Below are 57,671 nucleotides of genomic sequence, written 5' to 3' on the forward strand. Positions count from 1 at the left end.
AAGAAAGAATATATTGCCCCTCCCCTTTAAGGGGTAATGGTAGCACTATTGTGCGGTTGTTAGTTTTCACATGCCCCTTGAGGGGCATGTGAAGTAATAGACCCTTATAGGGTAACCTAAAAACCGCATGTTTTACGTGCGGATTGTTATTTAAATGATATTTCTCAGTTATTTTATTTTGGCATTAAGATAATTTCTTTCAATAAATGATCTTATTTCAGCAACAAAGGTTTTTACTTTTTGTTGTTGTTCTTCTAAATCGTCAGGTGAAAGATTTTTTTCCATATTATCTAATAGAATATTAATAATTTCTTCATCCGTTCTTGTTCCATCTAATAATTGGAAAACCTGCCCCTCTAAATTACTTAACTCCATAATATAGCCTTGAAAATTAGCTAATTTAATAATTGGATGCTGTGTAGTAATAAGATAATTAATTATTTTTCGGTAAGGTTCATATACATTTAGTTTATCTTCTTGTACTATAGCTCTAAATTGAGTTGTGGCATAGATATTATCTTCATAAATAATATTAGAGACAATTTTTGTATAGATTGCCTTAGTGTCTGTATCTACAGAATAATATTTTTTAATAAAGTCTTCCACTTTAATCATATTTGGAAATTCTTTTCTTAAATTATTTAAAATATTATTTGTAACTTCGTCATTACTTTTAACTTCATTATTTTTGAGGAAAATATAAAGCTCATTTATATTACTGATAGATAGGTCCTTAGATACCTTAATGTTATCTTTATTACGCTTATGTGTAATAATACTGCGTCTAAACTGAGTATTTTTCATAAAATCGTAATATTGTTCTTTTTGGATGGTATTATTCAGACATTCTTTATTTAAGATATTTTCAATTTCATCATTACTAAAACTAGGGAAGGTAGTATTAAGTGAGGAGTCTGCAATATGAACAAGATCAAATTCATTTAATTTTTGATTAAATTCATATAAATACATTGGATTATTATTTTCTTCATAATACTCATGATAGATATAATAACTATCTTTTCCTCTAATTGTTTTTGCATAACTTTTTAAATCTTCAGGTAGGAATGAATGCTCCTCTAAGAATTCTAATGCTCCTTTGCCATAGCTGACCTTATCTTTTGTTTCTATTTCTAAGCCATGTTCTTTAAGCATCTTTATGCGGAGTAACATAATATCTTTTAAAACTTCAATTTTTTTCCAACCTGGATAAGTGTTGTAAGAAATAATGGCAGATCCATTATCAGAAAGATGCTTTTGGATAATTTCTAAAATTTTATTTTGTACGGGTTCTGGTACCCAGCTAAATACGCCATGACAAATAATATAGTCAAATTGACCAAAACTTTTGTCGAAATCCATAATATTCTTATGATAGAGTTGAATATTTTTTAATCCTATATGCTCAATCAACGTTTGTCCTGCTTTGATTTGTTGCTCAGAAAGATCAATGCCAATAAATTCGGCTTGAGGATTAGCAAGTGCAAGAGATAGAATATTCCCGCCATAGGAACAACCAATCTCTAAAACTCGAGCAGTGTTGAGATCTGGGGTTTCAAAACCAAAGAGTTTTAAGATCGTTTTTTGTTTATCTGGAAAGGTTAGAGCGAAGGGCTTTGATTGGTAAGGAAGTTCGTCATAACTTTGTTTTGTTCTTTGAATGTTAGTTTCAGTATTCATAAAAAGTCCTTGTAATGATGATATTTATGCATTTTGCACTTATTTAAATAAAATGATTATAAATATATATTCTTTTTAAAGAAATGAAATTGATTTATCACAAGGATTGAAAAAGAATGTAAGTTGATTAATGATATTTAAGTTTTATTACTGACGATCATCAACGCCAATTAGTAAATAACGACCATTAATATCGCTTAAACTACGAAAGCCAATGTTAAAAATCTGATACGGACGAACACGACCTTTTACTTGTGTGTAATCGAAGTTGTCATGATGGTGGCCATGAAAGATCTTTTTTACCCCCATGCTTTCCGCTAATCGATTAATTACAGCGAAGCCAGAAGGATGAGGTTTAGGAGCTTCATGACAAATCAGAATATCCGCTTGTTGGTTTGCTAGAGTATCTACATCCGAAGGGAAAATAGATGTACGGTGACGTAATGGTAACCCGCCATTCCAAATTTTATCTTGTGTACAATATTGGCAATAATGAATTGGATCAAGAAATAACGGTTTGTTTGGCGGCATCCAGATTTGTCCTCGGAATACACCGCCTAGACCAGCAATTTTGACTCCTTCAATCTCAACAACTTTACCGTGAAGATTACGTTGTTTCCATTGACTGCCCCAAATTGCCTCGAAAGCTGCAACAGTTTTACTGTCATGATTACCATGGATAAACCAAAGATCGCAGTGTTGTGCAAGTCTATCAAGCTCTGAACAGTCTGTAAGCTGTAAATCACCTAGGATAATCAACGAGATCGGTTGATTATCCTGAATAAATGGATAGAGATGTTCGAAATATCCGTGAGGATCGCCGGCAAAAAGAAGCATGGATTACTTATTTCTCCTTATCATCAACTGCTTCATGGACAGATTCATCATTAAGCACACGTTCGACAATTTTTTTCACTTGAGCATAACGTTCTAGATAGCTAGGAGATTCAATCTCAATATAAGGAATATTATATTTTTCGAGTAATTTTTTCAGTAATTGTTGAAAACGTTGTCGTTGTTGCTGAGAACCTAAACTACGTAAACCATCATCTACCCAAGCTGTATTATTTTTTAGCAGAATTGTGACATCAAAAGGGTATTCTTTGATCATTGAATCTAAGAACGGATGGGCTTTCCCTTCATATTGGATACAAAATGCTTGTGTAGTAATAAAGTCAGTGTCAATAAAAGCTACTTTATGTGCGTGACGTAATGCATAATCTACATAACGTTGATGACCTAGTGCCATTAGAGGGTAATCAGAATATTGCATTGCTTGTTCATTTCCCCCTAACTTTTCAAAGACAAATTCACGCCCATATTCCCAAGCAGATGTTGTATTGAACACAGCAGCGAGTTTATTCACTAACATTGTTTTACCACTGCTTTCACCGCCTAAAATTGCAATCGTTTTGGCAAAGAATGGACGAACTTCTTTTGGGATAAATTTCCAATATTGGAATGGATGATTGCGAATTTTAGTTGCGGAAACATTAAAGAATTCACGTTGTGGATCAACCAAAACAACTTCTAAATGCAAGTACTTTTCATAAGGCTCTTTGTCTTGTGGTTCACTGGTGAATACAACGCTCGGTGTAAAATGTTTTTCTTTAAATAGTGTTTTAACCCGTGAAGACCAATCTACCCAACCGTTTGGATAAGAGGCGATACCATCTTCGATAAGATGATGAATAAAGATTTGTTTTTGTTGATATTTAAAGATTTGTTGCATCCAACGTAAGCGATCTTGCACTGTTGGCATTTTTTTCATCTTACTATCATAGAATAGCTTTAAATCGCGTTCCGTATCACTACAAACAATAACGTGTAATTCATCCACCTTACTAAAGGCTTCATAAATCATATTAATATGCCCTGTGTGAACAGGGTAAAACTTACCAAAAATTACGCCAACTTGTTTGTTTGGGGTATTAGAAATTTGTAGTGCATGGTGGATCGCATTAAGTTTTTTAGCACTTGGATTTTGGATTTTACCACCGACAAGTTGATTGTAATAAGCACGGGTAATTTGTGCTTTTTCACAAACTTCAGCAACTTTCATGCCTAATTGTTTGCGTTTTTGTTGTAGGTAAAGAAAATCAGTCATATTTTGCTCCTTGAATGAGAAGCATAATACGCAACAAATGACATATTGTCATTATTCTTATGTTGTCTATATTAGCTATTTTTAAGATTGATTACACATTAAAGTGTATTTTATATGCTACGTTTTTGGCGTTTCATTTTGTTGTTGTAATAATGCGTCAACACGAGCTTCTAAAGCGGTGAGTTTTTCACGTGTACGTAATAACACTTGTGTTTGTACATCAAACTCTTCACGAGTGACAACATCTAATTTAGAGAGTTGAGCTTGTAAGACTTGTTTTAATTTTGATTCGACATCATTACCAATGTCTTTGATACCTTGAGGTAAGTTGTTTTGGACTTGCTGAATGATTTCTTCAATTTTTTTAGGATTTAACATAAGCACCTCATAAAATTTAATGGATTTATTGTAAGAGAAAAACGGGAAATTTACTAGGCAAGGCAAATTTTTTCTTTTATACTTCTTTCCGCATTCTCAGGGCGGGGTGAAATTCCCCACCGGTGGTAAGCGTCAGTAAGCCCACGAGCGTTCATATTTGTATATGAAGTCAGCAGATTTGGTGAAAATCCAAAGCCGACAGTGACAGTCTGGATGGTAGAGAATAGCGGTATCTCAAAGATAAAAAACACTATTTAATCTATTTAAATAGTGCTGTAATGTTATTAATATTCAATATGATAGAAATGATCTTATCTAGGCTATATTCACTAATATAGCAATAAGTTAATTTGTAGCATATAGAGATTGATATCAATTATTTCCTTGTCTGCCGTACTTCCCTTATAGCCCTGATTCTGGTACTAACAATTAACAAAGGATAATTTACCATGAGTCAGTCAATTCTTTCTCAATTTGGCAATGCGGAGCAACGTGTGCTTAATGCGATTGCCGCCTTACAACAAGGCAAAGGTGTATTAGTGTTGGATGATGAAGATCGTGAAAATGAAGGTGATTTGATCTATCCAGCAGAAACCATTACGCCAGCACAAATGGCAAAACTCATTCGTTATGGAAGTGGGATTGTTTGCCTTTGTATTACAGATGAACTTTGCCAACAACTCGATTTACCACCAATGGTAGAAAATAATACGAGTGTAAACCGTACTGCATTTACCGTAACGATTGAAGCGGCAAAAGGTGTTTCTACGGGGGTATCAGCACGGGATCGTGTTACCACGGTAAAAACAGCGGTAGCAGATGGTGCTAAACCAAGCGATTTGCATCGTCCAGGACATATTTTCCCATTACGTGCGAATGATAAAGGTGTTTTGGGGCGTCGGGGTCATACGGAAGCTTCTGTTGATTTAGCTGAATTAGCTGGTTTTAAACGTGCGGGAGTAATTTGTGAAATTACTAATGATGATGGCACAATGGCGCGCGCACCAGAAATTGTGAAATTTGCTTTAGAACAAGGCTATCCAGTAGTCACTATTGAGGATTTAGTGGCGTATAAGTTAGCACATTAATAAGAATACCTGCTTTAAGTACACGTTAAAGCAGGTATTTCTTAGTATTAGTTTAATAATCTTTCTATTTCACAACTTTTTCCATTTTGGAAAATTAATTTATTGTCATAAGAATATTTATCATAAGATAAAATGGCTTCTTCTCCATAGGTATATTCATAGTAATTTTTATTTTATGTTCTCAACACTCATATACTCGCAGTAATTTTAATCGTTGTAGGTAGCATTGGGTAATTTGAATTAAATGTTGTTGTGGAATAAAAGAATGTTGGTAAGTGGTTAAAACAGTATTTTCCTCTTTAAGGATTTCTGGTATTAGCTTTTCTCTTAATAATTTTGCATTAATACCAATATTTTCCCCAAATTCAATAAAATCTTTTCCTATATATTGACCATATATGGTATCAAAACCATCAGCGAGTTTTTTTCCACCTTCCTCTTTCTCCAGTAAAGGTAAAGCAAGATAACAACTATTAAAGACTTCTGGATAAGGGCAAACAGAAACAAAATCATAGATTGGTGCTAGATCAATACTTCTATCTTCGTTATAAATCAATGAGAAATTGCGTAAGTGTAGGTCATTGTTTCCTAATAGATAGGCATAGACAATGCGTCTAAATAACTCTATTTTCTGTGATAAATCACTACGAGTATGTTTTAAAATAAATTTGGCTATTCGTTCGTAACTGATATATTGCTCTTCATTTTGTCCGGTTTTTCCATATTTATCAGTAATATTCATTGCCCCATCAAGTTGTTCTTGATGAATAGGTATTCCATTATTTGTACGATCAAACCGCTTAATCACAAAGGCATTTTCAATGTTAGCTTGTAAAGTGAACTGTACCAATCCATTTGCGGGGACCTTAAATCCTAAAGTACGCATTACTGCCATCGTTGCATGTTCATTTTCGGCTAAATAAGGATATTCTTCAGGAGATGGTTTTAGGATAAATTGCCCTTGTTTATCAATAGTATCAAATTGTTGATCTTTTATGATTAATTGTAGTTTTGGTTGATAACCAGAAATGCTCATTCCTTTTTGTGTTATAGGTTTTGTTTGGAAAAAGTCTGCACGACTAAAAGGAAGCCGAAAATTAAAATCTGTCTTGCCAACCAAAGATTTTGCACCTTGTTTACTATATCCCGTTTGCTGCTCTTCTATGGTTGTGAGAGGTATCAGTAATATATGGCAATAATTCATTATGTCTCCCGAAAGATTTGTATTGCACCTAGCATATTTTCACCATTATTAAGGAGTAACCCAAATAGATCATCTTCATCTGTTTTTTGCAAAGTAGAATAAGTTTTTTTTAGCCATCCCTCAGGAACGAGAGATGCAAAATAAGGGAATAGTGTTTTAGCATGAAACTCTCTTTTTTCGAGAGGTAAACTTAAAGACAGGGGAATTCCCACATAATCGAGATCGTAATAAAAATGGAAACCATCGCTATCTTGCGACAAAATGCCGATTGGTTTGCCATATAAAAAAACTTTTCCTACACGAGTTAAAGGCTGCATAACGCTATTCCTAATGCTTCAGCAACTAGTAATACACTTGAAAATTTGACCTGTGCAGGATTTTTAAAAATCCGTTTTAATGTTGAAACCGATAATTCTGTTTGTAGTGATAAGGTTTCTAAATCAATGCCTAAATCTTTACGTTTTTGATTAAGCATTTGCCCAAAAATGATCGTATCAGTGATTTTACTTTTTGTTAGTTGCGATTGTTGATGAAGTTGTTCATCTAATAGTTGCTGCTGAATTTTCTTTAACTGTTCAATTTGCGTTTCAAGAGCTAAATGTAATGCCACCATAGTTCATATATAACCTTATTTTTGTTAAAATTTAATCAAAAGAATCATATATGATATATAACAAAAGTTATAGCTTTTTTTTGAGCTTATTTCATATTTTTTAGTAAAAAAAGTTTATTTAAGAACCATTATAAATTTATAAAGTTCTTATTTCCCTTTCTTAATCCAGTATTGATAAGGTGTTGTAGCGGTTTCACTTTGTAATAATGTATGTTCCATAAATTGGCAGAAACCGGGGATATCTCTGGTGGTGGCAGGATCATCAGCAAGGATTAATAAAACCTCTCCATTCTGCATCTCACGAATTTTTTTGCGTACTAGCATGACAGGTTCTGGGCAGCGTAATCCTTGTGTATCAAGTGTTTGATTAATTTTCCATTCGGTCATATGATTGCTACTTATTATGAATAAAGTGGTAATGATACTGCATTTTTAGTCGAGATGGGATAGTGGAGGAAAGAATGAAAACGTTATTCAATGCACATTTAGCACATATACAAGAAATTATTAAAGAGGCTTTATCTTGTTGTCGTTTGGATGGCGTTTGGATTTATGCAGGGCAAGCAGATCATTATTTCTTAGATGATCAAACAAAATCATTTCATATTAACCCTTATTTTAATTATGTAGTACCTATGCCAAAGGCAGAGGGTAGTTGGGTATTTTTAGATGGGTATAGCAAACCAAAATTATATTTCTATCAACCTAAAGATTATTGGTATTTTGTAGAAGCATTGCCTGATGATTTTTGGTGTGATGCCTTTGAATGGGAAGTCATTACTCAACCAGAACAAATTAGACAAGTGATCAATAATCGTACTAATTGCGCTTTTATTGGTGAAGATGATCAGTTAGCAAAATCATTAGGCTTTTTCTCAATTAATGACCGTAAGCTATTGAATATTCTTAATTATTATCGAGCGTACAAAACAGAATATGAAATAGAATGTATTTTCCAAGCACAAAAGCCAGCTTTATTCGGGCATATAGCAGCAAAACAAGCTTTTGAAGAGGGACAAAGTGAATTTGCGATTAACTTAGCCTATTTACAAGCTAGTGAGCAGTCGGATCTCAATGTACCTTATGGCAATATTATTGCAATTAATGAACATGGTGCAGTGTTGCATTACAATCGGTTAGCAACTAAAACGCCAGAAACACGGCGTAGTTTTTTAATTGACGCCGGGGCAACTTATTTAGGATACGCATCAGATATTACTCGTACTTATCAATATGAAAAGAATGATCTGTTTGCAGGATTGTTGCAAGGTATGGAACAAATTAAGCGAGATATTATTGCTGAATTACAAGTAGGCTATAATTATTTGACTTATCACACCCAAGTCCAGCAACGAATTTCAAAGTTACTGCAAGAGAGTGGTTTAATTAACTTACCGGCTGAGCAAATTTTTGATCTCGGGATTAACCGTGCTTTCTTACCACATGGCTTAGGGCATTTCCTTGGTTTACAGGTGCATGATATTGGTGGTTGGCAACAAAATAAACGAGGGGCAATTAAACGTCCACCAGAAGTTTATCCTAGTTTACGTTGTACACGTGAATTAGCTGAAGGAATGGTATTAACGATTGAACCTGGTTTATATTTTATTGAATTATTATTGCAAGAATGGCGAGCTCATCCATTAGCAGATAAATTTGATTGGCGTGCGATTGAAATGCTAAAAGGTTTTGGTGGAATTCGTACAGAAGATAATATTGTGATGCGGGCTACTGGAGCTGAAAATTTGACAGTAAAAATGCAACAAACATTGAACCTTAGCTAAGAGGTACTATGCAATATCCTGTATTACAAGAACCTGTTAGCTTTAGTGAAGAAATTAAAAAAAGTCGCTTTATTTGTTATCTACAACCAGTCAAAAATCTTGAAGAAGCGAAACAATTTTGGCAACAAGTCAGAGCGGAACACCCTGATGCTCGACATCATTGTTGGGCGACAGTCGCTGGTGCACCAAATGATTCACAACAATATGGATTTTCTGATGATGGAGAACCATCAGGCACAGCAGGCAAGCCTATGCTGAATGTGTTATTAGGTAGCGGTTTGGGTGAAATTTGTGCCGTTGTTGTGCGTTATTACGGAGGCATTTTATTGGGCACGGGTGGTTTAGTACGAGCTTATGGCAATGGGGTACAGCAAGCACTAAAATTAGCCAAAACAATAATTAAAATTGAACGAGAACCGTATCAATTAGTGTGTCAATATCCACAATGGGCTTGGTTGGAACCAATGTTAAAACATTTTGATGTGGAAATTTTACAGCAACAATTTACGGATCAGGTCTGTTTGACTTTAGCGATTGCCCCAGAAGAAGCCAGCCTGTTAGATCAACAATTAAATGAACGTTCTGCAGGACAACTCCAATTACAACGAAAAGAAGATTGAGTAATATTTTATGAAAACATTAATTCTATATTTAACGCATGATGGACAGACTCGTAAAATTGCTGAAGCAATTTCTGCACAACTTACGGGGCAATGTGTAATGGCAAATTTGCTGGAAAATATGAATATTGATTTAACGCCTTATGATCGTGTGGTGTTAGGTGCTTCTATTCGTTATGGGAAGTTTAGTCCAAAACTCTATACATTTATTCGTGAGCATAAACAGCAGCTAGCGACTAAAAAAGGGGCATTATATACCGTTAATTTAACGGCGCGTAAGGCGGATAAAAATACACCGCAAACTAATGCCTATACGCGTAAATTATTAGCCAAAATTACTTGGCAGCCACAGTTAGTTCAGGTGTTTGCTGGTGCATTATTTTATCCGCGTTATACTTGGTTTGATCGCACAATGATTCGCTTCATTATGAAAATTACTGGGGGAGAAACCGATCCTCGTAAGGAAATAGAATATACAGATTGGAAACAAGTGGCTAAGTTTGCTCAACAGATAGAAGAGTTATAGGCAATAAAAAACCGCCAGTTAAAGGCGGTTTTTTATTACAAATTTCAAAAAATAATTAAGCTAATTTTTTGATTTGTGCAGATAATTTAGATTTGTGATTTGCTGCTTTATTTTTGTGGATTAAGCCTTTAGAAGCCATTCTATCCACTACTTTTTGCATTTCAACAAAAGCTGCTTCTGCAACTGCTTTATCACCAGCCGCTACTGCTGCATAAACTTTTTTGATATAAGTACGCATCATAGAGCGTTGGCTTGCATTGTGTTGACGGCGTTTTTCAGATTGAACCGCACGTTTTTTTGCTGACTTGATATTAGCCAAGGTCAAACTCCCAAAATTTCTAATTAATTACACTAAAAACGAAAGGCGTAAAATATGCCTACTTTTTAAGCCTTTGTCAATTTATTTATTGCCTATGCCGCAATTTGCTTCGAGAGTAAGCAGTGGCAATGGTGGGCTTGCCTCAGTGAGACACAACCGAAGTAAGCCAAATAAAAGGCGGGCAAAATTTTACCAGTTTTTTAACTGAGAATATAGCGTAAAAAGTAAAAATCTATACAATGAGCCGTAATTTTTGCCAAATAAATAAGAAAAAATGGTAGGTCGTTTTGAGTAAAGTTTTATTAAAATCAGGGATTATCGTGAGCAGTATGACATTACTGTCACGAATCTTAGGATTAGTGCGTGATGTTGTTATTGCAAATCTACTAGGTGCGGGCGTAGCGGCAGATGTGTTTTTATTTGCTAACCGCATTCCTAATTTTTTACGTCGTTTATTTGCCGAAGGTGCATTTTCTCAAGCCTTTGTGCCTGTATTAGCTGAATATCAAAAAGAGGGTGATTTAGATAAAACACGGGCTTTTATTGCTAAAGTATCAGGAACATTAGGGGGCTTAGTGACTATTGTTACATTACTGGCAATGATTGGTTCGCCAGTGGTTACAGCCATTTTTGGTACTGGTTGGTTTCTCGATTGGATGAATGATGGTGCTGAAGCAGAAAAATTTACTCAAGCATCATTATTGTTAAAAATTACCTTTCCTTATCTTTGGTTTATTACGTTAGTTGCGTTATCTGGAGCGATTCTAAATTCAATTGGTAAATTTGGTGTGATGTCATTTTCGCCAGTATTATTGAATGTTGCGATGATTGGTACTGCTTTATTTCTTGCACCTCATTTAGAGAATCCTAATCTTGGATTGGCGATGGGTATCTTTCTTGGCGGTTTATTACAGTTTTTATTCCAGATCCCTTTCTTAAAAAAAGCAGGATTATTGGTACGTCCTAAGTGGGCATGGCGTGATCCCGGAGTAGTAAAAATTCGTACTTTAATGATTCCCGCCTTATTTGGGGTGTCAGTGAGTCAAATTAATTTATTGTTGGATACCTTTATTGCTAGCTTCTTGATGACAGGATCAATTAGTTGGCTCTACTATTCTGATCGTTTATTAGAATTCCCATTAGGATTATTCGGTATTGCAATTTCTACAGTTATTTTACCAACGCTCTCCCGCCAACATGTACATAATGAAGATGTCAAAAGTAACCTTGCGTTTCGACAAACATTAGATTGGGGCGTAAGAATGATCTTATTATTAGGCGTGCCGGCAATGGTAGGAATTGCTCTATTAGCACAACCTATGTTGTTGGTATTTTTTATGCGAGGTAATTTTGTGTTAAGCGATGTACAAGCCACCTCTTACTCTTTATGGGCGTTTAATGCAGGATTATTAAGTTATATGCTGATTAAGATCCTAGCTAATGGCTATTATGCACGTAAAGATACAAAAACGCCTGTACGCTATGGCATCATTGCGATGGTAAGTAATATGTTATTTAACCTCTTAGCCATTCAGTTTAGTTATGTAGGGTTAGCAATGGCTTCAGCAATGTCGGCAACCTTAAATGCCTTTTTATTATATCGAGGATTAGCAAAACAGGATGTTTATCATTTCTCAATGAAAAGTTTGATCTTTTTTGTCAAAGTAGTGCTTGCGGCAAGTGTGATGGGAGGCGTATTATTTTATTTCACACCAATGTTATCTGAATGGTATGCAATGCCTTTTGTTTGGCGAGTTGGTTGGTTAGGCGGTTTAATTGTAGCTGCTGCAATTTGCTATTTATTAGTATTAATTTTGCTTGGTGTGAGAAAAAGAGATTTATTGGCACACTAATATGAGCATTTTACAATCAATGTGGATGGTTTTTGCCAGTGCAACTTTTGCAATCATGGCAGCGTTTATCAAACTTGCTGCTGAAGATGGGGCAAGTTTGGGCGCAATCATTTTTACTCGAGGTTTACCATCAGTTATATTGATTTGGTTGTGGGTATTATTTGATCGTCAACATAGAAGTTTTAAGACCCCACGTTTACGTTCTCATCTTTCTCGTAGTATTTTTGGTGTTATTTCTATTTGGTGCGGATTTTATGCTTATGCTCATTTACCTTTAGCCACCGCAGCCAGTTTAAATTATACCACTACATTATTTATTACTTTTTGGACGGTTCTTACTTCCGTTGTTGCTCGAAGTGTCATCCAGATTTTAGCCGTTGGACTCGGGTTCTTAGGCGTACTCGTGGTATTACGTCCCAGCATTAATGCCCAAGATTGGTTTGCAATTTTAGTTGGCATATTGGCGGGATTAAGTGCTACTGGGGCGGTATTGACCGTGAAAAGATTAGGACAATCAGGTGAGCCCGTATGGCGGACAGTATTTTATTTCTCTGTATCAGTGACAGTAATTGGTTTTTTAGGTTTCTTGTTTGCTGATAATTATGCAGCCGATTTCCATTCAACCGGCTATTTATTAGGTATCGGTATTTTTGGTTTATTAGGGCAGTTAGGACTAACTCGTTCTTTCAGTTATGGTGCAACCGTATTAACAGCCACTTTGCAATATACAGCGATTATTTTTTCCGCATTGCTTAGTTTATGGTTATGGGATACTTCGATTGATTTGTTAAGTTGGCTAGGAATGTTAGTGATCGTTGCTTCAGGCGGGTTATGTGCATACGCCGCTAAAAAATCATCTTAAGCAGAATGTTCCGATGACAGCAATGGGGTATGACGTTTTACACCCTATGACAATCTGCGTATAATACCCGCATTTTTTGTAACCTTTTTGATGAGCTAATAGCAATAATGCAGTTAATTCGAGGTCTTTATAATTTACCTACCTTTCCGCAAGGTTGTGCACTGACTATCGGTAATTTTGATGGTGTGCATTTAGGGCATCAAACCATTTTGCGGCATCTTAAGCAAAAAGCAGCACAATTAGGGTTACCAACAGTTGTGATGTTATTTGAACCACAAGCAAAAGAATTTTTCTTAAAAGAGAAAGCCCCTGCTCGTTTAATGCGTTTGCGTGATAAGCTTACTCACTTAGCTCGTTTTGATATTGATTACGTTTTTTGTGTTTCGTTCAATCAGCATTTTGCACAACAAACCACTACGGAATTCATTCAACATTATTTAATTGATAAATTGAAAGTTAAATTCCTCAGCGTAGGTGATGATTTTCGGTTTGGTGTGAATCGGAGTGGTAATTTCACGACTTTACAAGCTGCAGGCAAACAGTATGGTTTCCAAGTAGAAAATAATACGAGTTATTGTTTAGCTAATTTGCGTGTAAGTAGTACCGCGATTCGTCAGGCATTAGCAGAAGATAAGCTTGATCAAGTCGAGCAAATGCTAGGGCGTCCATATAGTATTTTAGGACGAGTTGTGCATGGTAATGAATTAGGGAGAACGATTGGGTTTCCAACCGCCAACATTGGATTACACCGCAATGTGAACCCGATTCAAGGGGTGTATGCAGTAGAAATTAGGGATAAGCTAGGTAATCATCACTATGGTGTTGCTAATGTTGGTAATCGACCAACAATTAATGGGGTAAAACCTTTATTAGAAGTTCATCTATTTGATTTTAATGGTGATCTTTACGGGAAAACCTTAGAAATTTTCTTCAAGTCTAAATTACGTTCAGAAATTAAATTCCCATCATTTGATGCATTGCGTGCACAAATTGAGCGTGATGCTGAAAATGCAAAAATGTATTTTCAACAAAATGGTGAAAAATAATCAAATTTTTTGATAAGTTTGTTTGCATAGCGATCTAAAAAAAGCTATAAAAGAGCGTTTACCAGCGAGATTTTGGTAGTAATGATAGAAATCTAGCTAATTCAATTTGATTTAACTTTTATTATTATTTACGGAATAAAAACATGTCTAAAGAAACAACTGATTATAAAAGCACGTTAAACCTGCCTGAAACAGGTTTCCCAATGCGTGGTGATTTGGCAAAACGTGAGCCTGCCATGTTAAAAAATTGGTATGACAAAAATCTTTATCAAAAGATCCGTCAGGCAAGTAAAGGGAAGAAAACATTTATTTTGCACGATGGTCCTCCTTATGCAAATGGTACGATCCATATTGGACATGCAGTAAATAAAATTTTAAAAGATATTATTGTTAAATCAAAAACAGCACTTGGTTATGACTCTCCTTATATTCCAGGTTGGGACTGCCATGGATTACCGATTGAACTTAAAGTAGAAGGATTAGTGGGTAAGCCAAATGAAAAAGTATCTGCAGCGGAATTCCGTGAAGCATGCCGTGCTTATGCAAAAGAGCAAGTTGAAGGACAGAAAAAAGATTTCATTCGTTTAGGGGTGATTGGGGATTGGGACAATCCTTATCTCACCATGAATTTTGCGACAGAAGCGAATATTATTCGTACTTTAGGCAATGTGATTAAAAATGGTCACCTCTACAAAGGTTCAAAACCTGTTCATTGGTGTTTAGATTGTGGCTCAGCATTGGCAGAAGCGGAAGTTGAATATTACGATAAAACCTCCCCATCAATTTATGTGCGTTTTAATGCAGTAGATGAAGCCGCAGTATTAGCGAAATTCAATTTACAACAAACAGGCGAAGGAAAAATTTCTGCTGTTATTTGGACGACAACACCATGGACATTACCATCTAACCGTGCCATTGCGTTACATCCAGAATTAGAATATCAATTAATTCAAGTTAATGGTGAACGTTTAATTTTAACCACAGAACTTGTTGATAGCGTGATGAAAGCGATTAGTGCAAGTGACTATCAGGTACTTGGTATTGCTAAAGGAAAAGATTTAGAGTTATTACAATTCCAACATCCTTTCTATGATTATGCTGTGCCATTTATCCTTGGTGAACATGTGGGGAATGATGCAGGTACAGGGTTAGTACATACCGCACCAGATCATGGTCATGATGACTTTATTGTAGGGCAACAATATAACTTACCAATGGCTGGTCTAATTGGTAATGATGGTAAATTTAATAGCCAAGCTCAATTCTTTGCCGGTGAAAATGTATTTGATGCTAATCCATTAGTTGTCAAAAAACTGGAAGAGGTGGGAGCCTTATTAAAAGTGGAGAAGATCTCGCATAGTTATCCACACTGCTGGCGTCATAAAACACCGATTATTTTCCGTGCAACACCACAATGGTTTATCGGTATGGATGTTAAAGGGCTACGTACCCAAGCATTAGGCGAAATCAAACGTGTACGTTGGATTCCAGATTGGGGACAAGCTCGTATTGAGTCAATGGTCGCAAATCGTCCAGACTGGTGTATTTCTCGCCAACGTACTTGGGGTGTACCATTAACTTTATTTATTCATAAAGAAACCGAAGCGTTACATCCACGTACTTTAGAATTAATTGAAGAAGTGGCTAAACGCGTAGAAGAAAAAGGTATCCAAGCATGGTGGGATCTCGATATTAATGAAGTATTAGGGGAAGACGCTAAAGAGTATCAAAAAGTACCTGATACCCTAGATGTTTGGTTTGACTCTGGATCAACGTATTCTGCGGTTGCAAAACATCGTCCTGAATTTGGTGGTAATGAAGTTGATATGTATCTTGAAGGTTCAGACCAACATCGTGGTTGGTTTATGTCTTCTTTAATGTTATCAACAGCAACAGATAATAAATCACCATATAAACAAGTATTAACACACGGATTTACCGTTGATGGACAAGGACGCAAGATGTCTAAATCAATCGGTAATATTGTTACACCACAAGAAGTTATGGATAAATTTGGTGGTGATATTTTACGCTTATGGGTTGGTTCATCAGACTATACAGGCGAAATTGCGGTATCAGATGAAATCTTTAAGCGTGCGGCAGATTCATATCGCCGTATCCGTAATACTGCACGTTTCTTATTAGCTAACTTAAATGGTTTTGATCCAAAACGTGATATGGTGCCAGCAGAGCAAATGATTGTGTTAGATCGTTGGGCAGTTGCTTGTGCATTACAAGCACAAGAAGAGATCAAACATTCTTATGATAATTATCAATTCCATGAAGTCGTGCAACGTATTATGCGTTTCTGCTCAATTGAAATGGGATCATTTTATTTAGATATTATCAAAGACCGTCAATACACAACGAAAGCGGATAGTATTGCTCGTCGTAGTTGTCAAACTGCGTTATATCATATTGCAGAAGCGTTAGTACGTTGGATTGCACCAATTCTTTCATTCACTGCGGATGAAATCTGGCAATATTTACCTGGCGAACGTAGTGAATTTGTCTTTATGGAAGAGTTCTATAATGGGCTATTTGCGTTAGCAGATGATGAAGCAATGAATGATGCTTACTGGCAGGAAGTGCTAAAAGTGAGAGCCGAAGTTAACCGTGTGTTAGAGCAAGCTCGTAATGATAAAGTTATTGGTGCAGCGTTAGCAGCTGAAGTGACTTTATATGCTAACCCACATTATAGTGATTTATTAGCAAAATTAGGTGATGAATTACGTTTCGTATTAATTACATCTAAAGCAGAAGTAAAATCGTTGGCAGATGCAGATGTTGCAGAAGGCGAATTAAGCGGATTAGCTGTAAAAGTTGTCGCATCACAAGCGGAAAAATGTCCTCGTTGTTGGCATTATTCTGATACAGTAGGACAAAATAGTGAACATCCACACCTCTGTTCTCGTTGTGTAGAGAATGTTGCAGGTGAAGGTGAAACTCGTCAATTTGCTTAATTTGGTTTTATTAAAGATAAAATTAATCGGAGATCACTGCTAGGATTGACTTAGCAGTGATCCTTTTTTATGGTGAAAGAGTAAATTGTCTTTAGATAAAAATTAGTAGAAATGAGCGTGTTTATGAAGCAAAAACAAGCAAATGGATTAATTTTTTTGTGGTTAAGTGTCGTAGCATTTGTCCTTGATTTAGGAACAAAATGGTTGGTTGTAACACGTTTTGAGCTATATGAAAGTATCAATATATTACCGATTTTTAATTTAACTTATGTAAGAAACTACGGTGCAGCATTTAGTTTTTTAGCTGATCATAGTGGCTGGCAAAAATATTTTTTTGTATTAATTGCCGTGGTGATTTCTAGTTTATTGTTATTTTGGTTAGCACGTTCGCCACGAAATAAAACACTGCTCAATAGCGCTTATGCGTTGATTATCGGTGGTGCATTAGCCAATATGGTCGATCGTGTATATCATGGTTTTGTTGTTGATTTTCTTGATTTTTATTGGCGTATTTATCATTACCCAGTCTTTAATGTTGCTGATATTGCAATTTGTGTTGGTGCAGGGTTAATGATTTTAGATTATATAAAGAATGATAAGAAAGGCTCGCAGGTAGGTTAATTATGAAGATTATCTTAGCCAATCCAAGAGGATTTTGTGCTGGTGTTGACCGAGCAATTAGTATTGTTGAATTAGCTTTAGAAATTCATGGTGCACCAATTTATGTGCGTCATGAAGTTGTACATAATCGTTTTGTGGTAGAAGGATTACGGCAGCGAGGAGCGATTTTTGTCGAGGAATTGAGTGAAGTGCCAGATGGTGCGATTGTCATATTTTCGGCTCATGGCGTTTCTCAAGCAGTGCGTCAAGAAGCAAAAGATCGTAATTTAAAGGTGTTTGATGCGACTTGTCCGTTGGTAACAAAAGTCCATATGCAGGTGGCTCGAGCAAGCCGTAAAGGGACAAAGGCAATCTTAATTGGGCATAAAGGACACCCAGAAGTTGAAGGCACGATGGGACAATATGATAATCAAGCTGGCGGGATTTATTTAATCGAGAATGTAGAGGATATTGTAAAGCTTCCTGTTTCCAATCAAGATGATTTGACTTTTATGACACAAACAACGCTATCAATTGATGATACAGTTGAAGTCATTGAAGCCTTAAAAGCGAAATATCCTGCGATTCAAGGACCACGCAAGAATGACATCTGTTATGCGACAACCAATCGCCAGCATGCGGTGAAAGAGTTAGCGGTACAGTCAGATTTAGTGATAGTAGTAGGTTCTAAAAATTCATCTAATTCTAATCGTTTAGCGGAATTAGCTTCTCGGATGGGCGTGGCTGCTAAGTTAATTGATGATGCTGCTGATATTGATCCTACTTGGTTAGAAAATGTAAAAGTGATTGGTATTACAGCAGGGGCTTCAGCGCCAGAAGTCTTGGTTCAATCCGTAGTACGTCGTTTAGTAGAATTAGGCGCAACTTCAGTAGAAGAGTTAGCTGGATGTGAAGAAAATACTGTATTTGAAGTGCCGAAAGAGTTACGGATCACAGAAGTAAAAGAAGTAAATTAAGTAGCAAAAGTCTATTACAAAACAAAAAATCGCACAGTGTATTGCTATTACTGTGCGATTTTCTTCAAATTATTTTGCCTATTAAAATCTTTTTATTTTAATACAGGCAAAAGATTAAACATCGCTAGGCAATGAAATAGCGCTGTTAATATACCAAAGACCATAATAAAGATAATAACAGGCATACCACCTGGAGTAATGAAGCCAGTCTTTTGATATTTTTGTCTTACTTTAAAAGCAAGTGATGCAGGAATAATACAAGTCCAAATTGTTGCAATCGCACCAGCATATCCAATAGCTTTAAGGAAGCCAAGAGGATAAATCACAGATAAAATTAATGGTGGGAGGAAAGTAACTAGCCAGGATTTACTGCGACCAAATTTATCATTACTAAACTGAAAAAAGTCAGCTAAAAAGTCAAAAACCCCTAATCCCACTCCAACGAAAGATGACAAAATAGCTGCTATAGAGAAAATATTGATAGCATATTTAGTCTTTTCTGAATCAATAACATTACCTAAAGTTTGTAATAGTATATCAATATTACCATCGGCGGCTAAGACGGGGCTAAATTGATCTCTTGGAAGATTACCAAAAATGCTGATAATCCAGATAAGATAAAGACATAATGCAATGACAGCTCCTACTAGAATAGCATAGGATGCTCTTTTTTCTTCTCCATAATAGGAGCGCATTGACGATACAGAGTGATGATACCCAAACGATGTTAACGCAACAGGAAATAAAGCCATAGTATAGATAAAATAAGAATTATCTTTAGTATGGTTTAGAGAATCAAATAAAATAATAGGCTCAATATTTTTCAGTAACCCAGAGATACCAAAAATAAAACTTCCTACCATTGTAACAATAAATAGTACAGAAATACGATCAACTGCACGTGTTGAGTGCCAAACTATAGAACTAAAAATGATAACAAATACAATAGATGCAATACGGTTATTTAGTCCGGTAAATTCTTGAATAATAAGACCAGCAGAAGTGGTATAAGCATATAATAATATACCACCAACAAAGTACACTGCAACATTGTTAATAAGATTTACTTTTTTACCAAGAATATCTTTTGTTACTGTATTAAAGGAAGCTCTAATATCATAACTCTTATAAGCTTCTAATAGAAGCCAACCAGATAAGACCATTGTTATCATTGTCATAGTAATAATGATTTTTGTCCAAACTGTCCAAGCACCTGCTCCAGCAGTAGGTAACCCTAACATACCTGCTCCGACACATACACTGGCAATAATACAACCACCGCCCAATATTGAAGGTTGTTTTTTCATATTTTTATCCTCTGATTAGGAAAATTTAATAAAAAATGCAGTCATAATTGACTGCATTTTTTGTTACTCAACTTCTTTAAGTAAAGCTGTGAAATGTCGTAATACCTTTGGCTCATAAGTAAAAGTTAATCCTTTTATCTTATTAGCATTATCTTTTACCTTTTGGAATGCCTCAATAATAAAGTCCATATGAGTTTGAGTATAAGTTGCACGTGGAATAGTTAAACGCAATAACTCCGCAGGACAAGGTAGTTGTTTACCTGTTTTAGGATCTCTACCTAGTAAGAAAGAACCAATTTCAACCGCACGAATACCAGCAATTTTATATAGTTCACAAGCTAATGCTTGAGCAGGAAATTGTTCTGATGGAATATGTGGTAATAATTTACCAGCATCAACAAATGCCGCATGACCACCAGGCTGTTGGCAAGCAACCCCTATCTTCTCTAATCCTTCGACTAAATAAGCTACTTGATTAATACGATAAGCTAGCCAATCTTCGCGCATGCCCTCTTTAAGCCCAACTGCAAGACGTTCCATTGCCCCGCCCTCTAATCCTCCATAAGTAGGAAAACCTTCTTGTACAACACATAATGTTCGACATTCTGTGTAAATCTGAAATAAAGATTCATCTTTAAAACAGAGTAATCCTCCTATTGGTACCATAGCATCTTTTTTTGCAGACATAGCTAATATATCTGCATATTTGTAACATTCATAAACAATATCTTCAATGCTCCATGTTTTATATTTCGCTTCTCGCTGCTTGATAAAATAAGCATTTTCTGCAAATCTAGCTGAGTCCATAACTACAGGAATATCATATTTTTTAGCAACAGCATACATCTCTTTTAGATTCTGAATTGATACAGGTTGTCCACCAGCTGAGTTACAAGTAATTGTACAAACGATATAGGGAACATTATTAGATCCTACACGTTGAATTTCACTTTCTAATTTATCAATGTCAAAGTTTCCCTTAAAATCATGTCGGCAACTTGTGTCAAAAGCTTCTTTAATATAAATATTTTTTACACTACAGCCATTAATTTGTGTATGCCCTTGAGTGGTATCAAAGAAATAATTTGAAAAAGCAACCATTTTATTTCTATCTAAGCCTTTCTCTTGCTCCCTCTTTTTAATTAGAACAGGAATATAAATTTGTTCTGCACCACGTCCTTGATGAGTAGGAATAGTATATTGATACCCAAAAATCTCTCTTACAGCATCAGCAAGAGCATAATAACTACGGCTACCGCTATAAGCTTCATCTCCTCGTAGCATAGCAGCTTGCATATTTTGAGTGATTGCCCCAGTTCCACTATCAGTAAGTAAATCTATAAAAATATCTTTACTATCAAGTAAGAAAGGATTCATACCTGCTTTTAAGATAGCTTGTTCACGATATTCTTTTGTGGTACGAGATACTGGTTCAATAACACGAATACGAAATGGTTCAGGTAAATGTTTAAAATTTTCCATAAGAATTCCTTTATTTCTAATAAATATAAGCCTTTGGATTAATTCGGAAAAAAAATCCAGAAAATAATAAAAAGATAAAATTTGATATTTAAAAGAATAGAAATACTATGGGAAATAGTGATGGAGTCTATGGTCTAAATTAAACCATTTACTATGATGGCTATATGTTCTTAACCCTAATACTATAATCATAAAATTATCCTTTAATAAAAATTGGATACTACGATGAAATTAAAGTATTACAACATGAAAGATCTATAATAAATAAGATCGTCTTAGATGATAGAGTATATTTAACCCAAAATGTAATTATTTTTATAATAAATGTGAACTAATTCACATTTATTATGTAATAAAAAACCTCATAGCTTATTTTAAGCTATGAGGTAACATTAATTTAAATGTGTAATTATTTTATACATCATAAGTGGTTGATGCGGTATCACCACCATGGCCAGTCCAGTTAGTGTGGAAGAATTCACCGCGTGGTTTGTCGGTACGTTCATAAGTATGTGCGCCGAAGTAGTCACGTTGTGCTTGAAGTAAGTTTGCTGGTAAACGCGCTGTAGTATAACCATCTAAGAAGGTTAATGCAGATGCCATACAAGGCATTGATAACCCAATTTCTACTGCTTTAGCAACGACTTTACGCCATGCAGTTAAACAATCTTTTAAGATGCTATTGAAATAAGGGGCAGAACCTAAGAATACGAGATCTGGATTTGCTGTATAAGCATCACGAATATTACCTAAGAATGCACTGCGGATAATGCAACCTTCACGCCATAAGAGGGCTGTATTACCATAGTTAAGATCCCATTGATAGTTTTCTGAGGCTTCACGAATTAACATAAAGCCTTGCGCATAAGAGATAATTTTTGATGCAAGTAATGCTTTACGTACCGCTTCTACCCATTCTTTCTTATCACCACTTACTGGTTGAATTGTATTATCAAATAATTTTGCAGCTGCTAGGCGTTGTTCTTTAAATGAAGAAACACAACGAGCAAAAACAGCTTCACTAATTAATGTTAATGGAATACCAAGATCTAACGCATTAATTCCAGTCCATTTACCAGTTCCTTTTTGACCTGCGGTATCAAGAATTTTTTCAACTAATGGCTGACCATCTTCATCTTGGTAAGCAAGAATATCAGCAGTAATATCAATTAAGTAGCTGCTTAATTCAGTGTTTTTCCATTCACTAAAGATCGCTTGCATTTCAGGGTAACTTAACCCTAAACCTTCTTTGAGGAAGTGGTATGCTTCACAAATTAATTGCATATCACCATACTCAATCCCGTTATGTACCATTTTAACAAAATGACCAGCACCATCTTTACCTACCCAATCACAGCAAGGCTCACCTGCTGGTGTTTTAGCTGAAATAGCTTGTAGGATTGGTTTAACATATGGCCAAGCTTCTTCATTACCACCTGGCATAATTGATGGGCCACGTCTTGCCCCTTCTTCACCACCAGATACACCAGTACCAATAAAGCGAATACCTTTCTCTTTTAATGCCGCAACGCGACGGTTTGTATCCGGGTAATTTGAATTTCCACCATCAATAATAATATCGCCAGCTTCAAGATAAGGCACAAGATTATCAATAAATTGATCAACCACGTTTCCAGCACGTACCATTAACATAATTTTGCGTGGTTTTTCGAGTTTATCGACAAGATCTTGTAATGAATAAGCACCAATAATATTAGTCCCTTTTGCCGCACCTTGAAGAAATTCATCTACTTTTGAAGTTGTACGGTTATAAGCAACTACTTTAAACCCGTGGTCATTCATATTTAAAATGAGGTTTTGTCCCATTACCGCTAAACCGATAACACCAATATCGCCTTTTTGGCTCATATTTTGCTCCTGTATTTTCCCAATATTTAAGTTAACTATATTTGTTATATAGCTGTGAAACGCTTTATTTTACCCATGCGCTTGGATGTTGAGTAAAACCAATATGCGGATAATAATTTATTGCCTGCGGTGCAGAGAGTAAAATAATTTTACATTCTGCATCAAGCTGCTCTTTTAAAGTTTGAATTAATTGTTTGCCAATGCCTTGTTTTTGCCATTGTTCACTTACCGCTAAATCACTTAGATAGCAACAATAGGCAAAATCTGTCACTGCACGAGCTGCACCTACCAGATGTTCACCGTGCCAAGCCGTAATTAATAAATCGGCGTGTTGTAACATCTTGGATATTGTATCAATATCATCAATTGGTCTGCGTGCACCAAGCGTTGTTTGCTTTAATAATTCAATATATTGTTGAGCTGTGAGTTGAGTATCTGTTCTATAAATAATCATTGTTTCTGTCTTTTAAGTTATTGCGTTTATGGTTGTGAGATACTCTTCTCTCCAGAACATATACTATTATTATTTCTCTCACAGTAGGTAACCATTTTAATAATGTTACTGCCTGGATAAATGACTAATGCTCTAAATTGATCATTATCTAATTGGTTGATAAAAATTTTCGCATTGTCGGCTTTCCAACTGGCTAATTCAATATTGCTCATTGCGCCACTAATTAATAATTTTTTGTCATTAATATAATGAAATGGCGGTACAAAATATTCTGTACTCTCTATTTTATTAATATAATGATTGTCGATACAATCGTCTAAATAAGATTGTTTTTTATATTGATCACGAATCTGTTCAAAGGGTATTTCAGTGTAATTTTCCTTAATTTTATCAAAATCTATCCATCGTTCTTTTTGATAATAGTGGTTATAACAATATTTCATTTCCCATTCTTGGAACCGAGTTTGTAAAACCAAGTTACTCTCGCCATATAATATCTTTTGTAAGATTATCTGATTATTTTGATTAATATTTTCAAAAGATCTTGTTGTGGTAATATAATCATCAATATAAAAAATAATAGAGATAACACAAAAAAGTAATAATATCCCCAAAATAAATACAACAATCGGAATAAATATAATCATTAGGGGAATAAAAATAATCATCCCTATTTTTTGTTTTATATTTTTCACCATAAATTAAGAGCTTTTGGCTTGTATAACAACATATTTTTGCTTAATAATTTGCTGAAATTTTTGTGATGTTGCGACCCAATCCACTACATCTACCGTATAAGGTAAATCACTCTCTGAAAATGCATTTTCAACTTGACAGAGTGTTCTTAAATCAAGCGGTTGCTCACTTATTATCACTAAATCTAAATCAGAAAATGTAGTCGCTGTCCCTTTTACCCTTGAACCAAAAGCCCATACTTCATAATTTGGCAAATAAGTCTGCAAAATTTGCTGCACAATAACTAAATGTTGCGGTTGAATATCAAGCATTTTAATTTCGTTGTTTTAGTTGTGTTAATAGTGTTTGTGCAGATTGCAGAAATCCTGAAATATCATGATAGATTTGCTGAGCTTTATTGTGATCATAAGTATGCGAGGTAATATTACGCATTTTACGATATAACAACCAATCATCCATACTTGTGATTAATCCTGCTTTTGCACTCAAACGCAAAACATCTCTAAAGTCGCTACTATCAATTTCTTCAGGTGTTTCAACTATTTGCTTTAATTGTCGTTTGAGCATTTTGATACTTAACTCATAGACAAATTCAAATTTTTGAATTGCCCCTGCAATTAATGTATCTTGCACGATACTTTCTTGTTGATTAAACCATTGTTTATCAGCTAACTTTTCAATTGTATCGTGAAGAGAGATAAACGCATTTTCTAATACTGACAGATCAAGTTTTTCCATTAGTTACCTCTCATATTGCTTACAATAAAGCCGCTGCCTCTTTATCTAAATACCACTCTGTAATGCCCTGTTGAGATTTAATTTTCGCTGCAGGATAAGGTAAATCTTCAGCGGCAGTCGTTTGAATCTGATTCAGAATTTTGGCTTTGCTAGCACCAGTTACCAAATAGGTAACTCGTTTTGCATTTTCAATTAAGCGTGCTGTTTTAGAAATACGATACTGCCCACTTTCAGGATGTTGTGCAATCAGCGCTAGATTTGGATCAGCAAAATTGGTTTGATGTGGGAATAAAGAGGCAGTATGCCCATCAGTTCCCATACCAAGAATAACCCAATCAAAAACAGGTAAGCCATTTTGTGTTGTTGCAATAGCTTGCAGATCTTGTTCAAAACGCACTAATCCTTGCTCTGGTGTTAATTCACCATAAATACGATGGATATTTTCATTCGGAATCGCAATATGATCGAATAATAAACGTTGCACCTCACCATAATTACTTTCTGGATCAGATGGTGGCACACAACGTTCATCTCCCCACCAAAAATGTAAATTTTGCCATTGAATTGCTGTGTTATAAGGCGGTTTTGATAAAGTCTGGAACAATAATTTAGGCGTACTGCCACCTGATAAGGAAATATGGATTGCAGTTCCTAATTGACTATAACGCTTAAACTCTTCGGCAATATGTTCTACGGCTGCTTGTGCAGTGGTAAAAATTTGGTAATTCATATTTATAGCTCGCAGTAATTGGTATCAGTAAGATTTTTACAAGGGAAACGCCATTCACGTTGGCTACGACTCATAAGTTTATCTGCCGCATCAGGTCCCCAAGTTCCACACGCATAACCATGAATTTTTGGATTGCCTGCTTTGTAATCTAAAATTGGTTGTACAAATTGCCATGCTGCTTGCACCGCATCACTACGCGTAAACAGGGTTGCATCGCCATTTAATGCATCGAGTAATAGGCGTTCATAAGCTGAGAATAAATGCCCTTCAGCAATAGAATCATAGTGAAAATCCATTGCAACTTCTTTTGCTTTAAAGCCAGAACCTGGTTGTTTTAAACCAAAACTCATCACAATACCTTCATCTGGTTGAATACGGATAATTAATTTATTTTCTGGCGCATTCATATTAAACACTGGATGAGGTGTTTTCTTGAAGTGGATAACAATTTCGGTAACACGTGTTGGCATCCGTTTACCACTACGCACATAGAATGGCACACCACTCCAACGCCAGTTATCAATCGTTAAGCGTAATGCGACATAGGTTTCGGTACGAGATTGAGTATCGACGCCTTTTTCTTCTCGATAGCCTGGTAATTCTACACCACGAACTTTAGAACGGGTGTATTGCCCTAAAACGAGATTTTCTTCTAAGGATTCTGCGGTTAATGGATGTAAGCTTTGTAATACTTTCACTACTTCATCACGCATTGATTTTGCATTGATAACGGCTGGACTTTCCATTGCCACTAAAGCGAGAACTTGTAGTAAATGGTTTTGGAACATATCACGCATTGCACCAGAACCATCGTAATAACCGCCTCGTTCTTCAACACCTAAGGCTTCAGCACCGGTGATTTCTACATAATCAATATAGTTTCGATTCCATAATGGTTCAAATAGACCATTAGAAAAACGTAATACTAATAAATTTTGTACAGTTTCTTTACCTAAATAGTGATCGATACGATAGATTTGGTGTTCTGCAAAGGATTGATGGATTTTGTCATCTAAATCAATGGAAGATTGCAAATCATAACCAAATGGTTTTTCAACAATTAGACGTTTCCAACCTTCAGATTCATCGTTTAAATTATGTGCTGCCAGACATTCTGGAATAACCCCATATAAACTTGGTGGTGTTGATAAATAATACAGAACGTTATGCTGACAATTATGATGAAAGTTTAATTCAACTAAGCGATTTTTGATTTTTTCATAATCATTAACGTTTTTGGTATCAATCGCTTGATAATAAATATGTTGCAAGAAGGCTTCTAAAATGCCTTCATTCACTTTTTCATTTTCAATTAGGCTTTGGCGTAATTTATCACGAAATGCGTTATCACTATATTCAGTACGACTTACACCTAAAATAGCAAAATCATCTGAAAGCTGTTCATTTTCAAAAAGTTGGTACAATGCGGGGATCAATTTACGGTGTGTAAGATCGCCTGATGCACCAAAAATAACGATAGTATTATTTTCTGGTTTTTGCATATCTTTGAATTCCTACCTATAACGACTTTAAACTTTGTTAATGCTATCATCTTACGGATAAATCCGATTAAGGCTAATCGGTTTTATCTAAGGTAATGATAACTATTGTTGTAATAAAATTTGACGCCAATCCCAGTGCCGATCTCCCACAACAATAAAATGTGGGTTCACAAAGGTATCGCGTTGATTATATGTGAGCGGTTGTTGTGAAAGTGTGAAAATATCACCGCCACTTTCCTGTAAAATTAACTGTGCAGCAGCGGTATCCCATTCGCCTGTATCACCTAAACGAATATAGCAGTCACATTGTTGGCGTGCAACTAATGTACTTTTCAAGCCACTTGAACCATAAGTAATAAATTGATAATTAAATTTAGGATTTAATACAGATAAAACTTTCTGCTGATTATTACTTTTACCAATCGCAATCGTAATTGGTTTTTGCGGATCGAATGAATGGCGGCTATTTAAAGGTTGTAGTTGTTGATTTTGACGGAAGAAAGCACCTTGACCTTTAACTGCATAGAACGTCTGATTTAGTACAGGAGCATGGATGATGCCAATAATAGGGTGTTGCTCTTCGATAAGTGCAATCAGTACAGAAAATTGATCTGTGCGATCAATAAATTGTTGGGTGCCATCTAGGGGATCAATTAACCAATAGCGTTGCCATTTTTGGCGTTCAGCTAAGGGAATTGCACAATTCTCTTCAGAAAGTACAGGAATAGAGGGATCAATTTGCTGTAGAGCTTGTACAAGATAGCGACTGACAGCCAGATCAGCCTCTGTAACAGGAGTATGATCGGCTTTAATTTTAATATTTATTTTGTGTTGGTAGAACGTTTTTAACTGTTCGCCAGCTTGATAAGCGATATTCAATGCTTGTTCGAGCAAGGTTGAGAGTGATTGCATATTGATTTCATTACCTCTGTGCCAAATGTTTTTTTAATAAGAATAGTGCTGATAAATTCCGGGCTTCATTAAATTTAGGATCGTCTAATAGCTCATCTATTTTGTCTAATGGATAACGAACTAATTGCAGCGCCTCAGGTTCATCTCCCTCTAAACGACTAGGATAAAGTGATTCAGCTAATAGAATATGCATTGGGTTATTCATATAACCTGGGGAGCTGATTAGCGTTCTCAATAGGGTGAATTGTTTAGCTGCAAAGCCAATTTCTTCTTGTAATTCTCTATTGGCACTTTGTTCTGGTGTTTCGCCAATTTCCATTAATCCTTTTGGGAAACCTAATTCGTACTGTTCGGTACCAACGGCATATTCATAGGTTAATAATAAATTTTGCTGGTCATCTATGGCTAAAATCATCACTGCACTACGGCTAGCCGGTTTGAAGCGTTCATAAGTACGCAATCCCCCATTAGAAAAACGAAGATCAACTGATTGAATTTCAAAAAGACGGGATTTTGCTGCTAATTGAATAGATAAAATTTCAGGTTTTTTCATAAAAAATTCACCTCCGCACGATTTTTTTGTTGTGATAATTGATGTGCTTTGTTTTACAAAAAACGAGAGTAACGATACCATAATTGCTACAATTATTCGAATTCATTCATTAAGCAAAAAATCAATATTAACCATTATGTTATAAGATATAAAATAATTATTTTGAGTTAATTATGGGAACAAACTCTTATGAGCAAATATTATCAATGGCCAAAAGCAAATGAACTTTATCCAAATAAAGGTAAAAAAACATACTATTTAAAAAGGTTACGGTTTCGATTACGCTCTTTACTACATTATTCTCAGATTAAGAAATTTGAATATATAGTAAATCAAAACTTACTATTGACTAGATTATTAGCCAATAAACCTGACTGGAGCTACCCCTTAGTTTATCGCTTTCTAGATAAACGTTTTAGTGCAAGTGAACGATTTGAACTAATAGTTGATAATCTTTCATTTCTACCAAGAAAACTTGAAGAGTTAAATTTTCCTCCTCTATGGGAGAAAAATATTAATTTTGGTGAAATTATACCTGAATATAGGTTATCTCTTACATCAACCACACATCAACCAATGGAAGGATATTGGACATTAGAATTACATCATATACAGAGTAAAGAATTAATTTATTTACTTACATTTGCTAAAGTTAAACATGCATTACTAATAGCTGTTATACAAGGTCCAAATTGTACTGGCTCAAAAGAAATTGTTAAACATTTAACTAAACAGTGCTATGGACTACGCCCCGCTTATTTAATGATTGAGATTATGAAGATATTAACGAAAGCACTAGGATACAAACAGTTGCTAGGTATTCCGCAACAATATCAGAATAAATCTAGATTTATTAAGACTAAACGGTATTTTGTTAACTATGATACTATGTTTATGGAAAGCGGTGGTGTTCTATCAGAATACTGGCAATTACCAATAGGAATAGAGCAAAAAGATTTAAATATGATTCCTAGTAACAAACGCTCAATGTATCGTAAACGATATACATTATTAGAACAAATTCAACAAATTATCCAAAAAACATTGAATATCCATTCAAATGAATACGAAAGAAATCACTAAACAATCTCCAGTATGCCGCCTTGATAAGTGGTTATGGGCGGCACGTTTTTATAAGACTCGCACTTTAGCTCGAGAAATGGTTGATGGAGGTAAGGTTCATTATAATGGACAGCGTACTAAACCAAGTAAAGAGGTTGAAGTGGGAGCGATGATTAAACTTAGACAAGGTAACGATGAGAAAGAAGTTGAAGTTCTTGCTTTGTCAAACCAACGTAGAGCTGCACCGCTGGCACAACAACTTTATCAGGAAACAGAAGAAAGTATTAAGAAAAGAGAACAAATTGCTTGGGCAAGAAAAGCTAATGCGTTATCTATGCCAAATCCAGAACGGCGGCCAAATAAAAAAGAGCGTCGAGATCTTCTTAAATTTAAATATCAACAATAATCTATGGCGAAATCAAATTATATTACCAGAGCGGGTTGGAATAGCTTGGATCAAGAGCTGAAATATTTATGGAAAGTGGAAAGACCACAAGTAACGCAAGCAGTTTCTGATGCAGCGGCTTTAGGCGATCGAAGTGAAAATGCAGAATATATTTATGGTAAACGTCGTTTACGTGAAATTGATCGCAGGGTACGTTTTTTAACCAAGCGTTTAGAAGTATTACAGATTGTTGATTATCATCCTCGCCAAGAGGGAAAAGTGTTTTTTGGTGCTTGGGTTGAGCTGGAAACAGAAGAGGGTGAAGTAAAACAATATCGCATTGTGGGCTGTGATGAATTTGATCCAGCAAAAAATTGGATCTCAATTGATTCTCCAGTGGCAAGAGCTTTAATTGGGAAAGCGGTTGATGATGAAGTCAATGTGGAAACGCCTTCCGGTAGGATTTTGTTTTATATTAATAAAATTTGGTATGAAAAACAGAGCGGATTATAGAATCCGCTCAATGAGATGTGGTTGATATTTCTGTTGTTTTTGTAGGCGGTGATTAATCAATTTTACGCCGAGGAAAGCCATAGTCGTTGTGAGTAGAGTAAATAAAATATTTTGCCATTCTTGAGAGAACCAATAGCTTCCCAGTAAAACACTGATGATTAATACACATAGTGGGATAGTGTAAGCAATAAAAGCTAATCTAAGTAAAGATTGTTCCGGCAAACCAATTTCTACCGTTTCGCCAATGCGCATTGGTCGTGAACAAGGAAAGGTGAATTGATATCGTGTTGATTTTCCTGTTAATTCTGTAAGTGCAGCAGTGCCACAACTTGCTTTTGCTGCACAACCTCCACATCCTTGATTAGCTTGACATTCGACAGTGACAACTCCAGCTTGATAATCAATGACAACAGCTTTTTCAGTAATCATTGTGTACCTCCTGCAAATTTAACATCTTGTACAATACGACGGGCTGTAGTAAGAGGTATTTGTCCAACCAACACAATTGTTTTTCCATTTACCACTTCAGCATACAGTGTATCTATACCTTGCCGCCACGCCTCATTAATTGGCATATCATTTTGTTCTAATAAATATAATGAAAAGGTGAAAAGTCCATCGCTATAAAGTTGAGTTTCAATGGAAGGTGATAAACCATCAGAGTTAAATTTGACTAACTTGAATCCTTTTGGTAGCCATGATGGTTGCCATTTGTAATCGGTAGTATTAGGGCTATAAATTGACACAACGGGCGGTTGTCTTAACTGTTTTGCCGCAGCAATAAGAGCTTGCGGATTAGTTAAAGTGTCTAAGGTGATTACCTTAAATTGAGAAATTGTATTACCATTGCGATCGAGAACTTCACCTCGTAAAGGAAGATAAGTTTGTTCATCAATCCAAATAGCATAAGAGTAACGGAATTCATCTTTAGGCATTAGTTTGATGACATTAGCAATTCGGTTAGCAACACGATCCTTTCCAAATGGAATAAAGTCATAATATTGCGAGAGTTGCTGAAAATCGCTGTAAACAATATTAGGGAGAGAATCAATAATATTGTTACTGCGAATACTAAAAGGAGCATAGTTAGCAGAGAAATAGCTGATAGTATTTCCTTTTTGCCAAATTTCAGTTCTAGGACCATCTAAATAGAGTAATTGTGCATAATGGTCTTGTTGATCAAATACATGACGATAATTAAGTGCATAGTTACCACTCTCTTCACCATAGGTAAATGCCATCGAATAGTTTTGTTGCTGAAAGGCATTTTGCATATGTACTAAACTTGTCATCGGCTGTTCTACAGGATTTGTGTCTGCAGAAACATTGAAAGAAAAAGCACTAATTAACAGCAAGCTAATAATATTAGAGAATTTTTGGAACATATTGAACCTATGGCTATTTGCTACAATCATCTTGATTAAGATGAAATTGTATTACAAAAATGACATCACCACCAAAAAGGTGGTGATGTTTTTATCTGGCGGAATACAATTATTCTGTTTTTGAATCTGAATATAAACGGCGTTGTAATTGATAATTTTGAAGAATTTCATTTAACTTTTTATTCTGTTGTTCAAGTTGCTCTTTGCTTGGTACGTTCTTATGTGAAACATTATAGCTAACTTCTTGAACTGATTGAGTAAAAGGTAAGGTTTGTAACGCTGGAGAAATAGTGACATCACTATTTTTATCTTTATTTAATGTTTGAATGCTAAACACAGCGATTAAGCAAACGCTCGCAGCCACCGCGGTTTGTAAGATTGGCGCAAAGTATTTTTTAGTTTTAGAGAAAAAGGAAACTTTTGGTGGAACAACGGTTTCTGGAGCTGGTTGTTCTTGTAATTGAATAGTTTGTTCATCTTCAATAAGTTTTGCCATTTTCTCAGTAAATGAGGCATCAAGGATAACAGAACTTTCATTACGCATTACTGCACGAGCAATATGCAAAGTTGTCCATGTTTTTTGCAATTCTTGGTCTTGGCAAAGATCTTCAACGAAGTCACGTCTGACTTCCTCACCATCCATATAAGCTGAAAGTTGTTCTTTGTGTTGCATAATTTTCCGCCCCTTCATCAAATCCTAATGTTTTATCAACGGTGCTAATTGGTTTTCAATGAATTCTCGTGCTCTGAAGATTCTAGAACGCACAGTACCCACAGGACAATCCATTATTTCGGCAATCTCTTCGTAACTCATGCCTTCAAGTTCACGTAATGTAATGGCTGTTTTTAATTCATCAGGGAGTGATTCGATAGTTTTAAAAACCATATCTTTCAGTTCATCTGATAGAGTTAAATTTTCAGGTGTATCAATATTACGTAATCTTGAGCCTATTTCGTAACTTTCCGCATCTTCCGCTAAAAGATCTTCTGTTGGAGGACGTCTTCCTTGTGTCATCAGATAATTTTTAGCGGTATTTACTGCAATGCGATAAACCCAAGTATAAAAAGCGCTTTCTCCACGAAACGATTCTAAAGATCGATAGACTTTAATAAAGGTTTCTTGAACAACATCAGGAATATCATTTGCTGATACATAGCGTGTTAACAATCCAGCGACTTTGTTTTGATAACGAGCGACCAACAAATTAAACGCTTTTTTATCACCTTGCTGTGCTTTTTCAACTAAAATTTGATCTGTTAGTTCTTCACTCATGTAAGTGAAATCTCCATTCATCTATTTAATCTAACAGCTTCCTTGTTGTTACAGCAAGCAGTGCATCGAAGCGTTAGAGTTCGATTTTTGATAAAAGTTCAAAAATTTTTAATAAAAATTTGTCTGTTAAAATGTAGGAAGTTTTTGTTTTATCAAGTCCACCATCTCTTGTAATGGTTGAGTTGGGGCTTTTTCTTGATTCATTAGCCAACGGAATAACTGAGGATCAGTATAGGTAAGTAATTCAATAAAAATATCTTTTTGTTGATCAGATAGTTGATCAAAAACATTTTTATAAAAAGGCATAATCATCTTATCTAATTCCAACATCCCACGCCGACAATCCCACTCAATGCGTAATTTATTATATTGCTTCATTTTATTTATTTTCACCGTTTGAATGACTAGGGCATTATCTTATCAATTTTTGCTAAGAATAATGAAGAAGAATTAGTAGAGAATTATGATTGTTTGTTAAAATAATCCATCATTTTTGGGTAGTTTCAACGGAGGTGTATTATCGACAATTGGCAACGAGGGTTTGTATTACATCGCCGAGAATACAGTGAAACGAGTTTATTAGTTGATGTTTTTACAGAAAACTACGGCTGTATTACTTTATTGGCAAAAGGTGCTCGCTCAAAACGTTCCCCCTTAAAAAGTTTACTACAACCATTTACGCCGTTATTACTACGTTGGAGCGGACGTGGTCAATTAAAAGTATTAACCAAAGCAGAAGCGATATCAGTCACCCTCCCAATGAAGACCGTTGCATTATATAGCGGTTTTTATGTGAATGAATTAGTGGCAAGAACGTTAGAACATGAAACTGCCTATCCGGAGTTATTCGAAGAATATTTACGCTGTTTAACTGGATTAGCAACACACGGTGATCAAGTGGAAGCCATTTTACGCCGATTTGAGTTTGTTTTACTCAAGTCATTGGGCTATGGCGTTGATTTTGAACATTGTGCAGGTAGTGGCGAAGCCGTTATTGATAATATGATGTATCAATATCGTGAGGAGAAAGGGTTTATCGCTTCTTTGTTAAAAGATAATTTGACATTTTATGGTCGTGATTTACGTGCTTTTGCCCAGTTAACTTTTACCGAAAAAGAAACATTACAAGCAGCAAAACGTTTTACTCGCTTGGCATTAAAGCCTTATTTAGGTAGTAAGCCATTAAAAAGCCGAGAATTATTCCAACAACATTTAAGTATTTTATATCCAACAAATTAAATTGAATTATGGTCCTATTTTATCGTAAGCCGACAAAAACAACACAACCTAGTAAAAACCGGATTGCAACAATCGAAGATGTAGATTATCAAGGGTTAGGTATTGCCAAAATTGCGGGGAAAACGTGGTTTATTGAAAATGCGTTACCACCAGAACAAGTACAATTTCAGGTGAAAGAAGAAAAACGGCAGTATGGTATTGGCAAAGCGGTAAAATGGCAAAATCGTTCTCCAATTAGGCAAGAGCCTATTTGTCGTTGGTATGCTCAGTGTGGTGGTTGTCAGATGCAACACCTCACTATAGAAGCGCAACGAGAGGCAAAACAACACGCATTATTGCGCCAATTACAAAAAATCTCGCCTGAGATTCAATATGAAAAAATGATTGTTGATGAAGCTTGGCATTATCGTCGCCGAGCCAAATTAAGCTTACAGTATTCAACCGCAACAAAATCAGTAGAGCTTGGTTTTCGCCAACAACAAAGTAGTCAGTTAGTAAGTATTGATGAATGTCCAACTCTTGTTCCGCAATTATCTCAGCTGCTTGTACCATTACGAACATTATTTCAACAATGGCAACAACCTAAAAAGTTAGGCCATATTGAATTAGTTGCCGCAGATAATGGCGTGGCAATGCTATTACGTCATTTGGGAGCATTGACAGAAGAGGATAATCAACAGCTTACTCAGTTTGTGAAGCAAAATCATTTAATGCTGTTTATCAGTGAGCAAGAAAATCAGGTGATTGCCAAGACAGAAGAATACCCTTATTACCAAATAGGAAACTTAAAATTACAATTTGATATTCGTGATTTTATTCAAATTAATGCGGCAATTAACCAACAGATGGTGGCGACAGCACTCTCTTGGTTAGAGTTATCTGCAAAGGATCGTGTCTTGGATCTGTTTTGTGGGATGGGAAATTTTAGTTTACCGCTCGCAGAGCAAGCAGGGTATGTTGTTGGGGTAGAAGGTGTGGTAGATATGGTAACGAAAGCGACTGCTAATGCACAGAGAAATCAGTTGGATAATGTTACTTTTTATCAAACGGATTTAGATAGCTCATTTGCTGATAAAATTTGGGCAAAAGAAAAGTTTAATAAAGTCTTATTAGATCCTCCTCGTTCAGGCGCATTATTTGCACTAAGCCATCTTCTTGAATTACAACCAGAAAAAATTCTTTATGTGTCTTGTAATCCAGCTACGTTGATTCGTGATGCTAAGATTTTAGTAGAAAATGGCTATCGTTTAGTGAAAAGTGCAATGATTGATATGTTTCCACAGACAGGGCATTTGGAATCAATGGTACTGTTTGTTAAATAAACAGTTAGGTAAAAAAGAGATATGACTTTACAACAATTAAGATATTTACTCATTGTCGCTGAAGTTGGTTCAATAACTGAAGCTGCTAAAACATTATATTTATCTCAACCTAGCTTATCTGAAGCGATTAAAGAAATAGAACAAGAAATAGGTATCTGTATTTTTACTAGAGGTCGTAAAGGAATCGCTCCAACAAAAGAGGGTATTGAATTTTTAGGATATGCTCGCCAAGTGGTGCAACAAATGGAACTCTTAGAGTCAAAATATAAAAGTAATAAAGCACCAAAACAACGTTTTTGTGTATCAACACAGCATTATACTTTTACTGCAAATGCTTTTGTTGAATTAGTGAAATCTTTTGGACAAGAACACTTTGAATTTATTTTAAATGAAACATCAACATATCAAATAATTGAAGATGTTAGAAATCGATTTAGTGATATAGGTATTCTGTATATTAGTAATGAAAATAGAAATATACTAAAAAAAGTATTAGAAAAGAATGGGTTAGAATTTCACAAACTATTCTCTGCCTCTCCTCATGTGTTCTTACATAAAGATCATCCTTTAGCTAATCATACAATGGTTAATTTAGAAGATTTACAACCCTATCCAAAATTAAGTTTTGTACAAGGTAATTATGAATCAGCTTATTTCTCAGAAGAATTATTCAGCAGTATTCCAGCTGAGAAAAACATTAAAGTGAGTGATCGGGCTGCGATAGTTAATTTTATGATAGGGTTAAATGGTTATACTATTTCTAGTGGCATTTTTCCTAAATATCTCCATGGAGATGAGATTATTGCTATTCCATTGAATGAACAAGAGATTATGCATATTGGATACATTATTAATAAAAATCAAATGTTATCTGAGTTAGCACAAATTTATATTGAAGCACTTAGAAAATACCGATAGTTAATTTTTAAACATAGGAAAATTCTATATAAAATCATAAAATATAAGTATTATCTATTATAAATGCTTCCAAGTTATAATAATGGGAGAGGTGATTTTATGATGGTTTATGTAATAGGTAATTTTCTAATGTATTGTTTTATCAATGCATTTACTCCTGGTCCAGGCAATATTTTGGCGTTAAATACAGTAACTAATTTCGGCTATCGGAAAGGTAAGCCATTATTTTTAGGAATTTTTACTGGATATTATATAGTACAAGCCTTGTGTGTTATTTTTGTTTATAGCATCAGTTCTATTTTACCTAGTGTATTTCTGATGATGAAATATATTGGAGCAGCTTATATCCTTTTTCTTGCGATTTATATAGCTTGTAGTAAGCCAGAGTCAGGAGAAGTTAACAAGTCAGCCTCTTTTTCAAGAGGGTTTATTTTACAATTTGTGAATGTAAAAATTTATCTATTTGGAGTGACTGCACTGACTAGCTATGTTACAGATTATAGTACAAGTTTTTATGTATTATTAGCTTGTGGACTGTTAATCGCAACCATTGGAACAATAGCTACTATTACTTGGATTGGTATTGGCGTATTGATTCAATCTCTATATCTAAAATATTTCCGAGTAATTAATATTCTCTTATCTCTTATCTTACTGGAATGTGTGTATAGTATTTTGATTAGATAGATTTTTTATTGACTTCGTCACAACATTTTTTCTTATTCTAAGAGAGATACATTATCTAAGTTTCTATATTTGGTTTAAAATACTCAATTTATTATGAGTAAAGTTGTTACTTATCCTTTTTATTCTCATTTTCGGGTTGTTTTAATTTATTTATGAAAAAATAAAACATCCATAGATCCTAGATTAAACAATGGAATTGATATATTTTAAGAAAATAATTTAATCTAATTTTGAGTGTTCAAAGAAGATGCTGGGCAGCAAGATTTCCGATGTGATCGGGAAAGTGGTTTTGCTGAAAATTTAGACAGATAGTCAAATACAGGAACGAGAAGATGGTTGCAGTAAGAGAAACACATTTAAAAAATTTAACGGGTTTTGTTTTTGATGAGTGGCTAAATACTTTAGCAATTACACCACGAACTAAAGAAGCCCTTACCAAAGCGTGGCACTATCTTGAACCAAAAATCACAGAAAATGAATACGCTAAAGATATTGTATCGAGTAGCGTTGAAATGGTTTCGATTCTGACTGAATTAAATATGGATGAAAGTACGCTCGTTGCTGCGTTATTCTTTCCATTAGTTGAAAATCAGATTATCTCTCTAGAAGACTTACAAATAGAGTTCGGCAAAAATATTGAACGCTTAGTACGTGGTGTATTTGAAATGGATAATATTCGTCAATTAAATACTTCACGTGGTGCGGATAGTGTACAAATCGACAATATTCGCCGAATGCTATTAGCGATGGTTGAAGATTTCCGTTGTGTTGTAATCAAATTAGCAGAACGTATTACCTTCCTACGCACAGCGGATAGCCGAGTTAGTGAAGAGGATAAAGTTTTAGCTGCCAAAGAGTGTTCCAATATCTATGCACCACTGGCTAACCGCTTAGGGATTGGACAACTTAAATGGGAATTAGAGGATTACTGTTTCCGTTATCTCCATCCAGCGCAATATCGTCACATTGCCAACCAATTACATGAACGCCGTTTAGAACGTGAACAATATATCCAAGACTTTGTAAAAGAACTCACTGGTTATTTAAAAGAGAGTATCAGTGAGGTAGAGGTTTATGGGCGACCGAAGCACATTTATAGCATTTGGCGCAAAATGCAGAAGAAAAATTTAGCCTTTGGTGATCTGTATGATATTCGTGCAGTGCGAGTTATTGTTCAGAAATTACAAGATTGTTATGCCGCATTGGGGATCGTGCATACCCACTTTAAACACCTGCCTAAAGAGTTTGATGACTATATTGCCAATCCAAAACCTAATGGTTATCAATCGATCCATACTGTAGTGTTAGGGCAAGGTGGCAAGCCGATTGAAGTACAAATTCGTACACAAAAAATGCATGATGATGCCGAACTTGGGGTTGCAGCTCACTGGAAATACAAAGAGGGAGCAACAGCAGGGCGTAGTGGTTATGAAGAAAAAATTGCGTGGTTGCGTAAACTTTTAGCGTGGCAAGATGATTTAGCTGATTCTGGCGAAGTGTTAGCTGAAATGCGTAGTCAGGTGTTTGATGATCGGGTGTATGTGTTTACACCAAAAGGTGAGGTAATTGATTTACCAACAGGATCAACACCATTAGACTTTGCTTATACTATCCACAGTGAAATTGGTCATCGTTGTATCGGAGCGAAAGTCGCAGGGCGGATCGTACCATTCACGTACCAATTACAGATGGGTGATCAAATTGAAGTAATTACACAGAAAAATCCCAACCCAAGTCGAGATTGGTTAAATCCGAATTTAGGCTTTGTGCATACTGCACGAGCGCGAGCAAAGATTCATGCCTGGTTTAAAAAATTAGATCGTGACAAAAATATTCCGGCTGGTCGCGAAATGTTAGAAAGTGAAATGAATCGGATTGGTCTTACCCAAAAACAGATCGAACAGTATGCGTTACCTCGTTATAACTTACGCAATTTAGAGGATCTTTATGCAGGTATTGGTGGCGGAGATATTAAATTAAATCAATTAATTAACTTTCTACAAAGTAAGTTATTAAAGCCATCTGTTGAAGAAATAGATGAAGAAATTCTCAAACATATTTCAAATAAATCAGCGAATAATAGTCAACAACAAAAAGAGAAGAAAAAAGGTCATGTTGTCGTTGAAGGTGTTGGTAATTTAATGCATCATATCGCACGCTGCTGCCAGCCGATACCTGGTGATGATATTGTGGGCTATATTACACAAGGTCGCGGGATTTCCATTCACCGTTCGGATTGCGATCAATTAGCTGAATTACAGGCAGCAAATCCAGAAAGGGTTGTTGAAGCCCTTTGGGGAGATAATTATTCATGTGGTGTACATGTGGGTATTCGTATCATATCAAGTGACCGTAACGGGTTGTTACGTGATATTACAACGGTGTTGGCGAATGAAAAAGTTAGCGTTTTAGGGGTAAGTAGCCGTAGCGATACAAAACGCCAAGTAGCCACGATTGATATGCAAATTGAATTAAATAATGTACAGATGCTAAGTAAGATTCTCTCTCGACTCGCAAAATTAGATGATGTCATTGAAGCGAAACGAATTACCAATTAAGGAATATTATGCAGAAATATACTGGACTTACACATTTCTTTAAAGCCGCGAAATATTCGATGCAAGGGCTACGTGCAGCATTTAAGTATGAAGCGGCTTTTCGCCATGAAGTCGGGGCGGCAATTATTTTAATCCCATTAGCGTTTTTCTTGGGAAAAAGCAAAATTGAAATTGCAATTATGGTGGCTTCGGTATTGATGGTGTTTGCTATTGAGTTGCTTAATAGCGGTTTAGAAGCGATTGTAGATCGTGTCGGTAAAGAGTATCACGAACTATCCGGGCGCGCGAAGGATCTTGGATCAGCAGCTGTATTTGTGGCGATGGTAACTTGCGGTTTAGTTTGGTTAATCATTTTATTTGGATAAGTCATGCAGGATTTAGGTACCTCTTTACAACCCTATCACACCTTTGGTGTTGCCGCACAAGCAAAGCAGATTCTACAAATTGAAACCATTGATGAATTATGTAGTACATGGCAGAAAGCCCAAGCTCAACAACTCCCAATCTTATTATTAGGTGAGGGAAGTAATGTTTTGTTTGTTGAGGATTTTGCTGGAATTGTGGTAGTAAATCGCATTAAAGGGATACAGCATCAGCAAGATGAGCATTACCATTATTTACAGGTAAATGCTGGAGAGAACTGGCATCAATTAGTCAAATATTGTGTTACACAGAATATTGGTGGTTTAGAAAATTTAGCCTTAATTCCAGGATGTGTCGGTTCAGCACCAGTACAAAATATTGGTGCGTATGGCGTGGAGCTGAAAGATGTTTGTGAAGCGGTTGATGTGGTAGAGCTAGCAACAGGTAACCAGTTTCGTTTAAACAAGACGGAATGTGAATTTGCTTATCGAGAAAGTGTGTTTAAACATCGTTACTTACATGGTTATGCGGTAGTGGCAGTACACTTTAAATTAGCTAAAGATTGGCGACCAGTATTAACCTATGACAATCTTTCTGAATTAGCTAAAGAACAAATTACGCCTCAACAGGTTTTCGAGCAAATTTGTTTAACTCGACAAAGTAAATTACCTGATCCAAAACAGATTGGCAGTGCTGGCAGTTTTTTTAAGAATCCTGTGATCTCTAAGGCACAATTTGAGCAAATCTATCAACAATATCCTACTATGCCACATTACCCACAAGCAGATGGTAGCGTGAAATTGGCGGCTGGATGGTTAATTGATCAATGTAGTTTAAAAGGTTATCAAATTGGCGGTGCAGCGGTACATGAGAAACAAGCATTGGTATTAATCAATAAAGCCAATGCAACGGGACAAGATGTCGTGGCATTAGCTCGTTATATTTGTAACCAAGTCAGGGATAAATTTCAGGTTCAGTTATCTCCGGAAGTGAGATTTATCGGTAAACAAGGTGAAGTCACTTTTACACTCAAGTAACAGCCAACGTGCTGATTAATCTCTATAAGTACAAGTCTTTAAATATTGGTTGGATCTCCTCTCACACTTGTGTCAAAAACCTGATTAGTGACAAGGTAAGTAAGTGTATGAGGAGATAATAGATTTATAACCTCAGTTATTATAGCAACTAAGGCAACGCTTTTTCGCCTAATAGCTCAATCAAGTTCTTCATTAATAAAGATAACTCGCCCGTCATTAACACAAAGTCAGCATCAAAACGTTGTTCGATATCTTCTTTTAAAATATCGTCATTTTTTTCACGCACGACATCGGCAAATTTTACGCGTTTTAACGAAGCATCTTCATTAAGTACAAAAGAGAAATGATTTTCCCAATCTAAGGCCAGCTTCGTGACCACTTTACCAGCAGTTAAATGTCCTTGAATATCTTGTTCATAAAGATCTTGGTTTTTACAACGAATAGTTGATCCAGTATCGAGATCTTTAAACTCTCCCTCTTCTAAACACGTTAGCCATTGTGGTAATTCATCTTTCAGTAACCAGTTAGTCATCGTAGTTGGTAATTCTTCAGCAAACGCAAATGGAATCACGGGTAATGAACCTAATGATTTGCGTAAGAGTGCTAATACATCTTCAGCTCGCTTACTAGAAGCCGCATCAATATAAATTAAATCTTGTGTGGTATCGATCCAGAGTGCTGTGCGTTGATGGCGACTAAAAGCACGCATTAATAATGTGGCGACAACATCGTCTTTTAAGGCTTGTTTTTCGGTTTTTTTCAGCTTGCGTTGTTGTGCGGCTTCTAATTCTTGAACACGATTTTCTAATGTTTCTTTAACCACATTAGTTGGTAAGATTTTTTCTTCTCGATGGGCGACTAATAAAATCTGACCGCCAACACTAAAGTGTAATAATTCACTGGTTGATAAAGGCGATTGCCAGCCAAATTTACTTTGGTCTGTCGAGCCACAGGGGATAAATTGGTGTTGAGTAAGATTATTTTGTAAGGCATCTAATGCCCAATCTAATTTTTTTGTTAAACGGTAAACCAGAATATTTTTAAACCAATACATAGGCGTTTCCTTTCATTTATATTATTATACGTCGCGGACAGCGGAAGCTATTGTAACTTGATTAAGAGAGAAAATCCTATGCAACAAAAAAAAATTGCTTTTATTGGTGGCGGCAATATGGCTACTGCTATTGTTTTTGGTTTATTGGCAAAAGGGTATATCGTAGAAAATATTATTGTTTGTGAACACAATCTGGATAAACATCATACGTTTAATGAGCGTGGTGTATTTACTACGTTGGTGGCAACAGATGCAGTTCAACAGGCGGATGTAATTTTATTAGCAGTAAAACCACAAAATATGCAGCAAGCCTGCGAGAGTTTTAATCAACTCGATCTAAGTAATAAATGGATTATCTCGATTGCAGCGGGAATTTCGGTAGGTGCATTACAACGTTTTTTGCCAACGGCGAAGCAGTTTGTGCGAGTAATGCCAAATACACCGGCTTTAATTTCTAAGGGAATGTCGGGATTATTTGCAACTAGCAGTGTAACGCCAGAATTTAAAGGATATGCAGGAGAATTATTTGAAGCAGTGGGACAAGTTTGTTGGGTAGATGTAGAAACCGATATCAACACAATTATTGCGGCATCTGGAAGTAGCCCCGCTTATTTCTTCTTGTTTATGGAAGGTATGCAAAAAGCCTTAATTGAAATGGGATTAAGCAAAGAGCAATCTCGTTTATTAGTACAACAATCTACATTAGGTGCAGCAGAAATGGTGGTCGCTAATCCTCGTACTTCGATTGAAACATTAAGACAACAAGTGACCTCAAAAGGTGGTACTACGGCGGCTGCAATTAATGTATTCCAACAACAACAACTGGAAGTAACGATTAAACAAGCAATGCAAGCAGCGATTGATCGTGCAGAAGAAATGGAGAAATTATTTTGATCAAAGTTCGTTCAGAGTATTGGCTGGTTCTGAATTATCTTGGTTATTTTTGTGCTTATGGAGTATTTGTGCCATTAATTCCAGTATGGTTACAAGCACAATCTTATTCTGATGAAAATATTGCCTTACTATTAGCCTTTGCTTATGTATTCCGCTTTTTGGGCGGAATCTTTTTTTCTAGTAGGATTAAAGATACGGCTTATTTGCCTACAATGTTGCGTCACTTAGCATTAGGTTCAGCGATTGTTATTTTAGCAATGGGGCTGAGTGCATTACATTGGCATTCATTTATTCTAATTTTTATCTTGTTTGGTTTATTTAGTGTATTGAATGGTGCAGGTATGCCACTACAAGATAGTTTGGCAAGCATTTGGAATCAACAAATTGGTTTAGACTATGGGCGGGTACGTTTAACTGGTTCATTAGGATTTGTAATTGGTGTTGTCTGTTTTGGCGGATTAATCAATTATTTAGGTAATGATGCAATTATTTGGGTATTAGGCAGTTTGTTAATTTTATATACTTTGGTGCAATTACCTGTACCCACAGTATTGCCTAAATCAACTCAAGTCCAAACAGAGAATAGCAAAATTAGTTATCGTGATTTATTAAGAGAATCAAATACTTTACGTTTATTAATTGCAGTATCGCTAATTCAAGGATCACACGGTGCGTATTATGCGTATAGTACAATTTATTGGGTTTCCCAAGGCATAAGTATCCAAACCACAAGCTGGTTGTGGGGAATTTCAGTCATTGCTGAAGTTGCATTATTCTTTTTTGCTTCTAGGCTATTTAAGAATTGGAATATTACGGCATTATTTGTGTTAAGTATTAGTGCAGCGATAATTCGTTGGCTCTGTTTTCCATTAATGACAGGATTTGTTGAGCTTGCCTTACTGCAAACTTTTCACGCATTAACTTATGCAGTAGCCCATTTTGCCACAGTACGCTATATCTCAGCACAACCTGATACCCATATTGCGAAATTACAAGCACTGTATAATGGTTTGAGCAGTTGTATTGCGGTAGCGCTTCTTACGGCATTATCAGGGGTGTTATATACCTATGTAGCAAGTTATGCATTTTGGGGAATGGCAATCATCGTTGCATTAGCTTTACTTTTCTTACCTAAGTCCCTACCTCGAATTGAGCAAATTGCCCGTTAAATCGGGCATTTGCTTGTATCCAACCCGAGATTTTCCTAACATATAAATCCATATTTAAAATATTTCTTTTTCTTTAACACGTTAATGAGAGGCTATATGTTAGATCAACAAACTATCGATTTGATTAAAGCAACTGTACCCGCATTAGAAGTACACGGTACAACAATTACTAAGACTTTCTATAAAAATATGTTTAACGATCATCCAGAGCTGTTGAACATTTTTAATAAAACCAACCAAAAACAAGGTAAACAACCAACAGCATTAGCGACCACAGTATTAGCAGCGGCAAAACATATTGATAATTTAGGTGCGATTCTTAATCATGTGATTCAAATTGGTCATAAACATAGAGCGTTACAGATTAAGCCAGAACATTATGCGATCGTAGGTAAGCATTTATTAATTGCGATTAAAGAAGTATTACAAGACGCAGCGACACCAGAAATTATTGATGCGTGGGCAAAAGCTTACCAAGTGATTGCAGATGCATTCATCCAAGTAGAACAAAAAATGTATGATGAAGCAGCATGGCAAGATTTCCAACCATTTGAAGTAGTAGGAAAACGTGCAGTAAGTAATGACATTATTGAGTTTACTGTAAAAAATGATGCTATTTTAAATGGATTAACAGTCCAAGCTGGTCAATATATTACTGTTCAAGTCCAACCAAAAGCAGATGATAATTTAGCATTGCGTCATTACTCAATCTGTTCTGTTGATTTAAGTGCTGGATTAAAATTTGCGGTGAAACGTGAAAGTACAGAAGGTATCTCAGGTGTAGTATCTAATTATTTACATGATGAAGTGCAAGTTGGCGATAAAATTAACCTTTCTGCCCCAGCAGGTGATTTCTTACTAGAACAAAATGATCGTCCAGTGGTGTTATTGAGTGGTGGTGTTGGTATTACGCCAATTCTTGCGATGTTAGATGCACAAGTAGCGACAAATGCACAACGTCCATTAGTTTGGATCAACGCAACGAAGAATCAAGAAACAGAAGCATTTAAAGCAGAGGTAGCACAATATTTGGCAAAAGCGAATGTTATTCATGCCGCAACATTATATAGTGCAGATCAACAACGTATTACTGCAGAATATTTAGCAGAACATTTACCAGAAAATGCAGATATTTATTTATGCGGTTCTGTGAGATTTATGGAATCTGTTATTGGATTATTAGAAGGATTAAATCGTCCGCAACAAACTATTCATTTTGAGCCGTTTGGGCCGAAGATGAGTTTAATTAAGGTTTGATTATTAGTAAGAGGGGGATGAGTAATCCCCTTTATTTTTATCCACGAGGATGATAACGAGCGTGTAATTGCTTTAATCGCTCTTTGGCAACGTGGGTATAAATTTGAGTGGTTGAAAGATCACTGTGTCCTAACAACATCTGAACTACCCGCAAATCTGCGCCATGATTGACAAGATGAGTCGCAAACGCGTGGCGTAACACGTGTGGCGATAATTTATCAGTATCAATATTCGCACGTACTGCATAATGTTTAATACGATGCCAGAATGTTTGCCTTGTCATTAAGGTACCACGTCGGCTAGGAAACAAAATATCGCTGCTTTGCCCAGATAATAAGACTGTACGCCCATATAGAATAAATTGTTGTACCCAATAGTTAGCTTCTTCCCCCATTGGCACCAATCGTTCTTTATCGGCTTTACCAATAATCCGTACCACGCCTTGTTGTAAATTAATATTGTTGGTGGTTAAGGTAACTAATTCCGTTACCCGTAATCCCGTAGCATACAATAATTCGAGCATTGCTTTATCACGTAATTCCAAAGGATCTTCGGTAGCAGGTGTATTCAATAGATCTGTAACCTGACTCTCAGTTAAATATTTGGGTAAACGTGCAGGTAATTTTGGTGATGATAATAAGGCACAAGGATTATCTGCTCGGTATTTCTCTTGGTATAAATATTGAAACAGTTTGCGTAATGAACTCAACATTCTGGCGTAACTTGTTGCTTTGTAGCCTAAGTCTAAGCGTTCACCGAGAAAAGTTTGTAAATCAAGATATTGCACTTGTTGTAAATCAAGTTGATGTTGTTCCAACCATTGACTAAAAAATTTTAAATCAGAACGATAACTAGCAATTGTATTTTGCGATAAATTTTTACTTAACCAAAGATCATCAAGGAAAAGGTTGATCAGAGTACTATCTTTCATTGTTCTTTTATTTCAATTAGATGGTTATCAGGTATAATGTGCCGCAATTTTGACGGCAAAAATAAACTCTATCGCCATTATCGTTCCCCTGCAAGGTGAGAACTCGATTTTTTTGCGAAAACAGATTTTAGAGTGATTACTATTTGTCGTGTAGCACTTACCAAATCACAGATTTGGTATGGCTTCTATTTTTAAAAACTTTATAAATTTATACATTTGAGGACTATTTTATGGCGCGTTCACAATGGGGATCTCGCTTGGGCTTTATTTTGGCTTCAGCAGGGTCAGCAATTGGTCTTGGGGCAGTATGGAAATTTCCTTATGTTACTGCGACACAAGGTGGTGGAGCATTTTTATTAATTTATCTTTTTATTTGCTTAACCCTAGGCTTAATTTTGATGTCCACAGAAATGGCAATCGGGCGAGCAACACATCTTGGGCCTATTGGTGCATTTCGTAAATTAGGCAATAAGAAATGGACAATTATTGGCATTATGGGAGTATTAGTCGCATTTCTGATCCTCTCGTTTTATAGTGTAGTGGGTGGCTGGACGGTTGCTTATCTTGTTAAAGCGGTAACGGGTGGTATTGCGAACTCTACTGATCCAACTAGTAACAGTAAGCTTTTTACTGATTTTATTACCAATCCTTTGCAACCATTAATCTATCATTTTATCTTTGGCTTTTTAACGCTGTTTACGGTGGTATCAGGGGTAGAAAAAGGCATAGAACGTATCTCTAAATATTTAATGCCAATTTTATTAATGCTTATGTTGGTGCTAATTAGTCGTGCAACTTCTCTGCCTGGTGCGATAGAGGGAATTAAATTTTTCTTACTGCCTGATTTTAGCAAAATTACCGGAACAACTTGGTTAGAAGCATTAGGTTTAGCCTTCTTCTCTTTATCACTCGGTATTGGGATTATGATTACTTATGGTTCGTATGTTGGACCTGAAGCAAAATTAGTTAGCTCTTCTGTTTGGGTGATCTTATTAACATTATTAACCTGTATTTTATCAGGATTAATGGTATTACCGGCAGTCTTTGCATTTGGCTTTGAACCAGATGCTGGTCCAGGTTTAACCTTTATTACAATGCCAGCTGTGTTTGCGAGTATGCCTTTGGGGCATTTATTAGCGAGTTTGTTCTTTGCATTGTTGTTGGTTGCGGCATTAACATCATCCATTTCATTATTAGAAGTGCTAGTGAGTTTCTTGATTGATGAGTTCAAATTACATCGCTTAAAAGCTGGGATTATCTCCTTTGCCTTATTCTTCTTATTGGGGGTAATGGCTTCCCTCTCTTTAGGTGATTGGAGTAGTTATACCATTTTTGGTTACAACATTTTCGATGCCTTAGACAAATTAACGCAAAACATCTTAATGCCTTTAGGTGAGATCTTCTTAACCTTATTTGTTGCTTGGTGGCGTTGGGATAAGATTAAAGTGCAGCTTGGTGCAGCGAATTCAGGTTGGTTAGTATTATTGCGTTTAGCCTTGGGTGTGATTATTCCATTGATTATTTTTGGGATCTTCTTACAAGGGATTCTTGGTTAAAAATAATTCCAATAAAACGGTTGAGTTTTGTTGGAATACTCTTTATACTGCCCCTCCAGTGCCTACACTGGAAAGATAGAAATGCAAAGTTATACAACAAACAGAATGGAAAAAGCGGTTTATTCACAAGTGGTAAAATTAAGCTCATTATTGTTTGTTATTTATTTTTAAAATCCTCATTATTGAGGATTTTTTTTTGCCTGCAATTTACCTTCCAGCGTGATGTTTACTTAAATTAACTGCAAAACTGGAGCAATTTCGATGAACCATATTCGTACCTTTAAAGCCTATGTGCGAGATGAAATTATTAAAAAAGGCGGTTGGGTAAATTCTCATGCTCATGCTGACCGTGCATTTACAATGACACCAGAAAAAATGCATATTTATCATAATAGTAATTTGCAGCAAAAATGGGATTTAGTCGATGAAGTGAAACGTAATTCTTCTGTCGAGGATTATTATGCACGTTTTAGTCAGGCGATTGAGTTGATGATTTCACAAGGGGTGACGGCATTTGGTACATTTGTTGATATTGACCCAATTTGTGAAGATCGCGCAATTATCGCTGCGCATAAAGCCAGAGAAGTATATAAAAATGATATTGTGCTGAAATTTGCCAACCAAACCTTAAAAGGTGTGATTGATCCCGTAGCAAAATATTGGTTTGATCTTGGTTCAGAGATGGTTGATATCATTGGTGGGTTACCGTATCGAGATGAATTAGATTATGGTAAAGGCCTTGAAGCAATGGATATCTTAATGGATAAAGCCAAATCATTAGGAAAAATGTTGCACGTTCACGTTGATCAATTTAATACCCCAAAAGAAAAAGAAACAGAACAGCTTTGTGATAAATCTATTGAGCATGGTATGGAAGGGCGAGTTGTTGCAATTCATGGCATTTCCATTGGAGCTCATTCTCGAGAATATCGTTATCAACTCTATGAAAAAATGCGTAAGGCAAAAATGATGATGATCGCTTGCCCAATGGCGTGGATTGATAGTAACCGTAAAGAAGACTTAATGCCTTTCCATAATGCATTGACACCAGCAGATGAAATGATTCCAGAGGGGATTACGGTTGCGATTGGCACCGATAATATTTGTGACTATATGGTGCCATTATGTGAAGGTGATATGTGGCAAGAGTTGAGCCTACTTTCTGCAGGATGCCGTTTTCCACATTTAGAAGCGATGGTGGATATTGCGAGTGTGAATGGTCGTAAGGTATTAGGTTTAGAGCCTTATTGATAGTTGATGGAGAGGGGCTGGTAGGAGCCCCTTAAACATTTTTCACTCGACTAAGACAAAAAAGCGCCAATAACGTTAAAACAGAACAAAAATAGAACGTATCATAATAGCTATAAGCACCACCAATAAACCCAGCTATTGGACCGCCAACAATCCAGCTACTTTTCGCACTATTAGTAAATAACGTTGTTGCCGAACCTAATTGAGATGGCATTAAATCTTGAAAATAGGTCATTCCTATGGAAGCCAAAATACCGATCAAAATGGCGTTTAATAGTTGTAAACAAACTAATCCCCAAGTAGAAGTAACGACCAAGAGTAAAGGATAAAAGATTACACCACAGAGTAGAGCAACAATCATTAAGCGTTTTTTGGCAATAAATTTACTTAGCCAACCGGCAATAATCATCACAGGAATTTCTAATCCAGCAGCAGTTCCCATCAGAAAACCAGCTAAATTTTCAGGCAAATGTAATTGTGTTGTAATGTATAACGGCATATTAATCAAATACATACTATTACAACTAAAGATAATGACTAAGGTTAAAGAGAGATAAATAACCGATGTTTTATTTTGTTGTGGTGCTTGAGGTAATGCAGTCGTTTTTGTACTTTTTTGTTGTGTGTCGTTAAGTGGTGGTAAGAGAAAACGTCCACAACATCCACTTAATAGAAATGTTGCCGCACCAATTAAAAAGAGAAATGTGAATCCTTTATTAATGGCTAACCAGAAAGCCAATGGTGGGCCAATAATCCACGCTAAAGAAATTTGTGCCCGCATAATCGACATAAACATCACAGTTTGGCGTTGTTTACGATTAGCATATTCACGGGCAAAAGCGAAAATTTGTGGATTAGACGCTGATCCTAAACCAAAGAGTGTGACTGCTAGGGTGAGCAGTACCCAATAGTTACGGCTATATGCAAAAATGACATATCCACCGGCTGCCATAATGCAGCATAACAAAATTAACCAACGGCGATCAGCGAGTCGATCTGAATAAAAACCGATGACTTGCCCTAATACAATGCCAACTAATGCATTCACAGCAAAGAAAATCCCCACTGCAAAAGATGAAACTTGTACTTCTTTGGCTAAAAAAAGGCTCATCACGGGGAGTTGAAAAGCAGAACCTATACCGGTTAAGAAAGCCATAAATAGAAAAGCAAACGTCACTCTTTTCAATGTAGTTGGTGTAGTATTTTGTGTTGTCGCTGTTGATGTTGGTGTCATAATAAAATAGCCCCTGCGGAACAGGGGCAAACAGATTAATTATTAAGAAAAGTGTTTATTGATTATAAAACGTCACGGCAGTTTAAGTCGTGGTAAGCTTCTTCTAAACGAGCAACCATTGATTCTTCACCTTTACGTAACCATACACGTGGATCGTAGTATTTCTTATTCGGTGCATCAGGGCCTTCTGGGTTACCTAATTGACCTTGTAAGTAAGCTTCGTTTTTCTTGTAGTATTGTAAGATACCGTTCCAAGTTGCCCATTGAGTATCAGTATCAATGTTCATTTTTACAACACCGTAAGAAACTGCTTCTTGAATTTCTTCGTGAGTTGAACCTGAACCACCGTGGAATACATAAGAAACTGGTTTGTCAGTAGCTAAACCATGTTTTGCTTTAATGTAGTCTTGGCCTTTTTTAAGGATAACTGGAGTAAGTTTTACATTACCTGGTTTATAAACACCGTGTACGTTACCGAATGCGGCTGCAATAGTGAATCGTGGGCTGATTTTTGATAATTCAGTATAAACTAAATCGATTTCTTCTGGTTTTGAATAAAGATCCATTGGGTCACGATCAGAATTATCTACACCATCTTCTTCACCACCAGTAATACCTAATTCCATTTCTAAGGTCATACCGATTTTGTCCATACGAGCAAGGTATTTTTTACAAATTTCGATATTTTCTTCTAATGGTTCTTCTGAAAGGTCAAGCATATGAGAAGAGAAAAGTGGTTTACCAGTTTCAGCAAAATGTTTTTCACCAGCTTCTAATAAGCCATCGATCCATGGAAGAAGTTTTTTCGCAGCGTGGTCAGTGTGTAGAATCACTGGAACGCCGTAGTGTTCAGCTAATGCATGAACGTGTTTCGCACCAGCAATAGCACCAAGTACATCAGCACGTTTGCCTTCAGGTAATTTAATGCCTTTACCTGCGTAGAAAGAGGCTCCACCGTTTGAGAATTGAATAATTACTGGCGCTTTTACACGAGCAGCTGTTTCTAATACTGCATTGACAGAATCTGAGTTTACGCAGTTTACTGCAGGAATCGCAAAATTCTTTTCTTTTGCAATAGCGAAAACTTTTTGTACTTCATCACCAGTTAATACACCTGGTTTTACGAAATCGAAAATTTTAGACATAGTATTTTCCTATTTTAAGTGGAGAAGAGAGAGGGAATTACTCCCCTCTCTAAGAAAGATGATTAACCTTTTGCTCTTTGTTCAAGAATTTCTACTGCTGGTAATACTTTACCTTCAACGAATTCAAGGAACGCACCGCCACCAGTTGAGATATAAGAGATTTTATCTGCGATACCGAAAAGATCGATAGCTGCTAATGTATCACCACCACCTGCGATAGAGAACGCATCACTTTCTGCGATAGCACGCGCAACAATTTCTGTACCTTTACGGAAGTTAGGGAATTCAAATACCCCTACTGGACCATTCCAAAGAATAGTTTTTGCACCACGGATGATTTCAGCGATTGCTTCTGCTGATTCATCCCCTAAATCCATAATTTCTTCATCATCAAGGACTTCAGTTGCTTTTTTCACAGTTGCAGGTGCAGTTTCAGAGAATTCTTTACCGACACGAACATCAGTTGCTACTGGAATATCGCAACTTGCCATTAAACGTTGTGCTTCAGGAATTAAATCTTTTTCATAAAGAGAAAGACCTACATTGTTACCTTGCGCTGCAACGAAAGTATTTGAAATACCGCCTCCCACAACAAGTTTATCAGCGATTTTTGCAAGAGAATCTAATACAGTTAATTTAGTTGATACTTTTGAACCACCAACCACAGCAACCATTGGACGTTGTGGATTTTTCAATGCTTTGCCTAATGCTTCTAATTCGTTAGAAAGTAATGGGCCCGCACAAGCGATAGGCGCGAATTTTGCCACACCGTGGGTTGATGCTTGCGCACGGTGTGCAGTACCGAATGCATCCATTACAAACACATCACAGAGCGCTGCATATTTTTGTGCTAAATCGTCAGCGTCTTTTTTCTCACCTTTGTTAAAACGAACGTTTTCTAACACAACCAATTCATTTGGAGCAACTTCAACGCCATCAAGATAATCTTTTGCTAAACGAACAGGAACATTAAGAAGATCGTTTAGGTAATCTACAACAGGTTGTAAAGAGAATTCAGCGTTATATTCGCCTTCAGTTGGACGACCAAAGTGAGAAGTTACCATCACTTTTGCGCCTTGTTCTAATGCTAATTTGATTGTTGGAAGAGATGCTTTAATACGAGCATCGGAGGTGATTTTGCCATCTTTAACAGGAACATTAAGGTCTGCACGAATAAGAACACGTTTACCTGCAAGATCAAGATCGGTCATTTTAATTACTGACATTTTAAGCCCTCTTAAAAGTTAAATAGGAGTGATTTTTAGATTCAAAAGAATGAAATCATTATAACAGCTCATTGCAATAAAAGCGTGGTCTAGATCAAATTTATTTTGACTAGTTTCTGATTTATTTTTATAGATAAAATAAATTACAAAAAAAAGCAATTATAAAAATAGAAAGAACCATGTAAAATAAGCCACTTTTGCGAACTTACTTCCTTTTAAAATTATGGCGTTATTAATAACAGATAAATGTACCAACTGCGATATGTGCGAACCAGAGTGTCCAAATCAAGCGATCTCAATGGGCGATGAGATCTATGTGATCGATCCTGCGTTATGTACAGAATGTGTTGGGCATTATGAAACGCCAACCTGCCAAAAGGTTTGTCCAATTACAAATTGCATCACAAAAGATCCACTGCATGATGAAAACCAAGATGAACTTTGGGAAAAATTTGTCCTGATTCATCATGCTGAGAAGTTATAAATTAGAAAAAAGATAAAAATAATATTTCTTTTTTAGATAAATTCTAACGATTATTGAAATAATCCGTAAAAGTGTTTGAAAAGAATGGTGTTTATTGAATAATAAGCGCCGTTATTTTTTGGAAGAGAATTTATCATGAAAAAATCATTTATTTTACAACAACAAGAAATTAGCTTTGTGAAGAATACATTCACAGCAAAATTAGCAGAACATTTGGGATTAGTTGAAGTTCAAGGGCCAATCATCAGCCAAGTTGGTAACGGGATTCAAGACAATTTATCAGGTAAAGAGAAAGCAGTACAAGTTAAAGTCAAACAGATTGAAGGGGCTGTATTTGAGGTTGTGCATTCATTAGCGAAATGGAAACGCCATACCTTAGGACGTTTTGATTTCAAACCGGGTGAAGGGTTATTTGTGCATATGAAGGCATTACGCCCAGATGAAGATTCGTTAGACCGTACTCACTCTGTGTATGTTGATCAATGGGACTGGGAACGTGTAATTCCAGAGGGATTACGGACTTTAGCTTATTTAAAAGATACTGTGCGTTCGATTTATCGTGCCATTCGTGAAACAGAAGCATTAGTAGAACAACATTTTCATATCCCTGCGACCTTACCGAAAGAGATTACCTTTGTTCATTCGGAGGATTTGGTAAAACGTTTCCCAAATATGAGCGACAAAGAGCGTGAAAATGCAATTTGTAAAGAGCACGGTGCTGTATTCTTAATTGGTATTGGTGGCAAATTATCTGATGGTAAGCCACATGATGTACGTGCACCTGACTATGATGACTGGACAACTGTGTCAGAAGGCGATTACAAAGGTTTAAATGGCGATATTTTAGTGTGGAATGAACAACTTGGTACTGCATTTGAATTATCCTCAATGGGAATTCGAGTGGATGAAGCTGCATTACGCCGTCAATTAGCGATTACAGGCGATGAAGACCGTTTACAATTTGCATGGCATCAAGATTTAATTAACGGTAAATTACCGCAAACTATTGGTGGTGGGATTGGGCAATCTCGTATGGTAATGTTCTTATTACATAAAAAACATATCGGTGAAGTTCAATCAAGTGTATGGCCACAACAAGTCTTTGTAGAATTTGACAATATTTTATAACGTATTATTTCACTCGCGTTTATAAAGATTGAATGAACTGTTGGGTAGCGTAAGCTATTCAACAGTTTTTTATATCTGTATTACTACCTTATTTTATTGTATGTCTGGTGATGTAAAATTTACTTTATAGGTATTATATTTGAAAAGTAAATAAATTCATTTTGATAATTTTACCAAACATTATTTATTTTTGTGTTATATAGTAACTTTATGTTGCATAATTTTATTTATTTTATTAATCAAATGGTTATGTGTGTTTTTCGGTAAATTTTTGAGTGATTGTTTAGTGAATCAAGCCAAATTTTTTATTTTAATAGATAAAGGCAATTAAATTAATTGGTAATTATATATGGTTAATATTGATTTAAATCAATAAATACTCTTCCCCCCCCCCTGAATATCTATATAATGTAATCTCTTTTACATATAACTTTAGGAAATTTAAAAATGAAAAAATCTTTTTTAATAACAGCATTAGTCAGTGCTTTAACATCACAAGTAGTGCTAGCAGCTACTGGTGTTGGGACAGATACTCATAAACAAGGTGGAACAATTACATTTGAAGGGCGAGTTGTTGATGTGACTTGTCATATCAAAGATAATGAAGGGAATAAACGCGTTGTGTTACCAACTGTGTCAAAAAATGCATTCCCAACAGTAGGAAGTACAGCAGGTACAACAGGCTTCAAAATTGAATTAGTAGATTGTACAGCTCAAGGTGGTGTGACTAAAGTAAGAGCATATTTTGCTGGTAATAGTAAAGTTAATGCTAGTGGACGTATCAAGAATGTATTCCAAAATAATGATTCTCCGAATCAAGACAGCACATGGCATGCTACTGCACCAGGAACAACACAAATACCAACCTCAGTTACAACTGCTGCTCAGGGGGTTGAGTTACAATTACTTGATCAAGATGGTGTAACTCCAATTGATATTAATACAGATGCTAATAGAACAAATGGACAAAGCTCACAATTTACTGATATGGGTACAGCTACAGCAGGCGGTAATGTAAATTTACGTTACGCAGTTCGTTATTACTCTACACTTCCTCTTACAGCTACAGGTAATGGTGCAACACTTTCACCAGGCGGTGTTCGTGGCTATGTTGATTATATCCTTGATTATCAATAATTAATATTTTCTATCCTATCTTTGTCGAACGGGGAACCGTTCGATAATTTATTTTTATCCTGCAAGGTATTATGATGTATCGTTTATATCAACGACTTACCCAATTAGTCTTAATGTTAAGTTTATGTTGTGCTACTTTGGTACAAGCTAATGTGATTATTATTGGCACCCGCATTATCTATCCCTCTAATCAAAAAACAGTCAATGTGCAATTAAATAATGAGAATAAATTACCTGCATTAGTTCAATCATGGATTGATAATGGCGATCCAAATGTCGCGCCTGAACAAGTGAAAACACCATTTGTGATTACGCCACCAGTTACAAGAGTTGAGGCTAATAAAGGACAAACTTTACGGATTACTTATACTGGCGAACCGTTACCGAATGATCGGGAGACCGTGTTTTATTTTAATCTGCTAGATATTCCGCCAAAACCAACGGCTGAACAACAAGCAGAACACCCAAATTACTTACAAATTGCGTTCCGTAGCCGAATTAAACTGTTTTTCCGCCCAGTGGAATTAAATATGTCTGTGAATGACAGTTATAACAAAGTGCAGTTCCGTTTAAACAATGAGAAAGGGAAATCTGTGATTGTGGTGAATAACCCAACTCCTTATTACATGTCTTATCTTAGTATAGACGTGCAACAAGGGGGGAATAAAGCAAGTGCAAAAGATATTGATATGGTTGCCCCTTTCTCACAAACGACTTATGTACTTTCTCGACCTCTCAAAGGACAAGCTACAGTAACTTGGTCATTACTGAATGATTATGGTGGAGTTCTAAAAGGCGTTAGCCAAACGCAGTAACAAGGCTAATCAGCCTATTATTAAAAGGAATAACCATGAACAATTCAATGTTGCAACAAATCTTACCATCTTATCGTAAGTATGCCCGTACGCTATTATGTATAAGTATATTAGCTAGTTGTTATCGGGTTAGTTTGGCAAATGACTTTGCAGAGTTTGATGCAGCTTTTTTAAATGGCAATATTAAACAAAGTATTGATATTAGCCGTTTTAGTTATGGTAATCCTATCCCAGCAGGGAATTATGTGGCGGATGTTTATGTGAATAGCCATTTACGAGGGCGAATTAATTTGCGTTTTGCTGATTTTCCTAAGCAAAAACAGGCTGTATTATGCCGTAGCGAAACCCTTTTAGCATTGTTAGATTTAAAACCGGAGGCGGTTATAGAATCTTCTGCCTTACAAGATGATTGCCAAAGTTTACAATTAGTACCTGAAGCAAAAGTTAATTTTGATATTTCTACCTTACAACTGAATATTGATTTACCCCAAGCATTAGTAGAGCAACGTCCAGTCGGTTATATTTCGCCAGCACAATGGCAAGATGGTGTCCCAGTTGCGTTTGTACGCTATGATGCTTCGCAATATCGTTATCGTTATGGTGGTGAAACAGAAACGCAAAAGTATGTAAGCATTGATGCGGGAGTGAATCTATTTGGTTGGTCATTGCATCATCGTGGCTCACTAAGTTGGCAAGATAATCAACGTTTGCCTTATCAACGAGTCATCACTTATGCACAACGTGATGTACCATTTTTACGAGGACAGCTTACAGTAGGTGATTTC

The 57,671-nt window shown here is 36.0% G+C and carries 61 protein-coding genes and 1 riboswitch (1 of these 62 running past the window's edge); of the genes, 30 read left to right on the plus strand and 31 right to left on the minus strand.

Annotated features, from left to right (window positions below):
- Window positions 1-168: 168 nt before the first annotated feature.
- The 4 genes from QV06_RS07960 to ubiK all read right to left on the minus strand — a co-directional run bounded on the left by QV06_RS07960 (window position 169) and on the right by ubiK (window position 4,165).
- Window positions 169-1,680 (minus strand): class I SAM-dependent methyltransferase, encoded by a 1,512-nt coding sequence (locus QV06_RS07960; protein ID WP_065237676.1) that lies wholly within the window; start codon window positions 1,678-1,680, stop codon window positions 169-171.
- 147 nt (window positions 1,681-1,827) lie between these two features.
- Complete coding sequence (locus QV06_RS07965) at window positions 1,828-2,517, minus strand: metallophosphoesterase family protein (protein ID WP_065237677.1); 690 nt, start codon at window positions 2,515-2,517, stop codon at window positions 1,828-1,830.
- A 7-nt stretch (window positions 2,518-2,524) separates the two neighbouring features.
- Window positions 2,525-3,787, minus strand: coding sequence for a multifunctional transcriptional regulator/nicotinamide-nucleotide adenylyltransferase/ribosylnicotinamide kinase NadR (gene nadR / locus QV06_RS07970; RefSeq protein WP_065234287.1), 1,263 nt, complete (start codon window positions 3,785-3,787; stop codon window positions 2,525-2,527).
- A gap of 117 nt (window positions 3,788-3,904) precedes the next feature.
- Window positions 3,905-4,165, minus strand: coding sequence for a ubiquinone biosynthesis accessory factor UbiK (gene ubiK, locus QV06_RS07975; protein WP_065234288.1), 261 nt, complete (start codon window positions 4,163-4,165; stop codon window positions 3,905-3,907).
- 88 nt (window positions 4,166-4,253) lie between these two features.
- A riboswitch (FMN riboswitch) is annotated at window positions 4,254-4,394 on the plus strand.
- A gap of 220 nt (window positions 4,395-4,614) precedes the next feature.
- Here ubiK and ribB point away from each other — a divergent pair.
- Window positions 4,615-5,253: a 3,4-dihydroxy-2-butanone-4-phosphate synthase gene (ribB, locus tag QV06_RS07980; protein WP_065237678.1), complete on the plus strand. Its 639-nt coding sequence runs from the start codon at window positions 4,615-4,617 to the stop codon at window positions 5,251-5,253.
- Between the two features lie 181 nt (window positions 5,254-5,434).
- On the opposite strand, the gene QV06_RS07985 is transcribed toward ribB, so the two are convergent.
- The 4 genes from QV06_RS07985 to tusA all read right to left on the minus strand — a co-directional run bounded on the left by QV06_RS07985 (window position 5,435) and on the right by tusA (window position 7,457).
- Complete coding sequence (locus QV06_RS07985; protein WP_065237679.1) at window positions 5,435-6,457, minus strand: type II toxin-antitoxin system HipA family toxin; 1,023 nt, start codon at window positions 6,455-6,457, stop codon at window positions 5,435-5,437.
- Window positions 6,457-6,774: a HipA N-terminal domain-containing protein gene (locus QV06_RS07990; protein ID WP_065237680.1), complete on the minus strand. Its 318-nt coding sequence runs from the start codon at window positions 6,772-6,774 to the stop codon at window positions 6,457-6,459. The genes QV06_RS07985 and QV06_RS07990 overlap by 1 nt, the downstream gene beginning before the upstream one ends.
- Window positions 6,762-7,070 carry a helix-turn-helix domain-containing protein gene (locus QV06_RS07995; protein ID WP_065237681.1) on the minus strand — a complete coding sequence of 103 codons (309 nt, stop codon included), beginning with the start codon at window positions 7,068-7,070 and terminating at the stop codon, window positions 6,762-6,764. Before QV06_RS07995 ends, QV06_RS07990 begins: the two co-directional genes overlap by 13 nt.
- 147 nt (window positions 7,071-7,217) lie before the next feature.
- Window positions 7,218-7,457, minus strand: coding sequence for a sulfurtransferase TusA (gene tusA, locus QV06_RS08000; protein ID WP_065237682.1), 240 nt, complete (start codon window positions 7,455-7,457; stop codon window positions 7,218-7,220).
- Window positions 7,458-7,531: 74 nt separating this feature from the next.
- Between tusA and pepQ the strand changes: the two genes are divergently transcribed.
- From pepQ to hemG, 3 genes are read left to right on the plus strand one after another with little or no spacing between them, the layout of a single operon-like run.
- Window positions 7,532-8,854 (plus strand): Xaa-Pro dipeptidase, encoded by a 1,323-nt coding sequence (gene pepQ / locus QV06_RS08005; RefSeq protein WP_065237683.1) that lies wholly within the window; start codon window positions 7,532-7,534, stop codon window positions 8,852-8,854.
- An 8-nt stretch (window positions 8,855-8,862) separates the two neighbouring features.
- Window positions 8,863-9,474 (plus strand): YigZ family protein, encoded by a 612-nt coding sequence (locus tag QV06_RS08010; protein ID WP_065234292.1) that lies wholly within the window; start codon window positions 8,863-8,865, stop codon window positions 9,472-9,474.
- A 10-nt stretch (window positions 9,475-9,484) separates the two neighbouring features.
- A complete protein-coding gene (hemG, locus tag QV06_RS08015; protein ID WP_065237684.1) occupies window positions 9,485-10,000 on the plus strand; it encodes a menaquinone-dependent protoporphyrinogen IX dehydrogenase in 516 nt (171 codons plus the stop codon).
- A gap of 55 nt (window positions 10,001-10,055) precedes the next feature.
- On the opposite strand, the gene rpsT is transcribed toward hemG, so the two are convergent.
- Window positions 10,056-10,319, minus strand: a complete 264-nt coding sequence (rpsT, locus tag QV06_RS08020; RefSeq protein WP_065237685.1) for a 30S ribosomal protein S20 — start codon at window positions 10,317-10,319, stop codon at window positions 10,056-10,058.
- A 287-nt stretch (window positions 10,320-10,606) separates the two neighbouring features.
- On the opposite strand from rpsT, the gene murJ reads away from it, so the two are divergent.
- The 6 genes from murJ (at window position 10,607) to ispH (ending at window position 18,620) form a co-directional block, all read left to right on the plus strand.
- On the plus strand, window positions 10,607-12,172 hold the full coding sequence (murJ, locus tag QV06_RS08025; protein WP_065237686.1) for a murein biosynthesis integral membrane protein MurJ: 1,566 nt from the start codon (window positions 10,607-10,609) through the stop codon (window positions 12,170-12,172).
- A 1-nt stretch (window position 12,173) separates the two neighbouring features.
- Window positions 12,174-13,034, plus strand: a complete 861-nt coding sequence (locus QV06_RS08030) for a DMT family transporter (protein ID WP_156540612.1) — start codon at window positions 12,174-12,176, stop codon at window positions 13,032-13,034.
- A 107-nt stretch (window positions 13,035-13,141) separates the two neighbouring features.
- Window positions 13,142-14,080: a bifunctional riboflavin kinase/FAD synthetase gene (gene ribF / locus QV06_RS08035; RefSeq protein ID WP_065237687.1), complete on the plus strand. Its 939-nt coding sequence runs from the start codon at window positions 13,142-13,144 to the stop codon at window positions 14,078-14,080.
- Window positions 14,081-14,223: 143 nt separating this feature from the next.
- Entirely contained in the window at window positions 14,224-17,043 is a 2,820-nt protein-coding gene (gene ileS / locus QV06_RS08040) for an isoleucine--tRNA ligase (protein WP_065237688.1), read from the plus strand.
- Window positions 17,044-17,166: 123 nt separating this feature from the next.
- Window positions 17,167-17,664, plus strand: coding sequence for a signal peptidase II (gene lspA, locus QV06_RS08045; protein ID WP_065237689.1), 498 nt, complete (start codon window positions 17,167-17,169; stop codon window positions 17,662-17,664).
- 2 nt (window positions 17,665-17,666) lie between these two features.
- A complete protein-coding gene (ispH, locus tag QV06_RS08050; protein WP_065237690.1) occupies window positions 17,667-18,620 on the plus strand; it encodes a 4-hydroxy-3-methylbut-2-enyl diphosphate reductase in 954 nt (317 codons plus the stop codon).
- 92 nt (window positions 18,621-18,712) lie between these two features.
- On the opposite strand, the gene QV06_RS08055 is transcribed toward ispH, so the two are convergent.
- From QV06_RS08055 to nudE, 12 genes are all read right to left on the minus strand, one after another.
- The gene (locus QV06_RS08055) at window positions 18,713-19,927 is read right to left on the minus strand and encodes an aromatic amino acid transport family protein (RefSeq protein WP_065237691.1); all 1,215 of its coding nucleotides are present in this window, start codon (window positions 19,925-19,927) and stop codon (window positions 18,713-18,715) included.
- A 63-nt stretch (window positions 19,928-19,990) separates the two neighbouring features.
- Complete coding sequence (tnaA, locus tag QV06_RS08060) at window positions 19,991-21,409, minus strand: tryptophanase (RefSeq protein ID WP_065237692.1); 1,419 nt, start codon at window positions 21,407-21,409, stop codon at window positions 19,991-19,993.
- Window positions 21,410-21,514: 105 nt separating this feature from the next.
- Window positions 21,515-21,601, minus strand: a complete 87-nt coding sequence (gene tnaC, locus QV06_RS12210) for a tryptophanase leader peptide (RefSeq protein ID WP_082985072.1) — start codon at window positions 21,599-21,601, stop codon at window positions 21,515-21,517.
- Window positions 21,602-21,823: 222 nt separating this feature from the next.
- Window positions 21,824-23,278, minus strand: a complete 1,455-nt coding sequence (gene gnd / locus QV06_RS08065; protein ID WP_065237693.1) for a decarboxylating NADP(+)-dependent phosphogluconate dehydrogenase — start codon at window positions 23,276-23,278, stop codon at window positions 21,824-21,826.
- A gap of 64 nt (window positions 23,279-23,342) precedes the next feature.
- Window positions 23,343-23,732: a GNAT family N-acetyltransferase gene (locus QV06_RS08070; protein WP_065237694.1), complete on the minus strand. Its 390-nt coding sequence runs from the start codon at window positions 23,730-23,732 to the stop codon at window positions 23,343-23,345.
- A 26-nt stretch (window positions 23,733-23,758) separates the two neighbouring features.
- Window positions 23,759-24,430 carry a hypothetical protein gene (locus tag QV06_RS08075; RefSeq protein WP_065237695.1) on the minus strand — a complete coding sequence of 224 codons (672 nt, stop codon included), beginning with the start codon at window positions 24,428-24,430 and terminating at the stop codon, window positions 23,759-23,761.
- Between the two features lie 3 nt (window positions 24,431-24,433).
- Complete coding sequence (locus tag QV06_RS08080) at window positions 24,434-24,739, minus strand: nucleotidyltransferase family protein (RefSeq protein ID WP_065237696.1); 306 nt, start codon at window positions 24,737-24,739, stop codon at window positions 24,434-24,436.
- Between the two features lies 1 nt (window position 24,740).
- The gene (locus tag QV06_RS08085; RefSeq protein WP_065237697.1) at window positions 24,741-25,166 is read right to left on the minus strand and encodes a nucleotidyltransferase substrate binding protein; all 426 of its coding nucleotides are present in this window, start codon (window positions 25,164-25,166) and stop codon (window positions 24,741-24,743) included.
- A 19-nt stretch (window positions 25,167-25,185) separates the two neighbouring features.
- Complete coding sequence (gene pgl / locus QV06_RS08090) at window positions 25,186-25,896, minus strand: 6-phosphogluconolactonase (RefSeq protein ID WP_065237698.1); 711 nt, start codon at window positions 25,894-25,896, stop codon at window positions 25,186-25,188.
- A gap of 2 nt (window positions 25,897-25,898) precedes the next feature.
- Window positions 25,899-27,398, minus strand: coding sequence for a glucose-6-phosphate dehydrogenase (zwf, locus tag QV06_RS08095; RefSeq protein ID WP_065237699.1), 1,500 nt, complete (start codon window positions 27,396-27,398; stop codon window positions 25,899-25,901).
- A 102-nt stretch (window positions 27,399-27,500) separates the two neighbouring features.
- Complete coding sequence (cysQ, locus tag QV06_RS08100) at window positions 27,501-28,310, minus strand: 3'(2'),5'-bisphosphate nucleotidase CysQ (protein ID WP_065237700.1); 810 nt, start codon at window positions 28,308-28,310, stop codon at window positions 27,501-27,503.
- Window positions 28,311-28,320: 10 nt separating this feature from the next.
- The gene (gene nudE, locus QV06_RS08105; RefSeq protein ID WP_065237701.1) at window positions 28,321-28,863 is read right to left on the minus strand and encodes an ADP compounds hydrolase NudE; all 543 of its coding nucleotides are present in this window, start codon (window positions 28,861-28,863) and stop codon (window positions 28,321-28,323) included.
- Between the two features lie 189 nt (window positions 28,864-29,052).
- Between nudE and QV06_RS08110 the strand changes: the two genes are divergently transcribed.
- The 3 genes from QV06_RS08110 to greB are packed head-to-tail and all read left to right on the plus strand — an operon-like array spanning window position 29,053 to window position 30,823.
- Window positions 29,053-29,946 carry a VirK/YbjX family protein gene (locus QV06_RS08110; protein WP_065237702.1) on the plus strand — a complete coding sequence of 298 codons (894 nt, stop codon included), beginning with the start codon at window positions 29,053-29,055 and terminating at the stop codon, window positions 29,944-29,946.
- Complete coding sequence (gene hslR, locus QV06_RS08115) at window positions 29,924-30,331, plus strand: ribosome-associated heat shock protein Hsp15 (RefSeq protein ID WP_065237703.1); 408 nt, start codon at window positions 29,924-29,926, stop codon at window positions 30,329-30,331. The genes QV06_RS08110 and hslR overlap by 23 nt, the downstream gene beginning before the upstream one ends.
- Before the next feature lie 3 nt (window positions 30,332-30,334).
- On the plus strand, window positions 30,335-30,823 hold the full coding sequence (greB, locus tag QV06_RS08120) for a transcription elongation factor GreB (RefSeq protein WP_065237704.1): 489 nt from the start codon (window positions 30,335-30,337) through the stop codon (window positions 30,821-30,823).
- On the opposite strand, the gene QV06_RS08125 is transcribed toward greB, so the two are convergent.
- The 5 genes from QV06_RS08125 to QV06_RS08145 all read right to left on the minus strand — a co-directional run bounded on the left by QV06_RS08125 (window position 30,818) and on the right by QV06_RS08145 (window position 33,859).
- The gene (locus QV06_RS08125) at window positions 30,818-31,252 is read right to left on the minus strand and encodes a SoxR reducing system RseC family protein (protein WP_065237705.1); all 435 of its coding nucleotides are present in this window, start codon (window positions 31,250-31,252) and stop codon (window positions 30,818-30,820) included. The genes greB and QV06_RS08125 overlap by 6 nt on opposite strands.
- A complete protein-coding gene (locus QV06_RS08130; protein ID WP_065237706.1) occupies window positions 31,249-32,208 on the minus strand; it encodes a MucB/RseB C-terminal domain-containing protein in 960 nt (319 codons plus the stop codon). The genes QV06_RS08125 and QV06_RS08130 overlap by 4 nt, the downstream gene beginning before the upstream one ends.
- 109 nt (window positions 32,209-32,317) lie before the next feature.
- Window positions 32,318-32,881, minus strand: a complete 564-nt coding sequence (locus QV06_RS08135) for a sigma-E factor negative regulatory protein (protein ID WP_065237707.1) — start codon at window positions 32,879-32,881, stop codon at window positions 32,318-32,320.
- Window positions 32,882-32,905: 24 nt separating this feature from the next.
- Window positions 32,906-33,481 (minus strand): RNA polymerase sigma factor RpoE, encoded by a 576-nt coding sequence (gene rpoE, locus QV06_RS08140; protein ID WP_065237708.1) that lies wholly within the window; start codon window positions 33,479-33,481, stop codon window positions 32,906-32,908.
- A gap of 126 nt (window positions 33,482-33,607) precedes the next feature.
- Window positions 33,608-33,859, minus strand: a complete 252-nt coding sequence (locus QV06_RS08145; protein WP_065234431.1) for a succinate dehydrogenase assembly factor 2 — start codon at window positions 33,857-33,859, stop codon at window positions 33,608-33,610.
- A 138-nt stretch (window positions 33,860-33,997) separates the two neighbouring features.
- On the opposite strand from QV06_RS08145, the gene recO reads away from it, so the two are divergent.
- The 7 genes from recO to murB all read left to right on the plus strand — a co-directional run bounded on the left by recO (window position 33,998) and on the right by murB (window position 41,605).
- On the plus strand, window positions 33,998-34,720 hold the full coding sequence (recO, locus tag QV06_RS08150; protein ID WP_065237709.1) for a DNA repair protein RecO: 723 nt from the start codon (window positions 33,998-34,000) through the stop codon (window positions 34,718-34,720).
- 8 nt (window positions 34,721-34,728) lie between these two features.
- Window positions 34,729-36,042, plus strand: coding sequence for a 23S rRNA (uracil(1939)-C(5))-methyltransferase RlmD (gene rlmD, locus QV06_RS08155; RefSeq protein WP_065237710.1), 1,314 nt, complete (start codon window positions 34,729-34,731; stop codon window positions 36,040-36,042).
- A 21-nt stretch (window positions 36,043-36,063) separates the two neighbouring features.
- On the plus strand, window positions 36,064-36,960 hold the full coding sequence (locus tag QV06_RS08160; RefSeq protein ID WP_065237711.1) for a LysR family transcriptional regulator: 897 nt from the start codon (window positions 36,064-36,066) through the stop codon (window positions 36,958-36,960).
- A 99-nt stretch (window positions 36,961-37,059) separates the two neighbouring features.
- Window positions 37,060-37,647: a LysE family transporter gene (locus QV06_RS08165; protein WP_065237712.1), complete on the plus strand. Its 588-nt coding sequence runs from the start codon at window positions 37,060-37,062 to the stop codon at window positions 37,645-37,647.
- Window positions 37,648-37,979: 332 nt separating this feature from the next.
- Window positions 37,980-40,205 (plus strand): GTP diphosphokinase, encoded by a 2,226-nt coding sequence (gene relA, locus QV06_RS08170; RefSeq protein ID WP_065237713.1) that lies wholly within the window; start codon window positions 37,980-37,982, stop codon window positions 40,203-40,205.
- Window positions 40,206-40,213: 8 nt separating this feature from the next.
- Window positions 40,214-40,570 carry a diacylglycerol kinase gene (locus QV06_RS08175; RefSeq protein ID WP_065237714.1) on the plus strand — a complete coding sequence of 119 codons (357 nt, stop codon included), beginning with the start codon at window positions 40,214-40,216 and terminating at the stop codon, window positions 40,568-40,570.
- Window positions 40,571-40,573: 3 nt separating this feature from the next.
- Window positions 40,574-41,605 (plus strand): UDP-N-acetylmuramate dehydrogenase, encoded by a 1,032-nt coding sequence (gene murB, locus QV06_RS08180; RefSeq protein WP_065237715.1) that lies wholly within the window; start codon window positions 40,574-40,576, stop codon window positions 41,603-41,605.
- Window positions 41,606-41,753: 148 nt separating this feature from the next.
- On the opposite strand, the gene rdgC is transcribed toward murB, so the two are convergent.
- Entirely contained in the window at window positions 41,754-42,659 is a 906-nt protein-coding gene (gene rdgC, locus QV06_RS08185; RefSeq protein ID WP_065237716.1) for a recombination-associated protein RdgC, read from the minus strand.
- 78 nt (window positions 42,660-42,737) lie between these two features.
- On the opposite strand from rdgC, the gene proC reads away from it, so the two are divergent.
- The 3 genes from proC (at window position 42,738) to QV06_RS08200 (ending at window position 45,979) form a co-directional block, all read left to right on the plus strand.
- Entirely contained in the window at window positions 42,738-43,553 is an 816-nt protein-coding gene (gene proC, locus QV06_RS08190; protein ID WP_065237717.1) for a pyrroline-5-carboxylate reductase, read from the plus strand.
- On the plus strand, window positions 43,553-44,722 hold the full coding sequence (locus tag QV06_RS08195) for a 3-phenylpropionate MFS transporter (protein WP_065237745.1): 1,170 nt from the start codon (window positions 43,553-43,555) through the stop codon (window positions 44,720-44,722). Before proC ends, QV06_RS08195 begins: the two co-directional genes overlap by 1 nt.
- Window positions 44,723-44,818: 96 nt before the next feature.
- The gene (locus QV06_RS08200) at window positions 44,819-45,979 is read left to right on the plus strand and encodes a globin domain-containing protein (RefSeq protein ID WP_065237718.1); all 1,161 of its coding nucleotides are present in this window, start codon (window positions 44,819-44,821) and stop codon (window positions 45,977-45,979) included.
- A 37-nt stretch (window positions 45,980-46,016) separates the two neighbouring features.
- Here the strand turns inward: QV06_RS08200 and xerD are convergent, their stop codons facing one another.
- Entirely contained in the window at window positions 46,017-46,910 is an 894-nt protein-coding gene (gene xerD, locus QV06_RS08205) for a site-specific tyrosine recombinase XerD (RefSeq protein WP_065234421.1), read from the minus strand.
- Between the two features lie 230 nt (window positions 46,911-47,140).
- On the opposite strand from xerD, the gene QV06_RS08210 reads away from it, so the two are divergent.
- On the plus strand, window positions 47,141-48,466 hold the full coding sequence (locus tag QV06_RS08210; protein ID WP_065237719.1) for a sodium-dependent transporter: 1,326 nt from the start codon (window positions 47,141-47,143) through the stop codon (window positions 48,464-48,466).
- A gap of 261 nt (window positions 48,467-48,727) precedes the next feature.
- The gene (locus tag QV06_RS08215; protein WP_065237720.1) at window positions 48,728-49,717 is read left to right on the plus strand and encodes an amidohydrolase family protein; all 990 of its coding nucleotides are present in this window, start codon (window positions 48,728-48,730) and stop codon (window positions 49,715-49,717) included.
- Window positions 49,718-49,748: 31 nt separating this feature from the next.
- On the opposite strand, the gene QV06_RS08220 is transcribed toward QV06_RS08215, so the two are convergent.
- From QV06_RS08220 to pgk, 3 genes are all read right to left on the minus strand, one after another.
- A complete protein-coding gene (locus tag QV06_RS08220) occupies window positions 49,749-50,951 on the minus strand; it encodes a sugar efflux transporter (RefSeq protein ID WP_065237721.1) in 1,203 nt (400 codons plus the stop codon).
- 62 nt (window positions 50,952-51,013) lie between these two features.
- Window positions 51,014-52,096 carry a class II fructose-bisphosphate aldolase gene (gene fbaA, locus QV06_RS08225; protein ID WP_065234417.1) on the minus strand — a complete coding sequence of 361 codons (1,083 nt, stop codon included), beginning with the start codon at window positions 52,094-52,096 and terminating at the stop codon, window positions 51,014-51,016.
- 62 nt (window positions 52,097-52,158) lie between these two features.
- Window positions 52,159-53,322 (minus strand): phosphoglycerate kinase, encoded by a 1,164-nt coding sequence (pgk, locus tag QV06_RS08230; RefSeq protein WP_065237722.1) that lies wholly within the window; start codon window positions 53,320-53,322, stop codon window positions 52,159-52,161.
- 223 nt (window positions 53,323-53,545) lie between these two features.
- Between pgk and QV06_RS08235 the strand changes: the two genes are divergently transcribed.
- From QV06_RS08235 to QV06_RS08255, 5 genes are all read left to right on the plus strand, one after another.
- Complete coding sequence (locus QV06_RS08235) at window positions 53,546-53,806, plus strand: YfhL family 4Fe-4S dicluster ferredoxin (protein WP_065237723.1); 261 nt, start codon at window positions 53,546-53,548, stop codon at window positions 53,804-53,806.
- Between the two features lie 135 nt (window positions 53,807-53,941).
- Entirely contained in the window at window positions 53,942-54,934 is a 993-nt protein-coding gene (gene asnA / locus QV06_RS08240) for an aspartate--ammonia ligase (RefSeq protein WP_065237724.1), read from the plus strand.
- A gap of 447 nt (window positions 54,935-55,381) precedes the next feature.
- The gene (locus QV06_RS08245; RefSeq protein ID WP_065237725.1) at window positions 55,382-56,071 is read left to right on the plus strand and encodes a fimbrial protein; all 690 of its coding nucleotides are present in this window, start codon (window positions 55,382-55,384) and stop codon (window positions 56,069-56,071) included.
- A gap of 71 nt (window positions 56,072-56,142) precedes the next feature.
- On the plus strand, window positions 56,143-56,886 hold the full coding sequence (locus QV06_RS08250) for a fimbria/pilus periplasmic chaperone (protein ID WP_082985074.1): 744 nt from the start codon (window positions 56,143-56,145) through the stop codon (window positions 56,884-56,886).
- Between the two features lie 35 nt (window positions 56,887-56,921).
- Window positions 56,922-57,671 carry the start of a fimbria/pilus outer membrane usher protein gene (locus QV06_RS08255; protein ID WP_065237726.1) on the plus strand. 1,764 nt of this gene lie beyond the right edge of the window, so only the first 750 of its 2,514 coding nucleotides appear in the window; it begins with the start codon at window positions 56,922-56,924; its stop codon lies off the right edge, out of view.

Source organism: Gallibacterium genomosp. 3 (genome assembly GCF_001678475.1).
GTDB classification, from domain to species: domain Bacteria; phylum Pseudomonadota; class Gammaproteobacteria; order Enterobacterales; family Pasteurellaceae; genus Gallibacterium; species Gallibacterium faecale.

What these genes read in the sequence shown, in the direction of transcription:
- QV06_RS07960 (WP_065237676.1), bottom strand. Translation starts at nt 1,680, where the DNA reads ATGAATACTGAAACTAACATTCAAAGAACAAAACAAAGTTATGACGAA.
- QV06_RS07965 (WP_065237677.1), bottom strand. Translation starts at nt 2,517, where the DNA reads ATGCTTCTTTTTGCCGGCGATCCTCACGGATATTTCGAACATCTCTAT.
- nadR (WP_065234287.1), bottom strand. Translation starts at nt 3,787, where the DNA reads ATGACTGATTTTCTTTACCTACAACAAAAACGCAAACAATTAGGCATG.
- ubiK (WP_065234288.1), bottom strand. Translation starts at nt 4,165, where the DNA reads ATGTTAAATCCTAAAAAAATTGAAGAAATCATTCAGCAAGTCCAAAAC.
- ribB (WP_065237678.1), top strand. Translation starts at nt 4,615, where the DNA reads ATGAGTCAGTCAATTCTTTCTCAATTTGGCAATGCGGAGCAACGTGTG.
- QV06_RS07985 (WP_065237679.1), bottom strand. Translation starts at nt 6,457, where the DNA reads ATGAATTATTGCCATATATTACTGATACCTCTCACAACCATAGAAGAG.
- QV06_RS07990 (WP_065237680.1), bottom strand. Translation starts at nt 6,774, where the DNA reads ATGCAGCCTTTAACTCGTGTAGGAAAAGTTTTTTTATATGGCAAACCA.
- QV06_RS07995 (WP_065237681.1), bottom strand. Translation starts at nt 7,070, where the DNA reads ATGGTGGCATTACATTTAGCTCTTGAAACGCAAATTGAACAGTTAAAG.
- tusA (WP_065237682.1), bottom strand. Translation starts at nt 7,457, where the DNA reads ATGACCGAATGGAAAATTAATCAAACACTTGATACACAAGGATTACGC.
- pepQ (WP_065237683.1), top strand. Translation starts at nt 7,532, where the DNA reads ATGAAAACGTTATTCAATGCACATTTAGCACATATACAAGAAATTATT.
- QV06_RS08010 (WP_065234292.1), top strand. Translation starts at nt 8,863, where the DNA reads ATGCAATATCCTGTATTACAAGAACCTGTTAGCTTTAGTGAAGAAATT.
- hemG (WP_065237684.1), top strand. Translation starts at nt 9,485, where the DNA reads ATGAAAACATTAATTCTATATTTAACGCATGATGGACAGACTCGTAAA.
- QV06_RS08030 (WP_156540612.1), top strand. Translation starts at nt 12,174, where the DNA reads ATGAGCATTTTACAATCAATGTGGATGGTTTTTGCCAGTGCAACTTTT.
- ribF (WP_065237687.1), top strand. Translation starts at nt 13,142, where the DNA reads ATGCAGTTAATTCGAGGTCTTTATAATTTACCTACCTTTCCGCAAGGT.
- ileS (WP_065237688.1), top strand. Translation starts at nt 14,224, where the DNA reads ATGTCTAAAGAAACAACTGATTATAAAAGCACGTTAAACCTGCCTGAA.
- lspA (WP_065237689.1), top strand. Translation starts at nt 17,167, where the DNA reads ATGAAGCAAAAACAAGCAAATGGATTAATTTTTTTGTGGTTAAGTGTC.
- ispH (WP_065237690.1), top strand. Translation starts at nt 17,667, where the DNA reads ATGAAGATTATCTTAGCCAATCCAAGAGGATTTTGTGCTGGTGTTGAC.
- QV06_RS08055 (WP_065237691.1), bottom strand. Translation starts at nt 19,927, where the DNA reads ATGAAAAAACAACCTTCAATATTGGGCGGTGGTTGTATTATTGCCAGT.
- tnaA (WP_065237692.1), bottom strand. Translation starts at nt 21,409, where the DNA reads ATGGAAAATTTTAAACATTTACCTGAACCATTTCGTATTCGTGTTATT.
- tnaC (WP_082985072.1), bottom strand. Translation starts at nt 21,601, where the DNA reads ATGATTATAGTATTAGGGTTAAGAACATATAGCCATCATAGTAAATGG.
- gnd (WP_065237693.1), bottom strand. Translation starts at nt 23,278, where the DNA reads ATGAGCCAAAAAGGCGATATTGGTGTTATCGGTTTAGCGGTAATGGGA.
- QV06_RS08070 (WP_065237694.1), bottom strand. Translation starts at nt 23,732, where the DNA reads ATGATTATTTATAGAACAGATACTCAACTCACAGCTCAACAATATATT.
- QV06_RS08075 (WP_065237695.1), bottom strand. Translation starts at nt 24,430, where the DNA reads ATGGTGAAAAATATAAAACAAAAAATAGGGATGATTATTTTTATTCCC.
- QV06_RS08080 (WP_065237696.1), bottom strand. Translation starts at nt 24,739, where the DNA reads ATGCTTGATATTCAACCGCAACATTTAGTTATTGTGCAGCAAATTTTG.
- QV06_RS08085 (WP_065237697.1), bottom strand. Translation starts at nt 25,166, where the DNA reads ATGGAAAAACTTGATCTGTCAGTATTAGAAAATGCGTTTATCTCTCTT.
- pgl (WP_065237698.1), bottom strand. Translation starts at nt 25,896, where the DNA reads ATGAATTACCAAATTTTTACCACTGCACAAGCAGCCGTAGAACATATT.
- zwf (WP_065237699.1), bottom strand. Translation starts at nt 27,398, where the DNA reads ATGCAAAAACCAGAAAATAATACTATCGTTATTTTTGGTGCATCAGGC.
- cysQ (WP_065237700.1), bottom strand. Translation starts at nt 28,310, where the DNA reads ATGCAATCACTCTCAACCTTGCTCGAACAAGCATTGAATATCGCTTAT.
- nudE (WP_065237701.1), bottom strand. Translation starts at nt 28,863, where the DNA reads ATGAAAAAACCTGAAATTTTATCTATTCAATTAGCAGCAAAATCCCGT.
- QV06_RS08110 (WP_065237702.1), top strand. Translation starts at nt 29,053, where the DNA reads ATGAGCAAATATTATCAATGGCCAAAAGCAAATGAACTTTATCCAAAT.
- hslR (WP_065237703.1), top strand. Translation starts at nt 29,924, where the DNA reads ATGAATACGAAAGAAATCACTAAACAATCTCCAGTATGCCGCCTTGAT.
- greB (WP_065237704.1), top strand. Translation starts at nt 30,335, where the DNA reads ATGGCGAAATCAAATTATATTACCAGAGCGGGTTGGAATAGCTTGGAT.
- QV06_RS08125 (WP_065237705.1), bottom strand. Translation starts at nt 31,252, where the DNA reads ATGATTACTGAAAAAGCTGTTGTCATTGATTATCAAGCTGGAGTTGTC.
- QV06_RS08130 (WP_065237706.1), bottom strand. Translation starts at nt 32,208, where the DNA reads ATGTTCCAAAAATTCTCTAATATTATTAGCTTGCTGTTAATTAGTGCT.
- QV06_RS08135 (WP_065237707.1), bottom strand. Translation starts at nt 32,881, where the DNA reads ATGCAACACAAAGAACAACTTTCAGCTTATATGGATGGTGAGGAAGTC.
- rpoE (WP_065237708.1), bottom strand. Translation starts at nt 33,481, where the DNA reads ATGAGTGAAGAACTAACAGATCAAATTTTAGTTGAAAAAGCACAGCAA.
- QV06_RS08145 (WP_065234431.1), bottom strand. Translation starts at nt 33,859, where the DNA reads ATGAAGCAATATAATAAATTACGCATTGAGTGGGATTGTCGGCGTGGG.
- rlmD (WP_065237710.1), top strand. Translation starts at nt 34,729, where the DNA reads ATGGTCCTATTTTATCGTAAGCCGACAAAAACAACACAACCTAGTAAA.
- QV06_RS08160 (WP_065237711.1), top strand. Translation starts at nt 36,064, where the DNA reads ATGACTTTACAACAATTAAGATATTTACTCATTGTCGCTGAAGTTGGT.
- QV06_RS08165 (WP_065237712.1), top strand. Translation starts at nt 37,060, where the DNA reads ATGATGGTTTATGTAATAGGTAATTTTCTAATGTATTGTTTTATCAAT.
- relA (WP_065237713.1), top strand. Translation starts at nt 37,980, where the DNA reads ATGGTTGCAGTAAGAGAAACACATTTAAAAAATTTAACGGGTTTTGTT.
- QV06_RS08175 (WP_065237714.1), top strand. Translation starts at nt 40,214, where the DNA reads ATGCAGAAATATACTGGACTTACACATTTCTTTAAAGCCGCGAAATAT.
- murB (WP_065237715.1), top strand. Translation starts at nt 40,574, where the DNA reads ATGCAGGATTTAGGTACCTCTTTACAACCCTATCACACCTTTGGTGTT.
- rdgC (WP_065237716.1), bottom strand. Translation starts at nt 42,659, where the DNA reads ATGTATTGGTTTAAAAATATTCTGGTTTACCGTTTAACAAAAAAATTA.
- proC (WP_065237717.1), top strand. Translation starts at nt 42,738, where the DNA reads ATGCAACAAAAAAAAATTGCTTTTATTGGTGGCGGCAATATGGCTACT.
- QV06_RS08200 (WP_065237718.1), top strand. Translation starts at nt 44,819, where the DNA reads ATGTTAGATCAACAAACTATCGATTTGATTAAAGCAACTGTACCCGCA.
- xerD (WP_065234421.1), bottom strand. Translation starts at nt 46,910, where the DNA reads ATGAAAGATAGTACTCTGATCAACCTTTTCCTTGATGATCTTTGGTTA.
- QV06_RS08210 (WP_065237719.1), top strand. Translation starts at nt 47,141, where the DNA reads ATGGCGCGTTCACAATGGGGATCTCGCTTGGGCTTTATTTTGGCTTCA.
- QV06_RS08215 (WP_065237720.1), top strand. Translation starts at nt 48,728, where the DNA reads ATGAACCATATTCGTACCTTTAAAGCCTATGTGCGAGATGAAATTATT.
- QV06_RS08220 (WP_065237721.1), bottom strand. Translation starts at nt 50,951, where the DNA reads ATGACACCAACATCAACAGCGACAACACAAAATACTACACCAACTACA.
- fbaA (WP_065234417.1), bottom strand. Translation starts at nt 52,096, where the DNA reads ATGTCTAAAATTTTCGATTTCGTAAAACCAGGTGTATTAACTGGTGAT.
- pgk (WP_065237722.1), bottom strand. Translation starts at nt 53,322, where the DNA reads ATGTCAGTAATTAAAATGACCGATCTTGATCTTGCAGGTAAACGTGTT.
- QV06_RS08235 (WP_065237723.1), top strand. Translation starts at nt 53,546, where the DNA reads ATGGCGTTATTAATAACAGATAAATGTACCAACTGCGATATGTGCGAA.
- asnA (WP_065237724.1), top strand. Translation starts at nt 53,942, where the DNA reads ATGAAAAAATCATTTATTTTACAACAACAAGAAATTAGCTTTGTGAAG.
- QV06_RS08245 (WP_065237725.1), top strand. Translation starts at nt 55,382, where the DNA reads ATGAAAAAATCTTTTTTAATAACAGCATTAGTCAGTGCTTTAACATCA.
- QV06_RS08250 (WP_082985074.1), top strand. Translation starts at nt 56,143, where the DNA reads ATGATGTATCGTTTATATCAACGACTTACCCAATTAGTCTTAATGTTA.